This is a genomic window from Acinetobacter towneri DSM 14962 = CIP 107472, from assembly GCF_000368785.1.
Classification (GTDB): Bacteria; Pseudomonadota; Gammaproteobacteria; order Pseudomonadales; family Moraxellaceae; genus Acinetobacter; species Acinetobacter towneri.
In genome coordinates this window covers 144966-202312 of record NZ_KB849690.1, presented here as the reverse complement: position 1 = coordinate 202312, position 57347 = coordinate 144966, and the positions used below count along the sequence as shown (strand labels likewise).

Sequence of the window (57347 nt, the reverse complement as noted above, 5' to 3'; positions counted from 1 at the left end):
ATTTTAATTTTTCTTTGTATGTCTTTGCATTAGCTTTATTTCATGGTAAAAATAAAGATATACAGCTCACAAAAATAGAGCAATTACTCTAAATTCATTTTTAAATTCAACCACTTATTCCATAGCTTTTTTTGTGCAATCGGCTATCATAAAGCCAAGTAAAACAGTTCAAATTCAGTCTGAAATTTGAATCATCAATCTCAATAAAAATGACAACTCAGGAATCTAAATCAGGAATATTAGCGTGAAGCCAAAATTAGAGAAACTTTTTCAACAGCGTGTAAATGGTAAAGTTGCCCTTATTACAGGTGCATCGAGTGGTATTGGTTTAACCGTGGCACATAAGCTAGCCGATGCAGGTGCGCATGTGCTTTTGGTGGCACGTACTCAGGAAACGCTCGAACAAGTCAAAGCTGAAATTGAAGCACGTGGTGGCAAGGCTTCAGTTTTCCCTTGTGATCTAAACGATATGGACTCTATTGATGCTGTATCGCAACAAATTCTTGCCTCTGTCGATCATATTGATATTTTAATTAACAACGCAGGCCGCTCAATCCGTCGTGCAGTACATGAGTCGGTTGATCGTTTCCACGACTTTGAACGTACCATGCAGCTCAACTATTTTGGTGCTGTGCGTTTGGTACTCAATATTTTGCCGCAGATGATGCACCGTAAAGATGGTCACATCATCAACATCAGCTCGATTGGTGTATTAGCCAACGCAACGCGTTTCTCGGCTTATGTGGCATCTAAAGCCGCATTGGATGCGTTTAGTCGCTGTCTATCTGCAGAAGCGCATACACACAAAATTGCGATTACTTCGGTGTATATGCCATTGGTTCGTACCCCAATGATCGCACCAACCAAAATTTATAAGTACGTGCCCACCCTTTCACCTGAGCAAGCGGCAGATTTAATTGCTTATGCGATTGTGAAACGTCCGAAGAAAATTGCGACACATTTGGGTCGTTTGGCTTCAATCACTTATGCGATTGCACCAGACATTAACAACAAACTCATGTCGATTGGTTATAACTTATTCCCAAGCTCTACCGCTTCTGTGGGCGAGCAGCAAAAACTGAACTGGGTACAAAAAGCGTATGCGCGCTTGTTCCCAGGTGAACACTGGTAATTTATACACAATTCAAGTTTTGCTTTAGGCGACCTACGGGTCGCCTATTTGTTTTTACAGCTTAGGTTGAACAGCGCACAACAATACAACATCACTTCAACAATTTTTAAATTGTGCAGCCGCAACTTTTCATGTGATTTTAATATTGGTTTAAGAAATAGCATTCAAAATGACATTACAATAATGAAAGGTACAACACATGAAAACTCTGTATCTGTTTAAGCTATTTTGTTTTTCTGCTGCGGGCTTAAGTTTTTATCACTTATATACTGAGCTTACGCGCAATCATGTAGACACATTTCAAGTGATGACACTGACAGGCCTGGTGGTCTTGTTAGTCGAATTGGGCTATCGCAGCCAACTTGCCGTGTCCATGTCGCATTCATCTGGTGCGATGTCCGAAGTTTCTGCCTCTTCTAATTACAGTTATTTCATGTCTAAATTGGCAGCAGGCAGTATTGCCACAAGTTTTGTTCTGCAAGGCTTAATCCGTTAATTGCTTATTTAAGATCCACAATCTCAACCATAACAAAACATTCAATTGCACCGCATTTTTATGCTATAACACAGCTGTTTTAAGTATTTTGAATGGATTATGCGAGCACTGGCCCTCATTTTACAATATGGCTGTTTTGCCTTTGCCTTGTTTCTGAGTTATCAGGTTGCAATGGCGCTTTATCAGCAAGAATATGAACTTTTAGAGGTTGTTGCCGATGTCGGCACGATTTTAATTTGTATTGATTTGGGCGTATTTTTATTTAGCAGCAAAGCCTCACAGGGTTTAAATCTTCAGGAATATGCTCGCCAACTTGAAGCACCACCGTCAAAACTAGTCGCAGTGACTCGTAAACTTGGACATTTGGGAATTATGCTGATTTTGGTGAGTTGGATTGTACCGTTGATTTAAAATCCATCAAAAAATCTGTATATAAAAATGTTCCTGCAAAACAAAAAGCTCCCGAATTTCGGGAGCTTTTTGTTAGAGCAATTCAAAATTACTTCGAACCTTTAATCCCTGCTTGTAACAACAATGCACCTAAACCACCAATTTTATTTTCTTGTGGTTTAGCGGCTTGTGGTTTTTTCACTGGTGGACGCTCAGTCTGAGGACGTGACTGCTGTGGACGTTTCGCTTGTGGCTTACGCTCTGTACGCTGTTCTTGATCACGACGTGGTGCACGCGCTGCTTTTGCAGGTGCAGCCGAACCTTCAGGACGCATCGATAAATTCACACGGTTACGCTCTACATCAACCTGTAACACACGCACTTGAACAATTTGACCTGGTTTCACCACTTTATGCGGATCAGCCACAAACTCATTGGCCAATTCAGAAATATGTACCAAACCATCCTGATGCACGCCAACATCTACAAATGCACCAAAGTTAGTTACATTGGTCACCACACCTTCAAGCTGCATGCCTTCAGTCAGCTGTGCCACCTCAGTAATATCTTCACGGAACTTAGCCGTACGGAATTCAGGACGTGGGTCACGACCTGGTTTTTCCAATTCAGATAAAACATCCTGAATGGTAGGTAAGCCGACTTGCTCATCCACAAACTCTTCAGCATTCACTGAACGGATAATTTCAGTATTGCCAATAATATCTTTGACTGTAGTCGCTTTAGCAGCCGCAATTTTTTGTACCAAACCATAAGATTCAGGGTGCACTGCAGAAGCATCCAAAGGCTCAGAACCTGCCTGAATACGTAAGAAACCTGCTGCTTGTTCAAAAGTACGTTCGCCTAAACGCGGTACGTTTTTCAAAGCTTGGCGATTGTCAAAACGGCCATGTTCTTTACGGTATTCAACAATTTGCTGTGCAATGGCTTTATTCAAACCTGCGATATAACCCAAAATTGCTGAAGATGCCGTGTTGACATCGACACCGACCGAGTTCACACAGTCTTCTACCACAGCTTCTAAGGTTTTTGCTAAACCTGCCTGATTCACGTCATGTTGATACTGACCCACACCGATTGATTTTGGATCAATTTTTACCAACTCTGCCAATGGGTCTTGCAAACGACGTGCAATCGACACTGCACCACGAATCGACACATCTAGTTCTGGCAACTCTTGCGATGCCAATTCAGAAGCTGAATACACAGATGCACCCGCTTCAGATACAGACACACGTGTTAATTTCAAGTCACTGTGCGCCGCCATCATTTCTGCCACAACCGCTTCAGTTTCACGGCTTGCAGTCCCGTTACCAATCGCGATTAAATCAACATTGTGCTCACGGCATAAACGAGCAAGTTCTTCAATCGCGCCTGCTTTGTCTTCTTTAGGTGCAAATGGATAAACCGTGCTATGTGCAACCACATCGCCAGATTGGTTCACCACAGCCAGTTTGACACCTGTACGGATGCCAGGGTCTACGCCCAGCGTACAACGCGCACCTGCAGGTGCAGAGAGCAATAAATGACGCAAGTTTTCTGCAAAGACATCCATCGCTTCAGCTTCGGCAGCCAAACGCTTTTCAGTCAATAATGAATGTTCGATTTGTGGACGCACTTTGCCCAACCAGAACAATTTTGCCGTTTGCTTTAAAAAGTCCTGACGTGCTTGCGGCTGAATTTGATCTAAATTGTATTCAGTTTCAATACGTGCCAAAGGTGCACTGTCTTCACCATCAACTTTTAAACCCAAGACGTTTTCTTGGCGACCACGCAACATCGCCAATAGGCGATGTGAAGGCACTTTGTTGAGGTTTTCTGAAAAATCGAAGTAATCACGGAATTTTTTGCCCACTTCTTTTTTCTCTTCAGAAGCAACCAAGCTTTTTAATACCGCTGTTTTGGCAAAAATTTCTTTTAATTCTGTGGTTAAGGCAATATTTTGTGCCCATTCATCAATCAGAATGTGTTGTACCGCATCTAGCTGACTGTCTGCATCAGGATAGTCTGCATGACTAAAGCCTGCTAAAGCTTCGCTTGGCTCAACCTGTTCTGCAAAAATTTGCGCTGCAATTGGGCCTAAACCTGCTTCTTTAGCTTTAAACGATTTACTGGTGCGTTTTGGACGGTAAGGCGCGTAAATTTCTTCTAAAGCATTTTTGGTTTCAGCAGCGTTAACCCGTGCCAATAAATCATCAGATAATTTATCTTGTTCTTTGAGTGATTCTATTACTTTTTCGCGACGCTCATATAAATCACGTAAATACGATAAACGTGTATCGAGCTGACGTAGCTGCGTGTCATCTAAACCTTGCGTCACTTCTTTACGGTAACGTGCAATAAATGGAACGCTAGCACCTTCATCAATAAGTTTGATGGCAGCTTCTACTTGATTTGGTCGTACGGCAAGTTCTTTTGCTAACTGCTGAACTAAGTCAGTCATCGTGTGTGATCCTACAAGGATAAGTACTAAAAGCCATGATTATAAAGACCAAGACTATAAAATCCACAATTGTTTTATGAATTTTATAAATGGTGGTTTTTTGGCGATTTTTGCCAATTCGGCTAAATTTTATAAATCTAAATAAAATTCAGGCTTATGTTAGACTCAAACGGACAAATATGTCAGTTTTTCGCATGGGAATGCTGTATATATTTGGTATCTATGTCTTGATTTTATCTGCAATATTTGTTGCTTTAGAGCATAGGCAATAGATACCAATGAATCGTATACTCAAAGCCAACTCAACTTTTTGTTTACGATGACAATAAAGAATAAAGGAGCACATCATGAGTTTAGTTGTACCTGCTGAAAAAACAGATACCGTACACAGCGAAACTGACCGCGTTGAACGCATTCTCGTTGTGGATGATGATGTGCGTTTACGTACCCTGTTACAGCGTTTCTTGGAAGATAAGGGCTTTGTGGTCAAAACTGCCCACGATGCGACACAAATGGATCGTTTGTTACAGCGTGAACTGTTCTCTTTAATCGTGCTTGATTTTATGCTGCCTGTTGAAGATGGTTTAAGTATTTGCCGTCGTTTACGTCAATCTAACATCGACACGCCAATTATTATGCTGACGGCTCGCGGCAGTGACTCTGACCGTATTGCAGGACTTGAAGCAGGTGCAGATGATTATTTACCAAAACCGTTTAATCCAAATGAGCTGTTAGCGCGTATTCGTGCTGTATTGCGTCGTCAAGTGCGCGAGGTACCAGGTGCACCAAGTCAGCAAATGGAAGTGGTTGGTTTTGGCCCATGGTCACTAGATTTATCGACCCGTACTTTGACACGTGAAGGTCAGGTCGTGACCCTAACTACAGGTGAATTTGCAGTACTCAAAGCGTTGGTACAACATCCTCGTGAGCCTTTAACCCGTGACAAGTTAATGAATTTGGCGCGTGGTCGTGAATGGGGTGCGATGGAGCGTTCGATTGATGTTCAGGTTTCACGTTTACGTCGTTTAATTGAAGAAAACCCTGCCCGTGCACGTTATATTCAAACGGTTTGGGGTGTCGGTTATGTATTTGTTCCAGATGGTGCGGAATAAGTTGAAAATGATGTGAGGCTTCAGCCTCACATCTTCATGCAATGATCAACATTTATGCACACCGATCATTGTGCTAGATTTAAAGAACAGACATTCCAATAACAAGTATATTCATCATAAAATTTCACTCACTAAATTCGCTTTACAACCTCTGCCACAGGACAAGATGTGAAACTCGAACCCATCGACCCACAAGAATTTACCGACTATGTGGCGTATTCTGAAAAGAAACGTACCCGCTGGGAGCGTTTTCTGGACAAAATCAAACCACGCTCTGCAGCCATGCGCACCACGGTACTGGTGGTTTTTGTGGTGTTGTTTAGCCTGTTTATGTCGTTGTGGTTCTTTTGGCGCACCTTGTATTTACCTGAAATTCAACAACACGCCCGCTATTTAGCGGTTGAACTGGAAATTTTAAACAATCCAGATTTGCGCATTTTTCACAATGAAGCCGAAGTCGATGTCGATGCGTGGCTTAAAAATCGGGTCGGCATTGAATATGTAACCGATCCACGTGAGTTTCCTAATGTACGGGAAAAAGTCATTGCAGAGTTTTTTACCCAACAAATAGAAAAGAAACTGGCAACTGAATTAAAAATGCAGGATGTCACGGTCTATTTCCAGTTCAAACCAAGCCCGCGTATTTGGATTCAAACCCCAGAAATGAATGGCAACTGGGTACGTGAACCCCTTAAAACCTATGCCAACTACAGCCCTGAATTGGTCTTTGGCTGGCTTTTGGGTATTCCACTGTTAGCTGCAGCAATTATTTTAACTCTAGTACGTCAGCTGAATCGTCCTTTGCGTCGTCTGCAAAATGCCGCCAATAGCTACAGTAAAACAGGCAAAGCACCTTATTTAGAAACCAATCACGGTCCGCAGGAAATTCGTGAGGTCAACCAAGCCTTTAATCACATGATTTATACCTTGGAACAGACTGAACGTGACCGTCGTATCATGTTGGCAGGTATTTCACACGACCTGCGCACGCCACTGACACGGATTCGTTTAAGTGCCGAAATGATGCCCGATGATGATTTTTTAAAAGAAGGCTTAATTTACGATGTAGAAGATATGGATGCGATTTTAAATCAATTCATTTCTTATATGCGTGATGGTTCCGATGAAGAATTACAAGAAACCGATTTAAATGTTTTGCTGCAGGAATTGATTATTCAATTTAAACCGTTGGATATTCGCTTTAACGCACAAGAATTACCTTTAATTCAGGCGCGCAGTTTGTCGCTGAAACGTCTGATTGGCAACCTGATTAATAACTCGAAACGCTATGGTGCAGAGCCAATTGAGTTGTCTGCAGAAGTGCTGGATGAACACATTCGGATTAGCGTGGCAGACAACGGTACAGGCATTCCAGAAGACCAAATTGCCGATTTAATGCAGCCTTTTGTACGCGGCAATGAAGCACGTACTGTACAAGGCAGTGGCTTAGGTTTGGCAATTGTAAAACGTATTGTCGATATTCATCAGGGCGAGCTCACCATTCAAAACCGTGAACACGGTGGTCTTGAAGCCATCATTACCCTGCCGTTACAACCTGAAATCGTTGAAGAAAAAAATAATGTTGGCACGCTGGAAAAAATCAAACAAAGTTTGAGTGAACACTTCTAAACGGCTGACGCTTTTGATCTCTATCTGGCTTGCTATATACCAATTTCAGACCAACAGCAAATCGGATGGACGATCAAAGTAAAAAATTCAGATGGTGCATATCAAAATTGTATAAAAATATATCAAACAAATTGTAATATTTACCTTTTGATATATAAATAAACGATTAAATTCAATTATTTATGTATTATTTTATATTTTTATACCACCATTTAGGCAAAAAATTAGACCTTAGCCTAACACCTATGCAAAATACCTTTTTTGATCGGTACAATCGGTATCAGTCTAGTATTTTACGAGAGTTCGCCATGTCTTTAGATCGCATCCGTTTAGCCTCCCTCCACGACAAAGTAATCAGCGCAGAACAAGCTGCTGAATTCGTTCAAGATGGTATGACCGTAGGTATGAGTGGCTTTACTCGTGCGGGTGAAGCAAAAGCTGTTCCACTTGCATTGGTGGCACGCGCTAAAACCAACCCTTTAAAAATTGACTTAATTACTGGCGCAAGTCTTGGTAATGATTTAGACAAGCAATTGACTGAAGCAGGTGTTTTGGCTCGTCGTATGCCGTTCCAAGTAGACAACACCTTGCGTAAAGCAATTAACCAAGGTCAAGTCATGTTCATTGACCAACACTTGTCTGAAACTGTTGAGCAAATGCGTAACAACACGCTAAAACGCCCAGACATCGCGATTGTTGAAGCAGTTGCAATTACTGAAGACAGCTTAATTATTCCAACAACTTCTGTAGGTAACTCTGCAAGCTTTGTTGAATATGCAGATAAAGTCATTATCGAAATCAACACCACTGTAAGCACAGAATTTGAAGGCCTACACGACATTTATATTCCTGAAGCACGTCCAACACGTGGTCCAGTGCCATTAACTCACGTTGAACAACGTATTGGAACCAAAGGTATTCAGTTAGACCCTGCAAAAGTTGTGGGTATTGTATTTAACGATACCTTGCTTGACTCTCCATCTAACGTGACCGATCCAGATGACGAAACTCAAGCAATTGCAGATCACTTGATCGCATTCTTTGAAAACGAAGTAGCACAAGGTCGTTTACCGAAAAACTTGGCACCTTTACAAGCAGGTATCGGTTCAATTGCAAATGCAGTATTAACAGGCTTCAAACACTCTAACTTTGAAGACTTGGTGATGTACTCAGAAGTACTCCAAGACTGTACGTTTGAATTGATTGATGCAGGCAAAATGAAGTTCGCTTCTGGCTGTTCAATGACTTTGTCTGAAAAATGTGGCGATCGCGTATTTGGTAATCTTGCACACTACAAAGACAAATTCATTTTACGTCCACAAGAAATCTCTAACTTCCCTGAGTTAGTACGTCGTTTAGGCATCATTGGTATTAACACTGCACTTGAGTTTGATATTTACGGTAACGTGAACTCAACCCACGTATGCGGTACCAAAATGATGAACGGTATTGGTGGTTCAGGTGACTTCGCGCGTAACGCACACTTGGCGATTTTCGTGACTAAATCAATTGCGAAAGGCGGTGACATTTCATCTATCGTTCCAATGGCTGCGCACGTAGACCACAACGAACACGACGTTGACATTTTGGTTACTGAGCAAGGTTTAGCAGATTTACGCGGTCTTGCACCACGTGAACGCGCTCGTGCGATTATCGACAACTGTGTACACCCAATGTACCGCAATGCCTTGAACGATTACTTCGAGCGTGCATGTGCAAAAGGTGGTCACACTCCTCACCTACTTCGTGAAGCATTGTCTTGGCATGCAAACTTCGAAGAACATGGTCACATGTTGACTCCTGCACAACAAGAATCTGCGCAACCAGCGTAATTCATGTGCAATAAAAAACGCCCTGATTTTTCAGGGCGTTTTTTTATGTCTTAAGTTTTTACGTCTCATAAATTATCACAACGTCATTTGTGACAACGCACTCGACTTTACTCAAATGCCAAAGCTTTAAATTCATCTATAAAATGCTGTCCTAACTGACGCAAACCATCCACACTGAGTGTGGTTTCAATCACACCTAAAGACACGACATCACGTTGAATTTGCAGCACGGTTTGACCTTGCGGGTTGATATAAAAACGAGAACCCAAAGTTGCAAATTTGCTTGCTAAGTCTAGGTTTTGTTCAGCTCGAACTTGATTCACCACATCTTGCGCGGTAAAACGGTATTGATCATGCAGCAAATTTAAGCTGTTGGATTGCCCATATTCTGCACTTAATGCACAATCATCCAAGACCTGTAAAGGCTGATCAAGATTGGCAAAAGCAGTCGCAGGGAGACTCAGCGCAAGACTGAATAAAATAGGGAGAGAAAATTTTAACATTGGACACCTCGCACATAGGTAAATTACACCTGTGGAGAAACATCCTTTTTTCACCAACTTATATTTTAAGTTCAAAAATCACTCAATACATTGACTTTTTATACCAAACGACCTAAACGCAGCAACACGGGGAACTGAATACCAAACACCTGAGTAGGCTGCTGCCGTAACAATTGCTGTAGTTCAAGCAAAGGCGTTTCTGTGTGCTGCTTTAAATAATGCTGCAGCCCCGACCAAGTATTTAAATAATCCAACAACTGAGCTGCCGACCAACAATATTTCAGGCAAAGTTCAGGCGTGACTATTTCTTGGAATGGAAAAGGAATTGTGCGATATAAGTCATCAATATAACGGCGCTCGGCATCCCAATAGCCCTTTAAAGTCTGAGCATACAAGCGCTGAATTTCAGTATTCACTGCCTTATCTTCTACCTGAATCAGACCATAGCCCACCGCAGCAAACACACCACTGGGTTTTAGTACCCGATGTACTTCGGCATAAAAAGCATCAAAGTCGAACCAGTGAATCGCTTGTGCGACCGTAATTAAATCTACACTTGCATCCGCCAATCCACTGTCTTGCGCCAAGCAGGTACGATAACTCACATTTGCCCACTGCGGTGCCAAATCCAACTGTGCTTGACTTAAATCTGTGGCTAAAATCTGCTGAAAATGTGGTACCAATAACTGGGTAAACTGCCCAGAACCTGCACCACAGTCCCACGCCAAACAGCGCTCGGGTACATGCTGCAAAATCGTATCGACGATTTCTGTTGAATACTGTGGACGCGCCTGACGATACAACGCACTTCCCTGCGAAAACAAATCTTTCATGCTGCAACTCCCTCACCCTGACCATTTGATTCTAATACAGCTTTTAAAATGAGTAGTGTTTACTTTGGATGAAGCGAGAGAGCGCCGATTTGTATTCAACATTTTTATTTAGGCATAAAAAAAAGCCTCAAACAGTGTTTGAGGCTTTTTGAATATGGTGGCGAGACCCAGGATCGAACTGGGGACACACGGATTTTCAATCCGTTGCTCTACCGACTGAGCTATCACGCCAATGCCGTGTATTAAGCCGTATCTCGGCTGAATAGTCAATATAAATCATGACTTTTTTATTTGATCGCATAAATTTTATGCAAAAAAAATCCCTGATGGGATCAGGGATTGAAAACGTTAAATCGTTTTGAATATGGTGGCGAGACCCAGGATCGAACTGGGGACACACGGATTTTCAATCCGTTGCTCTACCGACTGAGCTATCACGCCAATGACGCGTATTAAACAGTTTCAGTGATAAATCGTCAATAGTCTTTTTTGCTTTTCAGTGCAAATGTTTACTTTTACAGCAAAACCAAGATTATTTTGATGAAAAATCACCCTATATAATAGACTGAGTGTCTATACCGACTCACAACTTGCCCAAATGCGCCAAACAACGGTGAATTGCGCCACAACCCGGCTGGAAATGCTGCACCCCTTTGGCTTCTTCCATACGGCATACCTCACTCACCAAACGGTCTGCCACCCCTCGCCCACGGTTTGCAGGATGTACCACGATATATTCAAGCGTCCGACTGTCCTCTTGTCCCGTGCACCAAATCGCCCCAATCACTTTAGTATTAAATTCTGCCGTGTAAAGTAGGGTATACTGAGCTAAGTTCTGCTCAAGTTGGCTTACCGCATCTTGCCCATCGCCAAACTCAGGGCTGGTATCATACAGTCGCTCAAGCTGGCTGCGCACTTCGTTATTTTCTAGTGAAGTATAGGCATGTACGGTAATAGGCATTGATTAACCCTCCTGAGCAATCTAATATGCTGAGACTTCGTCACAGCGAAAACATATTTACATCAATCATTTTTGACGTTTTTTGAGGAACGTGTCTATGACCCAACGTATCAGTGAAGTGGTAAGAAATACCAACGAAACTAAAATTCGAGTTCGTGTGAATCTGGACGGTACGGGTCAAGGCACACTCAATACTGGCATTCCATTTTTAGACCATATGATTGATCAAATCAAGCGACACGGTTTGTTTGATATTGATATTCATTGTGATGGCGACTTGGAAATTGATGATCACCACACCGTAGAAGACTGCGGGATCACGCTTGGACAAGCTTTTGCTCAAGCCTTGGGTGATAAAAAAGGTTTAAAACGCTACGGTCACTTTTATGCACCACTCGATGAATCTTTAAGTCGTGTCGTGGTGGATTTATCAGGCCGTCCAGGTTTGTTTATGGATATTCCATTTACCCGTGCCCGCATTGGTAGCTTTGATGTAGATTTATTCTCAGAATTCTTCCAAGGCTTTGTCAACCACGCGTTAATGACGCTGCACATTGACAACCTTAAAGGTAAAAACAGCCACCACCAAATTGAAAGCGTATTTAAAGCATTTGCACGTGCTTTACGCATGGCATGTGAAGTAGACCCACGTGCTGAAAATACTGTGGCATCGACCAAAGGGACACTCTAATGACCCGAATTGCCCTTCTTGACTATGGCATGGGAAATTTACACTCTGCAGCGAAAGCTTTAGAGCATGTGGGTGCAACGGTAGATGTGACCAATGACCCAAAACTGATTGCACAAGCCGATAAAATTGTGTTTCCAGGTGTGGGTGCTATGCGTGATTGTATGCAAGGCATGCATGAAGCTGGCATTGATGACGTGGTACGCAACGCGGTCTTTAATAAACCTGTACTTGCAATTTGTGTAGGCATGCAGGCGCTGATGCAACATTCCGAAGAAAATGGCGGAGCAGATGCACTGGGCATTTTTGCAGGTACAGTCAAACGCTTTCCTGAAGTAGCAGGTTTAAAAGTGCCACACATGGGTTGGAATCAGGTACATCAACGTGACCCGAGCCACCCTATGTGGAACAACATTGAACAAGATGCGCGTTTTTACTTCGTGCATAGTTTTTATGTTGAACCGCAAGATGAAAAAATCGTGGCCGCGACCTGTGATTATGGTTTAACTTTCTGTACAGCCCTGCATCAAGACAACTTGTTTGCAACGCAGTTCCACCCAGAAAAAAGTCACACTGTTGGTTTGCAGTTACTAAAAAACTTTGTGGAATGGAATATCTAATATTCAGGATGCTTCAATCAATAAAGCCGAGTTAATCTCGGCTTTATTTTTGCGTGAATGTTTTTCACTTTTATTGCACATTGATTTGTGTTTAAAATTAAAGCGTTTTTTATACCTTTTATTCAAAATAAACTGAGGGTCTGTCGATAATTGGTCTATGTTTGCGATGTGAGAGAGATATCTCACAAGATTTTTGAGCAAATATACGGTATGCGACAGAAAATTCAAAAAATCTAGGAATTACAACAATGAGTCAATATGTAGAAGATTCTGCACTCAGTGCAGCGGGGCGTTTTGGTCGATTATCATTTTTAGCGTGGAACTGTTTGCTCAGCTTGGGGCTTGCAGTACTGATTGCAATTATTGCCGTTGTTGCACCCAATTTATTGCTAGAGCTCGGCTCTGGCTCTATGGGCATCGGCATGATCTTGCTCGTGATCATTTATATCGTTGCGTTCTATTTTAGCTTTATTTTCACCATCCGCCGCTTGCATGACCGCAATCATACTGGCTGGTTATCTTTGCTGATTTTGGTGCCTTTGGTGAATATTATTATGGGTTTATATTTGGTATTTGCACCTGGCGATGATCGTCAAAATAGCTATGGTGCGGTACGTGAAACTGCAGGTTGGGAAAAAGTACTGGCTTGGATTTTTATTGTGCTGATGATTTTGGCGATTATTGGCAGCTTCTTGTCAGGTATATTCAGCAACGTCTAAGCAAAAATATTCCACTTGGTTGATATTTCGAAATAGCCCATCTATTGGGCTATTTTTTCAGGATATTCGCTGCAATCTTTGTCCTGCACAGCATTTTCAATCTTTTAAACTTTGCCAAATTCCGCAAAACGCTTTAGGCTAAAACCGCTTCTTTACCGCTTTGAATGTTATGGATCTCACTCGTCTGCGTACCCTGCCTAGCCCTGATGAAATTCGGCAATTGCCACTGTTTGAAAATATTGCGCGTCAAAATATTGTACTGATTCAAAATCTAGAGCAATGTCTAGCAATTGAAGCTGAACTGAAAACCGCAGCTGTCTTGGGTTTCGATTCTGAATCTAAACCCACGTTTAATGTAGGCGAAGTTTCTACAGGCCCGCATTTAATTCAGCTCGCAACCTTAGAAAAAGCCTATCTATTTCAGCTCAATGATGACATTTGGCAATTTTTGCAGCCAGTTTTTGCCAATCGCGATCAAATTAAAGTAGGTTTTGGGCTGAAAAATGATGCCCATTTATTTCGTAAAAAAGGTATACAACTGAATAGCGTGATTGAACTATCCAAATGTTTTGGCAGTTTTGGTTTTAAAAGTCCGCTTGGGCTTAAAAATGCCATGGCATTATTATTTCACGTTCATTTCCCTAAAAGCCGAAGTATCAGCACCTCAAACTGGGCATGCAAACAGCTCAGTGAAGCACAAATTGCCTATGCTGCCGCCGATGCCTACGCACCTGTGTTGATATTTGAAGAATTGGGGCGTTTGGGTCTATTGCCCGAGCATATCCCAAACAGTTCACTCAAATTGCGGATTCGTCCCTCTAAAACAAAACCTACAACAGATGCTTAGATATTTAACAATACTTTGTTAAGATGCACAGATTGAATTCAATAAGTTTTTGGCAAGGAGCGAAAGCATGCTGATCATCCCTGCAATTGACCTGAAAGATGGCAAGTGTGTTCGTTTAAAACAAGGTCGTATGGAAGATGATACTGTATTTTCTGACGATCCAGTGGCAACAGCACAACACTGGGTAAATGAAGGCGCGCGTCGCTTGCATTTAGTCGATTTAAACGGCGCTTTCGCAGGTACGCCAATTCATAAACCTGTGGTTGAAGCGATTGCAAAATCACAACCGGATCTTCCAATTCAAATTGGTGGCGGTATTCGTTCACTCGAAACCATCGAACACTATTTGGATGCAGGCGTATCGTTCGTGATTATTGGTACCAAAGCCGTACAAGAGCCTACTTTTGTAGAAGAAGCCTGCAAGAAATTTGCAGGACACATCATTGTCGGCATTGACGCCATGAATGGCATGGTGGCTACTGATGGTTGGGCCAACGTCACAGACGTGAAGGCAACAGATTTAGCTAAGCGTTTTGCCGATGCAGGTGTATCTAGCATTGTTTATACCGATATTGCCCGTGATGGCATGATGCAAGGTGTGAACGTAGAACAAACCGTAAACTTGGCGCAATATTCAGGCTTACCCGTGATTGCTTCTGGCGGTGTGACCAATTTAGATGACGTACGCAACCTAAAAGGTCAGCCTGGCATTTTAGGTGCGATTACAGGTCGTGCAATTTACGAAGGCACGTTAAGCCTGCGTGAGGCACAGTTGCTTTTAGATGAGCAATCTTTGTAATTCTGCCGCGTATTTTTAAAGAGGTCTGCGGACCTCTTTTTTATTTTGATTTTATTTTACTCATTTTGAGTTTTCTTCATCTCCCACTGGTTCTATGTCTCAGCTTTCACCAATGCTTCGCAGCAAAGCCCCGCAACTGGCGCTCATTTTGATTACCTTAATTTGGGGTGCAACCTTCATTACCGTGCAATACGGTTTGAACTTCAGCAGTCCAGTACTGTTTGTAGGCTTACGTTTTGCCGCAGCCACGTTGGCCGTGGGGCTGATTTCATGGCGAAGCTTACGTGGTTTTAGCATCGATGAACTCTATGCAGGCTTTGCCATAGGCGCAGTCATTGCGCTAGGTTATGTCACTCAAACCATTGGCTTACAAAGTATCAGCAGTAGCGAATCGGCCTTTTTAACCGCACTGTATGTCCCGCTTGTACCGCTATTGCTGTGGTTATGCTTTGATCAACGTCCGCATGTCATGACTTGGTTGGGTGCTATTTTGGCATTTGTCGGCTTGGTCTTTTTAACAGGCAATGGCTTAGGCGCAATTCAATTAAATTTTGGACAAGCCATTACTTTAATCGGTTCAATTGCGATTGCCTTTGAAATTATTTTAATTGGCTACTTTGCCAATCGGGTCAATTTAAAGCGCATTACTCTCATTCAACTGGGCTGTGCATCGTTGTTGTGTTTTGCGATTGCACCATGGGTTGGAGAAACTCAATTGCCCGAATTTCAGTGGTCACTCCTTGCTGTTTTGCTCGGCTTAGGCATTGCCAGTGCCGTGATTCAATTGGTGATGAACTGGGCGCAACGACAAGTAGACCCTGCGCAAGCTGCTATTATTTATGCAGGTGAGCCTGTTTGGGCCGCATTGATTGGACGTTTGGCAGGCGAGCGCTTGGCAGTTCTGGCGTTGTTCGGTGGACTACTGGTGGTTTTAGGCGTGCTGGTCAGCGAATGGCGACCAAAATTTTTAAAACGAAACACATCATCCCAAAAAGTTGAATGAACAGCATCTAGGCAAGATCGCTCAAAACATCTTAAAAAGACGAACGAACGTGAATTTAATGATACATCGGTAAATTATCATTCACGCGAATTAAACCGCGTATAGCACGGTAAACAATCCATAACCACGAAATAGCAACCACTGCGATACAGAAAAGTGTCGCAGCCAAAGTCATACTGGCAAAGCTTTGCGCATCTGGACTAAAGAACACCAAAAAGAACGGCACAAAGGCCACAATATTCCAAAACAGATACCACCAGAAGCTGCGAATTTGCCAAGTAAAATGACTGGCAAAAATTGAACCTTGTACATCACTACGTTTTAAATAGTTGATGATTAAGGCAATCACGGCCAATATCCCCGCAGAAAAAATCGCCACGATATACAGCACATATAAAATCATGGTCAATGAACGATGTGGGTCTTGATCTACTGAATATGAATGCTCTGCGTCTGACATAATGCACCTGACAAGCCTGTTACTGGAACAATATTCCCAATTAGATGTTAAGCTGATTCAACGGAGAAATCATCCATAAAATCAGAAAGATATTTAAGCCTATCGTACAAAAATAAATCTTACCAAAGGGTTGTTTTTGTGTTTTATGGCGTAATTTTTGTTGTGCTAACCATGCTGCAGGCCAACCCCCTAAAAAAGCCACAATATGCAAGTTATTTTCAGGAATACGACGCCCGCCCTGCTGTGCAGCTTCTTTATCTTGTGCATACAGCCAATAACTCAGCGCATTCATCAAACTGATGAATAATAACAACATACCACTGAGCAATCCCAACAGCATCAGCAAAGCCAAAGCAACAATATAAGCCACACACAATATTTGCATCGGCTGCATTTTTTGCGTGCTGTTGGATATTTTCGTACTCACAGCAGATGCCTTTGCTGCTTTGGTCTGCGAAGCTTTTAAATACACCGCTTGCTGCGCTCGGTAACGTCCGCGCTCATCCACAGTCACGGTGTATTCCAAGGCACAGCCCACAATTGGACGTGGCCCTTGTCGGGCAAAGTCCTTAATGTGTAAAAACACGCGATCTTTTTGGTGGTCATTCGGCTGAATAAACCCATAACCCTGCTCATCAAACCATTCGACTAAACGCCCTTGATCACGCATGTTCTATATCCCTCAAGCCGTCACAAACTTTAAGCGTTCAATCAGCATATTCCGCATTTCATCTGGATTTTTCTGCAAAATATCTGCGCCTGTCCGCCCTTCTGCCGCATTTTTAGCAGCCACCTGCAAACGCATTAACCAAAAACGTCCTGCCGCCATTGCCAAATACAGTTCTAAACAAGCCTTTTCGTCTTGGGTTAAAGGACGCACGGTTTCGTAGGCATTTAAAAATGCCATCGCCTTGCTTTCATTTAAGCTCAACTCAGGAAAGTCGGTACAAAAATCATTTAGGGTAATCGCAATATCAAACAGCAATTCATCTTGATTTAATTCATAAAAATCTAAAATGCCTTGCAACTGATCATCTACAAACAAGGTATTGTCACGGAATAAATCCGAGTGAATAAAACCTTTGGGACGCTGCGGATAGACTGCGGTTAAAGCTTCATACAAGCCCAAAAGTTTGGACAGTAAGGCTTGATCGGCCACATGCATGCTTGGTTTTAATTGGCGTGCGACCCCTGCCCAATAAGCATGATCACGTACATGATCGCGCTGCAAAGGAAAATTTTGTAAGGCCACATGCATTTTGGCTTGTGCAATCGCAATCGCTTCCACTTGCGCCACTGTTGCCAGTGTCGGATGCTGCCCAATTAAACGCGGTGCAATTTGTGCAGGTTTTTCTTTTAATTGGTGAATGGCTTGTCCCGAATAGGATAAAGGCACTGCCACAGGCAAACCCGCTTGCCCCAAATGCTGCAATACAGGAATTAATTCACCTGCCGCTTGCTGATCTAATTCTTCAAAAATGGTCAGCACGTACTCGTTTTGATTGTCGCAGCGCAAAAAATAATTGGTATTTTGAATCCCCCCTTGAATGGGAATCAGCTCGACCACCTCCAATCCATAAGGCGCTGCAAAGACCTGAACTTCCTTTAAAGTCAAAGGAGTATAAACCGACATAGAAAACCTGCGAAAAACCTGAGCTAAGTTTGATAGAATACCCGCTCCATCTGCCAAGGTGTAGCGCTTGTGTGGGTGAGTTTCATAATCGGCTGTAATAATTGGAAAAATTTATGCTAGCGAAACGTATTATTCCTTGCCTAGACGTAGATAATGGTCGCGTGGTTAAGGGCGTGCAATTCCTTGATATTCGTGATGCGGGCGACCCTGTCGAAGTGGCGCGTCGTTATAATGAACAAGGTGCCGATGAAATCACCTTTTTAGACATTACCGCTACCCATCATGGTCGTGATACCACTTACCGTACTGTAGAGCGTATGGCAGAAACCGTGTTCGTGCCCCTCACCGTTGGTGGTGGCGTGCGCAAGGTTGAAGACATTCGCCTATTATTGAACGCAGGTGCAGATAAAGTCAGCATTAACTCTGCAGCCGTGTTTAACCCTGAATTTGTGCAAGAAGCCTCACAGCGTTTTGGCGCGCAATGTATTGTAGTTGCCATTGATGCGAAAAAAACGGGTGATAACAAATGGGAAATTTTCACCCACGGTGGTCGTAAACCAACAGGTATTGATGCCATTGAATGGGCAGTGAAAATGGCAGACTACGGCGCAGGTGAGCTATTGGTCACTTCAATGGATGCCGATGGTACCAAGGCAGGCTATGACTTGGCGCTCATGCGTGCCATCAATGACCGTGTAACTGTACCCACCATTGCGTCTGGCGGTGTAGGTAATTTACAGCACTTGGCAGATGGTATTTTAAAAGGCGGTGCAGATGCGGTACTAGCTGCCTCAATTTTCCACTTTGGTCAGCACACTATTCCAGAAGCCAAACAATATTTGGCAGCGCAAGGCATTGAAATGCGTTTGTAATTTCTAAAACAAAACTGTTTTAGACTTTAGTTTTTGAGCTTTAAAAGTGTAATCTTCGGGTTACACTTTTTTATTTAGCCCAAAATACAGGCAGAAAAAAAGGAGTCCGAAGACTCCTATTAACTCAAAAAACCACAGCGATGAAGTTTTTATATCTTTTAAATTTAAAAAAATAAATAAAACAAAGCAATAAACAATTAAATTCGCTCAAAATACCCTTAGGTATTTCACTGCACATAATATATTCAGCATTTCAGCAGAAATATTGACCAAAAACACCAAAAATATTGACCATTTGCGACAAGCCTTGCCAAATCAGTCAGTTTAAAGCGTCATAAGCACCTATACCGTTTAGGCGACTCGTTCTGCCACAGCTAATTTTTTCTCGACCCATTTGGCAGGAAAATATGCAGCAGACAGATGGTTTAAACCCTGTGCAATCACCCGAGGTAAGGCAATGCCTAACGGATTTTGCTCCTGTAAGGCAGGTGCTGAAATGACTCGCGTTCCTAAAATATAATCAAACCACGGTTTGGTCACGCACCAGTTCGCATCCTGATTGCTGTTCATGTGATGGTCATAATGCCACGGAATTTTTTTGACTGCCCAATCTGGCTCTAAATGCGCACGACGATGAATATAATAATAATTCGCAGCACTATATAGCGCAGCTAGACTCATGCCCTTAGAAATAGGATAGAACACGCCACTGGCCACCGTTGCCACGACAGCCAAAGACACAATTTCATTTTTGGTACGCCAGTTGCGAATCCCTTCGACATAGCCATGATCGTGAAAACTGGTTTTACGCACTTCACGATGATGTTCCCAGTGTGATTTCATGCTTTCGGGCACAGGGCTATAACGGCGCTGCCCTGCTCGATGCGTTCCGTGCAAAATATATTTATGTGCCACCCATTCAAAACCATTGGCAACCACCAAACCTGCTAGAAATCCTTTCCACATCGCTATTTCTCCTTAAACACAGGACATCTTGACTCTGATGTTCACTATAGGCATGTGAGATTGACTAGATCTTGACCAAAAAAATCAATATCATTGACAAATGACGACAAAAATAAACCGATAACACATGCAACAATTCAAAGAATATACGGGCTCGGTCTATGGTGGCTTAGGGCATTTATTGATGTGCTATTACCAAGCAAAAAAGCTGCCCATTCCAGAAAAATTACATCAGATTCAAAATCTGGAACGTTTTGACTATGCCCTCTGGCGTGACTTGCTCAGCACTTTGGAGCAACAATTACCACAACCTGCTTTGGGTTTGGAAATTGCCAAATACGTGCAGCCCAAACATTTAGGCATCATTGCGTATTTAGCCTTGTCCTGTGATCATCTGGGTGAAGCATTACAGCGTTACCACGATTTTCATCGCTTGATTTACGATGGTGGCCCGTTGCAAGTCGAAGCACAAAACGATTATTTATCCATTCGTTGGTCAGAATTGCCCGTGCACATGACCACACAATTAACCGATGAAATTGCCATTGCTTTAATGATGGAATTTTTGAAGCACTTTATGCAGTTTGAAGATATTTGCCTGCACGAAGTACATTTTCATCATCCTGCGCCTAAAAATATTGCACTGTATGAGCAGTATTTTCATTGCAAAGTGCGTTTTTCTCAGCCAATTACCCAAGTGTTGCTGCCTGTTTCCGAACTGGCAAAACCCTTTCATCAGGGCGATCAGACCTTACAGCATTTATTGTTGCAACAGGCACAAGCCTTATTGGAAAAGCTACCGAATAGCACCCAAACCGATCAGCGTTTACAGCAAGCCATTTTGACGGGGCTGCAAAAAAATATGTATCAAATTGAACATATTGCTCAGCAATTACATATTTCTGTACGTCAGTTGCAACGTCATTTGCAACAGCAAGGCACGACCTACCAAAAACGCATGCAGGAAGTACGCTGTTTATTGGCAGAACAATATTTACAAGACCCACATTTAAGTCTGCAAGAAATTGCGCTATTGCTGGGTTATTCAGAACAAAGTGCCTTTCAGCGTGCGTTTAAACAATGGACGCAGCACACACCACAACAATGGCGGATGCAACGTGCTTCATGATTGCTTCTTTTTACTTTAATTTATGTTAAATTCATCACAATATCGATCTAAAATGCGATAAATTTAATTGAAGTTTGATCAATTAACTCAAAAAATAAGCACTGGAGAATCAAATTGAATAAGTATTTCGCAGAACTGGCTGGCACATTCTAGCTGGTATTTGGTGGTTGTGGTAGTGCGGTATTGGCTGCAGCTTTTCCTGAATTGGGCATTGGTTTTGTGGGGGTATCCCTCGCGTTCGGTCTGACCGTATTAACCGCGGCCTATGCACTTGGGCACATTTCAGGTGGTCAATTTAACCCTGCAGTCAGTATTGGTTTGTGGGCAGGTGGACGTTTTGAAGCCAAAGAACTCGCACCGTATATTATTTCACAAATTATTGGTGCGACTCTGGCCGCACTGGTGTTGTATCTGATTGTACAGGGTCAGGCAGGTTTTGCAGACACAGGCGGTTTCGCGACCAACGGTTATGGTGATTTATCTCCAGGAAAATATGCCCTCAGTTCAGTATTATTGATTGAAGTGGTACTCACTGCTGGCTTTTTGATGGTGATTATGGGTGCAACCGCCAAACGTGCACCTGCAGGTTTTGCTCCAATTGCAATTGGTTTGGCACTGACCTTAATCCATCTGATCAGTATTCCTGTAACCAATACTTCCGTGAACCCTGCACGTAGTACAGGTGTGGCGTTCTTTGCTGAAACTGCAGCACTCAGCCAGCTTTGGGCTTTCTGGGTTGCACCGATTGTAGGTGCGGTGATTGGTGCGGTGCTGTATCGCGCTATGGCAAAAGCTGAAGACTGATCTTCAAAACTTTAAATCCACAGCTTTTCAAGATGTCTGGGATTTATCTAAAAACACACAAAACAACAAAGCCCGTTCAAGCGTTTGAACGGGCTTTTTAATGGCTTAGATGAGCAGATTAAAGTAGATTTAATATCTTGAGATGGCATCCATTATAAAAATGGATTTTCAATTTCACCCGCTTCGGGACGATCTAACTTTTCAGGCAGATTCGGAGTCTGCTCCAAAGTTGCAACAACTTCATTCAAAAAAGCCTGTAGTGCTTTGGCTGCCTGTAAACCCGCCTGATCTTTGCTGATTTGCAAATTGCCATACACATTGATGCAATCTAAATCATTTTCTAAGGTTAAGTCATGAATCGCATGTGATTCAGTCCCATTTTGAAACGGTTTAAACATTGAATTCACCTTAGCATGAAGGATGCAATATCCATCATCTTAACCCAGTTTAAGATTTCAACAACTGTAAAATATATTGCAATAAAGCTTCAATCAATTGCTTCACAATTGCATCTTGGGTATCTGCATCAATGCTAGCACCCGATGCAGGACTACTGCCTGAGCGTTTAAATTCGGTTTGCAAGGCTTGTAATTGCTCAGCAGATACATCTTCTGCGCACTGGCTTTCTGCATCCCAATGTGAGTAGGCAATCGGTGTATTGGCTTTTACAGCATTTGCAGTCAAAGGCAATTTATAGGTATTGCGCTTTTGTTCTTCACTTAATTGTGGGAATAAATTAATGCCCAACTGTTCTTCTAAATAGCAGACACTCACCACTTGCACCTGTAACGAGTCGTTATTGGGCGCGTAATAAGCCCCTATCGCGCCTGTTTTGGGCATATACACAGCTTTATACACCGCAGTCGGCACAATAACGCCCTGCCCAATGGTTTTTAGACGCTTGGCATTAAAACTTGGCCCCGTAATCACATACACATCTTGCTTTTGCTTAGTCACCACCGCTCGGGTGGCTTCTTCAAGTTCACGCCAGACCTGCTGATTATTTTTAGGGGCTTGCGGCACCATATTTGCCAAAGAAAAACTGTCAAACTGGGCTGCCAAGTTGGTCATGTCGGCATTCGGTGCCATGTGTCCACGGTCATAACCCGAACCACGATAATCCAGCAAAGTCGCACGATGCTCGGCTTTGACGCGCGGTTCTTCGTGAAAGTTATCTTCACGTGGAATCCGCTGACTCAAACGCGCTGGTGTTAAGGCTTCTGCCACCCATAACGGGGTTTTGGATACCCCTGAATACATCACATTAAAGTCATTAAAACACAGCGGATAGCTGTCTTTTTGCAGGCTATTTTTCAGTAAATAGGGCGGCGTTTCTCGATAGAACTGGGTTAGGCAAGCACTATTTCCTGAACTCGGCACCAGTGAAGTCCACTGGCTAATTTTTTCTTGACCAAAAGCAATCACAAAACTCCCTGTTGCCACTACACCGAGTAGCACTTTCAAGCTGTTTTGATTGAAAATTTGAGTCCAAATGTTGTTGGAATTGCGCCGTTTTCTTGCCATAACCGTTACTGTGACTTCGCTCTAAATCCGCAGAGTTTGCCCGAGCTTAACAATCCACTCACAGCTTGTATATGAAGCACCTCTTGTTCGTCTAACAATTAAACAAAACCCGCGCCATAACACCACAAAAGCCATACACAGCCTGAGTTTTAAGCACTTTTGACATCAGTCTAGATCAAGTTTGGTAGATTTGATTGCATCCGTTTTAGCGAATCTGCCAAGCTAAATACACCTTAAAGACATCGCTCAGCGACACCCAAGCGCATTGCGCTGCTCTAGCTGGATGTCATTGACGATTTAAATTGGTTTTAACTTTATTTTTGCGATTTTTGATGGAGAAATACATGCGTTTTCATCTTTTTGCTTGTGCTTTGGTTGGTAGCAGTATCAGCATTTCTGCCTTTGCCGAACCACCCATTCAAGCAGGTGATACTTTAGAAAGTTTATCTAAAGTCAAAATAAGCACCACGATTAATGGGCAAGCAGGCTCACTACAAGAATTAATCGCCAATGGTCAGATACGCATTGTACCGAGTACAGATACAAACTTAACAAGTCCAGCAGAAAATATAGCGCAACAGCCTGCAAACCAAATTTCAGCCGAACAAGCCAATCTGGCTCAAGACAATGTACCGATGACGATGCCTGTCGGGACTGAATCCGAACTGCAACACGCAGCGCAGGCAGAGCAAGTGAGCGAACAACACATACAAGCCACCTCTGCGCCATTATTGTCATCTTCAGCCGATTTACCTGTAAATGCTGGCGATGATGTGGATGTCACCGCAGAAGCGCTAAATGCTGCACCACAAAACCCTGCTGCATCTGAACAAGCAGCAGTCAATCTGCCCACGACTGAACGGCTTGAAACCACAGCACCTGCGGCACAGGGCGCAGATGTAAACGATATAGATTTAAGCCATCTACAACCAAGTGATACGGAACAATAAGATCTGTTTAAGACCAATCTTGAGCTAAAAATAAAAAACCAGCACTTTATAATGCTGGTTTTTTAAAATCTATTGAGCAGTTTTTAAATTTCGATTTGACTACCCAATTCCACCACACGGTTGGTTGGAATTTGATAGAAATCACTCACAGGACTGGTATTGCGCTGCATTGAAATAAACAGTTTTTCACGCCACGGTGACATGCCATCGCCCACCGTATGCACAATTCGATCACGCGAAATAAAGAAGCTCATTTGCATCATATCGAATTCAAACTCAAGCTGTTCATAGGCTTGTTTCAAGGCATTTGGAATATTTGGCTGATCTTTAAAACCGTAATACATGGCAATCCGATAAAAACGATCATCCAGTTTTTCGACTTGAATCCGATCTTGCTGCGCCACAAATGGAATATCACGCGTGATGACCGTTACCATGATATTGCGTTCATGTAAGACCTTGTTGTGCTTAATATTATGCAACATGGCATGTGGCACAATATTGGGCGTACCTGTCAAGAAAATCGCATCGCCAGGGACAAATTTGGTTTCATTGCCCATACTAATACTGTGAATGAATAGGTCTATCGGCAAGGCATCTTTTTCCAAACGATTGAAAACCAATGCACGACCATCTTTCCACGTCATTAAAATGGTATACATGATGGCGCCAATTAAAATTGGCACCCATCCCCCTGACACAATTTTGAGCGAGGTCGAAGCCACAAAAATTAAATCTAGGGTTAAAAATGGCACTGCAAAAAGGGCAACTTTCCACATCGGCCAACGCCAAAAACCATAGGCCAGCACTGAAATTAAAATCGTGCCACACAGCATGGTCATGGTCACTGCCACGCCATAAGCACTGGCAAGTCTGGCACTATTTTCAAATAATAAAATTAAGATAAGCACCGAAATAAATAAGGCCCAGTTAATGAATGGCAAATAGATTTGACCACGTTCAACATCGGACGTGTGACGTACAGTCAGGCGTGGTAAATAACGCAATTGAATGGCCTGATTGACCATTGAAAATACCCCTGTGATCACCGCTTGAGAAGCGATCACCGCTGCAGCTGTGGCTAAACCAATCATCGGGTATAAGCCCCATTCAGGCACCAACATATAGAACGGATTTTCAATTGCTGCAGGGTTACGTAGCAATAATGCCCCTTGTCCTGCGTAATTCAATAACAAGCAAGGTAAGACAATCAAAAACCACGCGAGGCGAATAGGCATCCGCCCAAAATGCCCCATATCGGCATAGAGTGCTTCGCCACCCGTCATGGTTAAAATCACCGCACCCATGGTGAGAAATGCAACAAAGGGTTGCTCTACTACAAAGTTAAACGCCCAGTGTGGACTGACCATGGCCAATACAAATGGGGTTTGGATGATACTGAGCAGCCCTGCACCGCCAATGGCTAAAAACCACAGCAAAGTCAGTGGGCCAAAAAATTTGCCCATAGTGCCTGTACCATGACGCTGCACAATGAACAGTCCTGCCAAAATACCAATGGAGAGCGGTACGAGCCATTGATTAAAGATAGGCGTGGCAATACTTAGTCCTTCAATGGCAGACAATACTGAAATAGCGGGGGTGATAATACCATCGCCAAAGAAAAGTGATGCGCCAATAAAGCCAAGTGCGATCAGAAAGATTTTTTTGTCTTCGGCAATGCGGGTGGTGCGCAGGTTCAATGCCAATAATGACATGATCCCGCCTTCGCCATTGTTATCGGCACGCATAATGATAGTGACGTATTTGAAGCTGATGGTGAGCATCATGCACCAGAAAATTAGGGATAAAATTCCCAATACACTGGCTTGGGTAATTGCAAGATGAGCCGTTAAAAAAGTTTGTCTGAAGGCGTACAGAGGACTGGTTCCGATATCCCCAAATACAACTCCGAGTGCAGCCAAGGTAATGACGGGTAAGGCTGCTTTTTTTGCAGTACTTTGCATAGGTGTCTTCGATTTAGACGGTATTTTTGAGAATCATAGCACTACGCTGAAAGTTTTTCTCTAAATCAAATGTTTCAACTTGGCTTTGTACTATTTTTTGGTTATTATCCACCGCCTATGGTGAAGTGTCCGAGTGGCTGAAGGAGCACGCCTGGAAAGTGTGTATACGTTAATAGCGTATCGAGGGTTCGAATCCCTCTTTCACCGCCAAATTAGTTGTTTACGGTATTATCCCGTAGTTTTAAGGGCTTGAATCTAAAGGGTTTAGGCCTTTTTTATGTTTAATGCAATCCACTTTATCTATTGCAAGCTTGATCTAGTTGGGGATATAACTAGGGGTATAATAAATTACCCCCAAAACTATACCCCCAATTCTGTGGAATCATTGCAATGCTTACAGATGCTCAAGTCAGAAAAATAAAACCATCGGAAAAGAAAGCCAAATAATTACCTATGATCGAAATCTAGCACATATCACGGCTGGCGGGCTTGGTTATCGTGAATTCTAAAAGTTGAACCCATATAGGGGGAAGCCCCCTACTCACTTAGGTATGATTTATTCAAATCACCATTCATCTATTACTATTAAAATATATTCGTCCTTCTATGTATTTCTTATTAGTGGCGGGTTTTCCCGCTGCGGACAACTTCACACTATTGGATTTATGGGTACAGATATAATCAAAGCCTAAGAATCTGAAAGAAGCATATCGCCTGCATTAGACTGATAGCTATTCAGCTCATGTTGATTTTTACTCATTTTATCAACATGACAACCTAAATATGTTTATGTCATCGACATGACAACTCTCTCATGTCGATTTTTATCGGTTTTATCGACATGACAGCCTGAATATGTTTCAGGCCATACAGCTAAAGACATAAGACAATATTCCTTTTAGGTTTTTAAGCACATCAACAACCTGAACGCCAAATGTCACATCCTAAAGTGAATTAGCTTTCTAAAAAGGTCATTATCAACCAAACACCCAATAAAAAACCACTGCTCAATCTTCCAGATCAACATAGCGGTTTTAAACTCATCTTTTACAGATCAGTCACATCTTACATTTTCTTTTCTTCAATATTTAAAGCATTGATTGCCAATACCGCCTGAGTACGATTTTGCACACCCAATTTACGGAAAATTGCGGTCACATGCGCTTTAATCGTCGCTTCAGAAACATCTAATTCATAGGCAATTTGTTTATTCAACAAACCTTCTGCCACCATCATCAATACACGGAATTGCTGTGGTGTTAAAGACTGAATACGTTCAGCCAAAGCTGTTTCATCTGCAGCGCGAGGGTCAAAGTTAACATTCGCAGCCAAGTTTGGCGGCAACCAAATCTCACCTTCTAAAACTTGACGAATTGCTTCACCAATATGGCTCGGATGTGCCGATTTTGGGATATAACCCATCGCCCCATGCGCAATTGAACGTTGAATAATCGATGCTTCTTCGTGAGCGGACACCACAATAATTGGGATAGATGGATATTGCGCACGCACATGCACCAATGCAGAAAAGCCCGATGCCCCTGGTAAATTCAAGTCCAATAAAACAAGATCAGGCTCAGGTCCATTTTCCAAACGTTCGTACAATTCATTAACTGCAGCAGTTTCATGAATTTGAGCTTGCGGTAAGCTATAACGAACCGCCTGAATTAAGGCATGGCGAAACAGCGGATGATCATCAACGATTAATATATTCATAACAGACGTGAGAGATCTTGGGCACAGTTGTTATATTCTAACCACACAAAGACAATTAAGGATATGCAAGACATGACTTTTTTGCATTTATTGTGCAATTAATCACAGAAAAGCGTTTATTTTTTATGTTTTCAGCGCTCAGTCAAAAAGGTTGATCATTTTGTGGATTTTTTAATCAGTTTTATTTTACAACCAAAACGCTCAAAACAAGATGTAATATGAATTGACATACTCCCACCACTTTCGTTTTCACTCAAGTGGGGGATTCTAAAAGCAAAGCTCTTAGGCGACTTCCTCACGGATTTCGCTTGCTTTCTGCTTCTTAGGGCGACCTTTACCGCATCCACCCTCCACAGACAAAACGGCATGTCCTGCCGACAATATATTACGAGATGCGTTTAAATCCGCATTCGCAACATAACCGCATCCGACACACTCAAATTTAGCTTGAGTTTGTCGGTTTTCTTTTGCTACATGACCACATTCACAGCAGGTTTGACTTGTGTACTTCGGATCAACTTTTACAAGTAATCCACCTCGCCATTGTTGCTTATATTCCAACATACTAACGAGCATGCCCCAACCTTGATCTAGGATTGATTTGTTTAAGCCTGACTTAGCTTTTACATTCTTTCCTTGATTTTCGATTGTGCCACTTGCTGACTTCGACATATTTGCTACTTTTAAATCCTCAACAGCAATCATTGCGTGGTTTTTGCTGAGCGTTGTAGTGATTTTTTGCAAGTAGTCATGACGAATATTGGCAATGTGATGATGTAGTTTATTGATTTTAAAATTCAGCTTTTTCCAATTTTGACTAAATTTAACTTTCTTTCTCTGCTTCCGTTGAAGTCTAGCTAATTTAATCTGATTGGTTTTAAAGCTATTGATCGGGTCAAAGACCTGACCATTTGAGGTAGTGATTAATTTCTTAACACCAAGATCAACACCAATCGCTGATTTTGATGGGTGGATCGGCATTTCACTAAGTTCTGTTTCAGTACAGAATGAAACGTACCAACGTCCTGACACCTTACTGATCGTCACATTTTTTATTGTGCCTAGAATCTCTTGCGACTTCCTGAATTTAATAACACCTACGCCATTAGGGAGTTTGAGTTTATTTCCTTTAACCCAACAGTATTTATCGAATTGTACAAGGCGAATGGAATCATAACCGTCTGATTTTTTCTTAAATCTAGGCATAAGTGGGCGCAACTGAACCTCAGTACCATCAGCCAATTTAAAAAATTTAGGTTTCTTAGGTTTGCGCTTTTTTTCTTTTAGTCGAGCATGTTCTTTAGGGTTGAAAAACTTCCCCCATGCTGATGCAAGATCACGAACTTTTTGTTGAAGTGACACAGCATTTGAATTTCCATCTAAAAAGCTAAACTGAGGATTCTTTTTCAGTGCTGTTATCTTTTTTACTAGATTCACCGCATTAATGTGTTTATTTTGAGCAAACATTTCAAATGAAATTGCTAATATTTGATTCCAAACAAAGCGTGCAGAGCCAACGAGATTATTTAAAATAACCTCTTGCTCGACATTAGGCTCAAGCCTAAATTTATACGCTTTGTTGATTTTCATTAATGAGTGTGTATCTGTTAATATGGTGCTGATTCTAACATTTTAGGTATATTTTTTCAATGAGTGAGATATATAAAAACCGACATTCAGCCTTTAATCTTCATGTTCATTTAGTTTTTATAACGAAATATCGAAAAAAAATACTAGGTGAGTTGCATCATAAATATTTCAATGAGTGTGCAACTGAAATATGTAAAGATTTTGATGCTGAATTAAAGGAATGTAATGGTGAATCCGACCATGTTCACATGCTTATTCAGTATCCACCAACGGTACAGTTAAGCAAATTGGTTAATAATTTAAAGTCTGTAACAAGTAGAAGAATGCGAAATGAGTTTTTAGACTTGAGAGGGAATTATACAAAACCTGTTTTATGGTCAAGATCATATTTTGCAGGGTCTTGTGGTGGTGCGCCTTTGGAAATAATCAAACAATATATTCAGAATCAACAAGGTTGAAATTTGTGAAATTCACCTCCACCCTGACTGACGGGTGGAGTCCTCTTTCACTTGGAGATAGAAAATATCCCAAGATAAGGGTTTATATCCGTACCGATTCAGACAAACTCAGCAACAAAGCAGGACAAGCGTTTGATATACCCCGGGCATGGTCGCAACAGTCGATATTAAAACGGGTGAAAAAACGGTGTTGGAATATCTGATCAAACCATTCAACAAAGCCAAAGAAGCCTTACGTGAGCGCTAAACAGAAATTCTCTTATACCTGAATTTAATGAATTATCTCATCTCTGATTCTTGCCTTCTCCCAAAACCCAACTGGGCTCAAGTGAAGGCGAGAATGAGGGCGATAATATCCTATGCCCTCTACAGTTTTATTTTTCACAGATTTTGCATTTCATCTTAATTGCCTAAACAATCTACAGCAACGCAGCAAATCCTCCTTTTCACCTCTTTCCAAGCCTGATGACACTGTGTATAACCATAAGTCACGCAATGAAAATGATAAGCATAGGCAAAACAGGTAAAAAACCGTTAGACTATGCATCTCTCTCATTCAATGTCGTTTCAGACAAATAAGAAGGTGAAGGTTGATGCCGCTCAATACTGTCGAAGAGCTTGTAGCAGATATCCGTGCAGGAAAAATGGTCATCCTCATGGATGATGAAGATCGTGAAAATGAAGGTGATTTAGTCATTGCCGCAACCCACGTTCGCCCTGAAGATATCAACTTCATGATCACACACGCGCGTGGTCTTGTTTGCTTAACCTTAAGTCGTGACCGTTGCCAGCAATTAAACCTACCGTTAATGGTTGATGCCAATGGTGCACAACACGGTACGAACTTTACTTTGTCGATTGAAGCTGCTAAAGGCATTACCACGGGTATTTCTGCCGCAGAACGTGCGCATACCATTCAAACCGCTGTCGCTGCACATGCCAAGCCTGCCGATATTGTTCAGCCTGGGCATATTTTCCCACTCATGGCACAGCCAGGTGGTGTATTGCACCGTGCAGGACATACCGAAGCAGGTTGTGATCTTGCCCGTTTGGCAGGTTTAGAGCCTGCATCGGTAATTTGTGAAATCATCAATGAAGACGGCACGATGGCGCGTCGTCCAGATTTAGAAATTTTTGCTGAAAAGCACGGGTTAAAAATTGGTACTATTGCCGATTTAATCCACTATCGCATGACCAATGAACAAACTGTAGAGCGTTTGGATCAGCAAAGCATCGACACCGAATATGGTACTTTTGACTTATATCGCTACCGTGAACTGGGGAACCCAGACATTCACTTGGCATTGGTCAAAGGCGAGCCGAAAGAAGGCGTTACCACAGTACGTGTGCATGGTTTTAATCCAACCCGTGATTTGCTGAAGCTGAAAAAAGCAGATGGTTCGGCAACTTGGAATTTAGACCGTGCTTTAAAAGAAATTGCCAACAGTGAACGTGGTGTTTTGGTCTGGATTGGTCAAGCTCAATTGCAAGACTTGGGCCCTGCCCTAGACAGCCTTAAATCCCCGAAACAAGGCAAAGCCAATGCTGCATTGTCACAGCAATACCAAACCATTGGCGTGGGTGCACAAATTTTACGTGATTTAGGCGTTGAAAAAATGAAGCTACTCAGCTCACCATTACGTTTCAATGCTTTATCAGGCTTTAACTTAGAAGTGGTGGAATATATCACCGCAGATCCAACATCAGAGAAATAATCGAGGTTGCTATGGCAATTCGCCGTATTGAAGGTTTATTACATCTCGCTAGCGAAGGCCGTTATGCGATTTTAGTCGGTCGTTTTAATAGTTTTGTGGTTGAGCATTTGCTTGATGGCGCAATTGACACATTGAAACGTCATGGCGTATCAGAGGATAATATCACCGTTGTTCATGCACCAGGCGCTTGGGAACTTCCTGTTGTGGCTAAAAAATTAGCTGCATCGAATGGTTATGATGCCATTATTGCACTCGGCGCAGTGATTCGCGGTAGCACTCCACACTTTGACTTTGTTGCAGGCGAATGTGCCAAAGGCTTAGGTGTGGTTGGTTTAGATACTGGCTTACCTGTGATTAACGGTGTATTGACTACGGATAGTATTGAACAAGCAATTGAACGCTCTGGAACAAAAGCAGGTAATAAAGGAAGTGAAGCTGCCTTAACTGCAATTGAAATGGTTAACTTGTTAAAGGCTATTTAACGCTATGTCGCAAACACTTCAAGCAACTTATGCAGCAAAACGTAAAGCACGTCGTTTTGCTGTGCAAGGTATTTATGAATGGCAGATGAGCCACAATCCAGTACATGAAATTGAAGCACGTACCCGTGTGGAAAATGCCATGCACAAAGTGGATCTCGGCTATTATCATGAATTGTTGACTCAAGTGGTTGCCAATCATGAAGCATTGGATGCATTACTGGTGCCTGTTCTTGATCGTGACATTCAAGCCCTCGATGGTGTTGAACTCGCCACCTTACGTTTAGGTGCTTATGAGTTAGAACAACATCTGGAAATTCCATACCGTGTGGTATTGGATGAAGCGATTGAATTGGCAAAACACTTTGGTGGTGCAGACAGCCACAAATACATCAATGGTGTATTAGACCGTCTTGCCAACAGCTTACGTGCAGCAGAAAAGCAACAAAGCAACTAATTCAAAGTATTGAGTCGATTGTTGTATGGCTGAGTTTTCCATTATTGAGACCTATTTCAACAGACCGCGTCCCGATGCAGTCGATTTAGGTGTCGGTGATGACTCAGCTCTGCTCACCCCTCCGCCGCAACAACAATTGGTCATTTGTGCCGACACTTTAGTCGCTGGACGACATTTCCCCCTCGATACCAACCCACATGCGATTGGTTGGAAATCGGTTGCGGTCAATTTATCTGACATTGCCGCCATGGGTGCCACCCCACACAGTATATTATTGGCATTGAGCCTACCCCAAATTGATCACGACTGGCTCAAAGGGTTTAGTCAGGGTTTACATGATTGTTGCGATCAATTTGGGGTAAGTTTAATTGGTGGAGATACCACACAAAGCCCGCATCTCACCATTTCCGTTACCGCCTTAGGCTGGATTGAACAAGGACATGCCATTCCACGTTCAGGCGCGCAAGTCGGTGATTATATTTGCGTCAGCGGACAAGTCGGTGATGCCGCTTTTGGTTTAGATCATCTCGATCATCCTTTAAAACAACGTCTCGACTACCCAACACCACGTTGTCAACTTGGACAACAACTCAAAGGTCTGGCTTCAAGCATGATTGATGTTTCAGATGGCTTGGCACAAGATTTAGGGCATATTCTCAAAGCCTCTCAGGTCGGTGCTTGTATTGAACTCAGCCAACTGCCTATAGATGCTGCATTAACCGAATTACCACAACAAAAGCAGTGGCAATATGCCTTGGCAGGTGGCGATGACTATGAGTTATGCTTTACAATAAGCCCACAAAATTATCAGCAGCTTTTGCAAAAACCGCTGAATACCCCTATTCATATTATTGGCAAAATTAACAATCAAAACCGCTTAAGCTTTGAACAGAATGGCGTAGATCGTTCACTTCATTTTCATGGATACCAACACTTTGCAAAAACCCGCGATTAATTTCAAAGCCATGTCTTGGACTGACCGACTGATTGTATGCTGTGGTGTTGGCTTCGGTTCAGGTCTACTACCCAAAGCTCCCGGTACCTTTGGTTCGGCCTTTGCCCTACTGTTCATTCCCATTTGGTTCGCGCTTGGTTTCATTCCAAGCCTTTTTGCCATTGCCATCATGTCCCTCGTTGGCATATATATCTGTGGACGTACTGCACAGGTTATGGGCGTACATGATGATGGTCGTATTGTTTGGGATGAATTTGCAGGACAATCGATTACCTTTTTACCCCTGATTTTTATCAATCAAATCAGCTGGGTCTGGGTAATTGTGGGTTTTGTCCTATTCCGACTGTTTGATGTATGGAAACCTTGGCCAATCCGTGTCATTGATCGTCAGGTCGAAGGTGGTTTTGGCATCATGCTGGACGATATTATTGCGGGTCTTTGGGCCGCATTATGTATTTATATTTATTTATCTTTTACTTTGGTTTAGCCATCACTAGGATTCAACATGTCTACCACCGTGATTATTCTTGCAGCAGGTAAAGGCACGCGCATGCGTTCAAATTTACCAAAAGTATTACAACCTCTTGCAGGACGCCCACTCTTGGGTCACGTGATTGATACCGCAAAAAAATTACAAGCCGATCATATTATTACCATTTACGGTCACGGCGGTACTTTGGTTCAAAATGCGTTTGCACATGAACAGGTGCAGTGGGTCGAACAAGCGGAACAGCTCGGCACAGGTCACGCAGTCAAAGTGACTTTGCCTGTTTTACCACATGAAGGCGTATCCCTAATTTTATCTGGAGATGTACCTTGCATTACAGAGCAAACTTTACAAAAGCTGCTCGATGTTTCACGTGAAACCCAAATTGGATTGGTGACACTCACCCTTGCCGATGCTACGGGTTATGGTCGTATTGTGCGTGAAAACGGTAAAATTCAAGCGATTGTTGAACATAAAGATGCATCTGAAGCACAGCGTCAAATTCAAGAAATCAACACGGGTATTTACTGCGTCAGCAATGCCAAATTACATGAATGGCTGCCAAAACTGAGCAATAACAATGCGCAGGGTGAATATTACCTGACCGATATTGTGGCGATGGCAATTGCCGATGGTTTAGAAGTTGCATCGGTAGAACCTCAACTGGCTTTTGAAGTAGAAGGCGTGAATGACCGTGTGCAATTGGCTGCATTAGAACGCGAGTTCCAGAACTTCCAAGCCAAGCAACTCATGCAACAAGGTGTGCATTTAATTGACCCAACCCGTTTTGATTTACGTGGTAATCTCACTGCAGGTAAAGACGTTCGCATTGATATTAACGTAATTATTGAAGGCGATTGCGAACTGGGTGATGGCGTAGAAATTGGTGCAGGTTGTATCCTCAAAAACACCAAAATTGCTGCGGGCACTAAAGTTCAGCCGTATAGCGTATTTGACCAAGCGGTTGTAGGTGAAGCTGCGCAAATTGGTCCATTCTCACGTTTACGTCCGGGTGCGGTATTGGCCAATGAAGTGCATATTGGCAACTTTGTTGAAGTGAAAAACAGTCAAATTGGTTTAGGCTCCAAAGCCAACCACTTTACCTACTTAGGTGATGCCGAAGTGGGTGCAGGCAGCAATATTGGTGCAGGTACGATTACTTGCAATTATGATGGTGCCAATAAATTTAAAACCATTATTGGTGACCAAGTCTTTATTGGTTCAAATAGTTCATTGGTTGCACCTGTCACCATTGCCAATGGTGCAACGGTAGGCGCAGGCTCGACCATTACCCGTGATGTTGCAGAACAGTGTTTAGCTGTGGAACGTTCTAAACAGTTCACTAAAGAAAATTATCAACGTCCACAGAAATTGAAAAAATAAGAGGAAGTTCCTATGTGCGGTATTGTCGGTGGCGTTGCAGAACGTAGTATTACCAATATCCTCATTGAAGGTTTAAAGCGTTTAGAATATCGCGGTTATGATTCCGCAGGTTTGGCATTGATTAGTCAAGGTCAGGTCTTGCGTGAGCGTCGTGTCGGTAAAGTAGCAAATCTTGAGCAAGCAGTACTAGATTCTCAAGTCACAGGTTCACTCGGTATTGCCCATACACGTTGGGCAACACATGGCAAACCGACAGAAAACAATGCACATCCGCATATTTCTGGCAATGTTGCTGTCGTACACAACGGTATTATCGAAAATTATCAAGAACTGAAAGATGAGCTAGAAGCTTTAGGCTATATGTTCAGCTCTCAAACGGATACTGAAGTGGTTGCGCACTTGGTCAACCATGCTCTTAAAACTGCACCGAATTTATTGGTTGCGGTACAGCAAGTCGTGCCTCAACTGAAAGGTGCTTATGCTCTGGGAATTATCCATACCGATTATCCAGATGAATTGATCACGGTACGTGAAGGTTCTCCTTTGGTGATTGGTGTCGGTATTGGCGAAAACTTTATCAGTTCAGACCAATTGGCGTTATTGCCGATCACCAACCGTTTTATGTATTTGGAAGAAGGTGATATCGCCCGCTTAACCCGCGACAGCATTGAAGTTTTTGTAAACGGTCAAACGGTTGAACGCCCTGTAAAAGAGTTGGATGCAACTGTAAGCAATGCATCGAAAGGTGAATATAAACACTACATGCTCAAAGAAATTTATGAGCAGCCTGAAGCAATTCAACAAACCATTTCACAAGCATTAAATGGCAACGCTTTACGTGAAGATTTCCTGAAAGATGCTGAACTTGATTTTGCCAACATCCAACAGGTACAGATTATTGCCTGCGGTACCAGCTACCATGCAGGGATGATTGCAAAATATTGGTTTGAACAGCTGATTAACTTGCCATGTCATGTGGAAATTGCCAGCGAATACCGTTATCGTACCCCAGTCATTGTGAATAACACGTTGTATGTGTGCATTTCACAATCTGGCGAAACTGCAGATACTTTAGCTGCGTTACGTGATACACAAAAACGTGCTGCTGCAAAAGGTTTAGATATCACAACCATGACCATTTGTAACGTGGCAACGTCGTCAATGGTACGTGAAACCAACCATAGTTTGTTAACGCTTGCGGGTCCTGAAATTGGTGTGGCATCGACCAAAGCCTTTACGACACAGTTGGCAGCATTAATGCTGTTGGTGCTCAAAATTGGTCAGGTGAAAAATGCAATTGCAGCGACAGAAACAGCGGAAATTATTGCAGACTTGTGGCACACACCAAAAGTAATTTTAGATACTTTGCAAAATGATACGGCAATTTTACGTTTGTCTGAATTGTTTGTAGAGAAAAATCACTGCTTGTTCTTGGGTCGTGGCACACAATTCCCAATTGCCTTGGAAGGTGCTTTGAAACTGAAAGAAATTTCATATATTCACGCAGAAGGTTATGCTGCGGGTGAATTAAAGCACGGCCCATTGGCATTGGTAGACAATGACATGCCTGTGGTGATTTTAGCACCGCAAGATGACATGCTGGATAAACTGAAATCCAATATGGAAGAAGTACAGGCACGTGGTGGTGAGCTGTTTGTATTTGCAGATGAACACAGCGGCATTCCTGCAGATAAAGAGCGTCAGCATGTGGTTTATGTACCGCAAGTCAGCGCGTTGCTTGCGCCAATTGTGTATAGCATTCCTGTGCAGTTGTTGTCTTATCATGTGGCAGTTTTGCGCGGTACTGATGTCGATCAACCTAGAAACTTGGCAAAAAGCGTAACAGTGGAATAATGTTGATTAAATTCAATTAGTTAAATTTAATAAAATTATTTTGAATCACCTAAAAAATCCGCAGTCGGCTTCATTTTTAGAAATTTAGTACTGCGGATTTTTTATGTCTGATGCTTTTATTTTTCGCATAGCTGCAGCGCATTGTAAGTGATATTAATATTTTTGCAGACAATGAAAACTTTTATAAAACAAACAACCTAAGTCATTTAACCGCACTATTTTCCAAAAATGTTGTTTATTTATTCAGTCAGTACAATGACATGCAAAAAATGATTGACCCTATTTTTGCATCATGTATTATACACCGCATGCGGGAATAGCTCAGTTGGTAGAGCACAACCTTGCCAAGGTTGGGGTCGCGAGTTCGAGTCTCGTTTCCCGCTCCAGATTCAGAAAAGCCCTAGTCGAAAGATTAGGGCTTTTTTCTTGTTGATTTTATTATATTTTTTAAAAAATCTTCTTCCTATGTTATTCGATTCAATAAAAAATATTTTTAATGTAATTTGTATTTTGTGACCAAGATGTGACCATGGCGTGCCCACAACAATAAAAATGGTCTCAATTAACCTTAAATGTCTTCAATCGATCACCACTTTCAGAGCTTTTTTTGAAGGTAAAAAATCACCCTATTCTCTTCAAAACAAGATGTTTTTTACCAAACGATCAAGGATTTGTGACCATTTCACTTTTTGATGTGACCAATTGTGACCAAACTAGCTATTATCATTTTGATTATTATCAATTTTCTTAAAAACCAATAAATCACCCACTTCCACATCTAATGCAATACAAATTTTATCAATGGTTTCAAAATCAATCCGTACAGATTCATCATTATAAAGTTTATGTAAAGTAGATTTATTAATTCCAGTACTTCTCACCAAATCAGCAACCTTAAGTTTCCTTTCTGCTAATAAAACTGCCAAGTTTGAAATAATCATAAAATTTCCTATTTAAATCATAAAAAGTACTTGCAAAGACATAAATATGTGATAATTTACATCTTAGGAATAATTTTTCCTAGTTACCTAGTAAAAAATATGAGGCTCTATTATGTCATATACCTATCTCACAGCCCAGCAACTGGCTGAAAAAATCCAGTACGACGCTCGTACTATTCGCAACCAACTGAAGGACAGTGTCTTTATTGAAGGTGTTCATTACATCCGTCCTTTTGGTGGTCGCAAAATTCTTTTTGTTTGGGAACGTATTGAAACTGAAATGCTTAAATTCACTGGTTTAAGTATGGATGCTCTTCAATAAGGTTCAGGAGGTTTAACCGATGGCTACCATCCGGGAAAGAAGTGGCAAACTCATTGCCGATTTTCGCTACATGGGCATCCGTTGCAGAGAGACAACCAATCTTGAAGACAATGCCTATAATCGCCGAATTTTAAAAAAACGTCTCGAGCAGCTTCAAGCTGAAATTACTTTGGGAACTTTTGAATACGAAAAGTATTTTCCAAAAAGTAAACGTGTTGAGGAGTTTAAGGAAAAAAGAAGTCAGCAAATCGCTGTACAAACCAAGGTTCCTCTTTTTAAAGAGTTTACTGAATTGTGGTTTAAACAGAAACAAATTGAATGGAGAGATTCATATCAACAAAAGGTTTCAATTGTAATCAAAAACTATTTGATCCCCGCTTTTGGTAATCAGGTTCTCTCAAAAATTAAGAAGTCAGACTTGCTGAACTTCCGTGCTTCCCTCGCCAAAGTGACACACGGAAAAGATCAAACAAGTCTGAAAGCATCGAGGATCAATCAAATCATGACGCCTTTACGTATGATACTGAATGATGCGGCAGAACGATACGATTTTGAGTCGCCGTATAAAAATATAAACAATCTGAAGGAAAGTAAAATCGAAGTCACACCTTTTTCTCTGGAAGAGGTGCATAAAATTCTCACTGCGGTGCGTGAGGACTTTAGGCCTTATTACACCATTCGCTTTTTCACAGGTATGCGTACCAGTGAAATCGATGGTCTGCAATGGAAAAATATCGACTTGCAACGTCGTGAGATCCATATCCGTGAAGCGTTAGTGAATGGTGTTCTTGGTGGAACCAAAACGTATGGTTCTGACCGCACGATCCAGATGAATGACCGGGTATACCAAGCCTTTCTGCAACAGAAAAGCCTCAACAACGGAAAATCGGACTTCGTCTTCTGTAACCGTGATGGCGGTCCTCTAGACTACCGTTTAGTTAATAAGCGTGTATGGCACCCTATCCTGCGCTTTTTAGGATTAACGCCTCGTCGTGCTTATCAGACACGTCATACAGCAGCAACGCTCTGGCTGGCGGCAGGTGAAAATCCAGAATGGGTCGCTCGCCAATTGGGGCATTCAACCACTGAAATGTTGTTCCGGGTCTATAGCCGCTACATTCCGAATGTTACCCGTCGCGATGGCAGTGCTTTTGAAGCCATGCTGGAGAGACTCACTACAGAGGAGCTTGCACATGAATAGTAAAGCTTTCTTTGGCGGCGTAGTCGTTAGCCCAGAAGCAGATATGGTCGCTCGTGAATTAATCCATGAGCTACACATTCCCAAACTGCACAATCTGGCCTTTTTGCTGGAAATCAATAAATGCTTCGATGACCACCAAGCATTGAGACTTTGGCTACAGCGAATGCTGGATGAAGGGCAAGCTCATTACGATGACTTGGCTCAACAGGCCCGTCTCCGCTTAATGAGTCTCGCTCACTCATAAAACAAACATATAAGGTCATCTAATTGATGACCTCAGCCCCTTTATACCTATAAAAAGGTGAACACATGCATAAAGATATTTCAATTTGGATGCCACTCTATATTGGCGACCTACAGGCAAAATTTGCACGAATGACGGCAGAACAAATTGGTGCAACCCTACTGTTAATGATGGATTTCTGGAAAAATGGTGCCATTCCTCATGACCTAGCTACTGTATGTAGCATCACAAAATTATCGCAACATACCAAGGCTAAAACTTTGTTGAATACGCTAATGGCCCTGGAATTGTTTGAAATCGAATCTGAGCAGATTCATTCAAATTTTTTAAGCAGTTTAAAAAGCCAGGCATTGCAAAATCAGCAAATGAAATCTGATAAAGCTAAAAATGCAGCTCAGGCACGTTGGGGGAAATCCGCTAGTAATGCTCAAGCATCAACCAAGCAACGAAAAGTAAATACTCAAGCAGCTCCTGAGAAGAGCCCGAGTATTACTCAAGTCATGCTTGAACCATGCCCTTCATCTTCATCTTCATCTTCATCTTCATCTTCATCTTCATCTTCATCTTCAAATTTTGAAGAAAAAAATGAGAGTTTTTTAGAAAATTCAAAGTGGATTTAGGAGATCAGTCATGAATACCATGCTTAAAACACTCCAGTTTCGCGCAGAAACAACGGAAACAGCTTGCCCTACCCATCATATACCCCTAATGGAAATTGCGGGTCACAGACTCTGTAAATTGTGTGCCAAAGAAACTGTCCAGTCGTCACATGCAACCTATGAGGACGAACTGCAACAGCGATTACTACAACAGAAAATTAAAAATTCAGGGCTCAATAAACGCTACCTGGATCGTGGCTTCAAGAATTATGTAGTTGCATGCCCTGCACAAGACAATACCATCAAGCTATGTCAGGCCTTTGCACAACAGATTATTTCTGACCACAACCCGAACATGTTGATGATTGGTACACCAGGTACAGGTAAAACCCATCTGAGTGCATCAATTATTCGTAACATTCTGCATAACAGTACAAAATCTGCACGCTACTATACCAGTGCAGAAATTGCTCAAAAAATGATGGATACTTGGTCAGATACTTCACGCTCTGAGAAAGAAGTCATCGACCATTTCTCCAGTTTTGATTTATTGGTGATTGATGAATATGGCCTGCATGACCGGCATGAAAAACGCCTAGAGATGGTGCATAAGGTCTTATATAGTCGTTATGACAATATGAAATCTACCCTGCTGATTTCCAATTTCACAGTCCAAAATATGCAGCGGGATTTAGGTGTCCGATTATGGTCACGATTACATGAAAACAATCTGATTATAGTACCGTGTTATTGGGATGACCGACGAATAAGCGGATAATCGTAACTCTCACTTAAGCCAATTATCTTGCTGAGATGATTGGCTTTCTTTCTAAAGATTCCCTATAAGGCCATCATGAGCAATGTCAAAACCAAGTTTATTACCGCCGCCGATTTCATGCTGTAACTCAGTACAGCCTATCAGCAAGGTAAATTGAAAACCTATATGCAACGCGTGATACTCGCCCCGAAATTATTGATTATCGATGAAATTGGTTATTTGCCCTTTGGACGTGAAGAAGCGAATCTGTTCTTTTACGTGATTGCCAAGCGTTATGAAAAAGGCAGTACGATATTGACGAGTAACTTACCATTTAGCCAATGGTCTAAGTCGTTTGAGGATGATGTCACGTTAACCGCTGCGATGTTAGATCGTTATTGCATCACTGTCATGTGGTACAAATATCGGGTGAGAGTTATCGTTTGAAGGATAAAAAAAGAATAGGGATTCAGCCACAGGTTGAAACTTAATACGAGGTCAAAGGGGTCAATTTTAGAATGCCGTTGACACCGTTCTCTGCCACTGTCTTAGAAAGGGTGGAACAAATGCATACACCTAAAGAAGTAAAGCACCACTAAGGTGCTTTACTTCTTTGACAATTTAAAACCCCACATAAAATTTTTCAATCAGTTTCCGTGTCTTGACCAGCAAATTGCTAAACACGTTCTCCCGCTCAAACAGCTTCACTTTATAGTTTGGTAAGTCCTTCAACTCTTCTTTACGTGGTAGGCGTTTGGTGAACTCATAATGCTCCAGAACCTGCTTCATCGCTTCTGGTTTCAGGTTTTCTTCTTTACAAAGATGCTGATAGGCCTGTTCTTTTTCAGCATCCCAGAACTGAGCAAAAGCCGTTTGGACGCTTTGACCATTGATCATCTTCGGCATGTTTTCTTCAATGAATTTTTGAATCAGGTCTTGCTTATCGTGCAAGCTAATATCGCTACTGATTAAATCGTAAATTTGCGCTTGGTACTTCTGACGCTTGTCCTCTGAGTCTGTGTCCACGACCAGTTGTAGCAGGTTGATGATATAACCCACATTAATGCGGTCACTGTGCAGTAAATCCAGCTGAAAATCGACATCATCCAATACCGACACTTTGTCTTTCTTGGTGGTCTTTCTAACGGCACGGCATAGGTCAGCATACTTAGAGGCGAAATTCGCAAAGTGCTGCTTATCCAGTTGTGTTTGGTCTTGATCGTACTCAATAAAAGTTTGTAATTGCGCGTTGTAGCGCATCACTTCACGGAAAGCTTTAATAAATTCCAGTTGCTGTTCTTCAGTAACAAGATCATCGACTGATTGGTAATTGGGCGTTAAGGCAAACAGTTTGCTCACCGCTGCTTGGTAATCCTGTTCAATTTCCGCATAGCTTGGAACAAGGACGATCTTGGTCGTTTCTTTATTGGAAAATAGCGCCAGCGCTTCATCTGTGGCGCGTTTCAGGTTACGGAAACAGATGATATTACCAAATGGTTTTTTATCGTTGTAGACACGGTTGGTGCGTGAGAATGCTTGAATCAAGCCATGATATTTTAGGTTTTTATCGACATACAAGGTATTTAGCGGCTTAGAGTCAAAGCCCGTGAGGAACATATTGACCACGATTAGAATATCAATCTGTCTGTTTTTTACGCGCTGTGCAATGTCGCGGTAGTACGCATAAAATTGATCACCAGAATTGTAGTTAGTTTTGAACTGTCGGTTGTAATTGGCAATGTAGCGATCTAGCTTATCCCGACTGGATGAGTTGACCTGAGTTGGAATATCTGCGGCTTCTTCGTGAATCAAGCCAGTTAAGTCATCAGTCGGTACAGCCTCATTTGCCGCATAGGAAAAGATGGTGGCAATGGTCAAAGGCTTAAATATCCGACCTTGTGCTTCATCTTCAATTTGTTTTTCAGCCTGCACCTTTTCAAAGATGTCGTAATATTGAGTCAGTGTCTCGACTGAACTGACACAGAACATAGCCGTGAATTCACGATTACGGGTTTTGGTATCGTGGATATTGACAATGTAGCGGGCAATCATTTCCAGTCGTTGCGGATTGTCATACAGTTCTTTGGTATCGATGCCTTCTACATCTTCATCATAACTTTCGTTAGTCGCCATGCCTTTGACCGTGTATTTGCCACGATAATCAATCTGGAACTGCAATACGTTACGGTCACGGATGGCGTCAACAATCACGTACTTATGCAAACATTCATTAAACAGGTAATCTGTCGTCAGTTTTAAACCTGCTTTGCTTTGGCTATTTTTTTCAAAAATGGGCGTACCCGTAAAGCCAAACATCTGTGCATTGCTGAAGAACTTTTTGATGTTCTGATGGGTGTCACCAAATTGACTGCGATGACATTCATCAAAGATAAATACCACTTTTTTATTTTTGAGATAATCAATGGATTCTAAATAACGGTCGGTGCTGATGGCCCGATTGAGTTTTTGGATGGTGGTGACAATCAATTTGTCATGACGTTGGTCAAGCTGTTTAACCAAGGTAGACGTGTTATCGGTGCTGTCCACGCTCTCAGCTTTAAAAGCATTGAATTCTCTTGAGGTCTGCGTATCGAGGTCGTTACGATCCACCACGAACAGGACTTTTTCCACGTCCGGCATTTGCATGATGATTTGACTGGCTTTAAATGAAGTCAGGGTTTTGCCTGAACCGGTGGTATGCCAGATATAGCCGTTCTGATCCGAGCTTTGTACATGCTGCACAATCTTCTGCACCGCATAGATTTGGTAGGGACGCAGTACCATCAAAGATTTTGTGGTCTCTAGCAACACCATGTATTGGGTCAGCATCTGGGTCAGATGCTGCTGATTCAAAAAAGTATCGGCAAAGTCGACAATTTCATTGATGTGTTTGTTGCTGACATCGGCCCAAGGAAAGGCGAACTCGATGCCAGTGGTGCCGTTAGAGTAGTAACGGGTATTCGCGCCATTACTGATGACAAATAACTGGACAAAGCCAAACAGGCCCTGTCCGGCCCAATAGGCTTCACGAGTATAGCGCTGGGTCTGATTAAAGGCTTCGGCAATCTCCATGCCACGCTTTTTCAGTTCAATCTGTACCAAAGGCAGGCCGTTGACCAGTAGAGTTACATCAAAACGACTGGTGCGGCCATTGTAGTCACGATGGTCAATGGTGATCTGATTGGTGACTTGATAGATGTTCTTACTAGGATCATCAGACAGAAAAAAGATGTGCTTACTTGAACCATCATCAAATTTGACCGGGAACAGATCACGCAGATTCTTGGCCCGTTCAAATACGGTTCCTGTGTTTAAAAAGCTGATGACTTGCTTCCATTCAGTTGTCGAAAGTGGCGCAATTCCGTTGGCGCGTTCGATTTGGATTTTTAGGTTGGACAGTAGTTGCGATTCATCTTTAATCGTCACTGATGAGTAGCCTAATGTTCTAAGCTGTACAATGAGTTCATTTTCAAGTTGATATTCGCTTTGGATATTCACGTTAGATTACCTGTAATTTCTTCTATATTTACAATCCATTCTTGAGGAACTGTATAATCATAATTTGTTAAATCTAATAGAACTTCAAACTCATGAGGATTAGTTGCTGCTTTGTTATGATCATCTATTACGATGACATTAGTTATTTCATCTGGAATCGAAAGCTCAAAAATATAACCATTGGAATATCCTCCATGAGTTGCAAATTTTTTAGCTACTTCATAATTTGTAGTACATGAAATAAAGGCTGTATTTGATATCTGAGAATCGTAATTGTGTAAATATGCTGCATTATATTGATCAGTTGCACCGATACGAAAAATATCATTCCCTGCATGATATTCTTCTGATCCGGCAAGTAATTCAATTTGGTTTCTTCTACCTTTTACTAAAAGTTTTTTATCATCATTTTCAAATTTAGTTTTACCTATCCCTCTGTATAGTTTCATGTCTCCCCCTACACAAACATCTGCTGCAACAAGCCTTTTTTCCACTGCTTGGCTTGTTCAATTTGCTGTACCACGACTTCAATTTTTTGGTCGATGGCAGATAAGAAGTTAGCGATTTTGGTTTGTTCTTCTAGACAAGGATAACCAATTTCATAATCTTGAATTTGCTTACCACTGATATGAGGAATTCCAGAACTGGTTTTGACTTGATCTACATATCTATGAAATTCTTTTGAGATGACCCATTGATATACATATTGAATATTCGTATTTTCTTTTTCACGCAAAATACAAACACGCTGAACCAGTAAAGAGCCAGCATCTTTTTCTGTAACAAAAGCAGAGTTACGTCCAACTTTTGAACCATCCATACTAAGAACAATATCATTCACTTTGACAAAATATTTTTTTAACTTGGACGTATTTTTAAGAAAAAAACGATCTAATTCATGAGAATGCCTAATATGACGCTCACCAATATTAATTCCTCGCATTAATGGAATACCATTATTATCTTCAACCATTTCTTTGCTATCAAAAGGGTAGCCAAAAATTGTTTCTGTAATATCACCTGTTTTTGCTTTTTCCCACTCCCCAAACTCACGACCATCATCCGCTTTAAAACGAATCTGCTGACTAAACAGCTTTTGCATCATGCCTTGTTTATATTGGCTCAGCAGCTCATGTTTTTGCGTGAGTTGGTTAATCTTTTCATCCACGGCAGAAAGGAAAGAGGCGATTTTGGTTTGTTCTTCTTTGGATGGGAGATAAATATCAACATTATTAATCGAGGTTGTATTTAAACTAGGCACACCAGTTGCTTCATTTAATCCAAGCCAGTTCACTTGCAAAGCGTGTTGATAAATGAATAAAGGATAAATATTCTGCTTAATTTCTGAATAAAAAAGAGTATCTACTGTCCAAAATTTTTCATTTACATATTTTGGTTGATCAATTGTACCTTTACGACCGATAAGAATACTTTCACCATCGTATAGGTATTGATTGACATAACGCATCACACCGCCTGTGCCGTAAACAGGTATTTCTCCATCCTCAAGTAATTTATGATCTTTACCATATTTAATAGTAAGTACATCTTTATATTTTTGCGCAGACCAATCCCCATCAAATTCTTTAAATCTTAACTTAGGCGCAGCCATTACTTCACCTCCGCAAAAGGCGAAACAATACCTAGCTCATTACAAAAATCTGCAATGATGGCATCGGTCTTTTGGCTGTCTTGTTCCAAAGCTTGAAGCTGTTTTGCAATCGCATCTAAATCAATCTCGGCTTCCGCTTCAAAGGTATCCACATAACGCGGAATATTCAGGTTGTAATCGTTATCTTTGACTTCTTGCAAAGTCGCCACATGCGCATATTTTTCAATATTTTCACGCTTTTCAAATGCCGCAACAATCTTATCCAAATGCTCAGGCAATAACTTGTTTTGGTTCTTCTGCTTTTCAAAATCATTGCTGGCATCAATAAACAGAATATTGCCGCTCTGCTCGCGGTTTTTTTTCAACACCAAAATACAGGTCGGAATTGAAGTACCATAGAAAATATTGGCAGGTAAACCAATAATCGCATCCACCACGTTCAACTGTTCAATTAAATACTGACGAATTACGCCCTCACTCGAACCACGGAACAATACGCCATGCGGTAACACCACCGCCATCGTGCCGTTGTCATCCAGTTGATACAGCATGTGCTGTACAAAAGCCATATCGGCTTTAGAACTTGGCGCCAGTTTGCCATACGCAGCAAAACGTTCATCTTGTAAAAATAACGGATCGGCAGACCATTTTGCAGAAAATGGCGGATTCGCCACCACCGCATCAAACTTTTTATCTAAATGTTGCGGACGGGTTAAAGTATTTTCCTGCTTGATGTCGAACTTGGCAAAATGCACATCATGCAGAATCATGTTCATGCGTGCCAAGTTGTAGGTGGTACGGTTCATTTCCTGACCGTAAATCATATCGACATCTTTTACTTCACGTTTTACCCGTAGCAACAACGAACCTGAACCGCAAGTCGGGTCATAGACTGAACGTAAACGGTCTTTGCCTTGGGTGACAATCTTCGCCAGTAAAGTCGATACGGTTTGCGGGGTATAGAATTCCCCCGCTTTTTTGCCCGCGCCTGAGGCAAACTCACCAATCAGGTATTCGTAAGCATCACCCAGTACATCGGCTTCGGTATTACTAATATCAAAATCAATATCATCTAAATGACTCAGGACTTTCGCCACCAGTGCATTACGGTCACTGGCATTATTGCCAAGCTTGGTCGAGTTTAGATCCAAATCTTCAAACAGGTTGGCAAAGTCATCGGCAGAGTCGGTGCCTAAAGTGCTTTGTTCAATTGATTTTAAGGTCGAAGTTAAATCATCCAAAATGAATTCGCCCTGACGACCACGCTCGGCTAAGGTATGGAATAGCTGTTTGGGTGTGAGCGCATAACCGACTTCGGCAATGGCATTCTTTTTAATTTCTTCGATGTATGGCACATGCTCAGGATTATTTTCATCTAATTCTAAAAAGCTGAGGTCTTCGCCATCGAGCAATTCGTTGGCAAAGTTCACCGACTTTTCTGATAAATATTTAAAGAAAATAAAACCCAGAATGTAATCACGGAATTCATCGGCGCCCATGGTACCGCGCAAAGTATTGGCAATATTCCAAAGTTGTTTTTGTAATTGTTGCAGTTGTACTTGGGTCATTGTTATGGAAGTCCAAATAAGTAAATCATTAATCAAATGATTTTACCTAAAATTCTAAATCATACAGCAGTAAAAAGGTGGAAAAGGACATTATTTGTCGTGCTCAAGCCAAGTGATCTGTCAACTCAAGCTCCAAACAGGTGAATATTCTAAATTTTGTAGCAGCATATTGTGAGAATGAAGGCCTCCAGTTAAAAGTCTGTAAGGGCTGAAAGCTCTAATTCAGCTGTCTATAGAATACTATCTTGCTGAATATTCAATTTGTTCTTGAAAATATTGGTCTTTGGATAACAGAATCTCTGCAAAGAATAACCGTCTCAAAAGACACCAGATATAGGATGAGCCAATATCTGTTTATCTTTGCCCCCCAACCAGACTAAATACTCATGCTCAATCGCCTGCTGATAGGCCCAGTCTGCAACCCGATGTGAACGCCGCAGATCGGTCAAAAAACCGAGTTGCGAAATCTCCCGACTAATCGCCTGATCATGCAGATGATTACGTTCTCTCCATTGATCTAGGAATTGCTCGGACGCTAGATAATTACTTTTCTGTGAATTACATTTATCATCTGCCAGGACAAAATTATGTCCGGTATCGGCAGGATATAGAGACCAGGGAATAAAATGATCCACGGCATATTTTGAGTTTTTCAGGCTTTTGCCACAGTAAAAACACTGGCATTGCTGTAAGTCGATTAAGAAGTCCGCGACCTGCCCCAATTGATTACGACTTGGAGCAAACATGAATTCATCTAGGTCAGGCAAGCCATCAAGTACAACTAGGTTCTGCTTGTTCAGTCGGACAAAATCAATCCAGCGCTTTTGGCACAGCTCTTCAATAATTTCACTGAATTGTCTTAAGCAATACATCACTTTGGGTAAAAGCCTGAGGGACTGTTTGGAGTCTTCAAGGCAATAGAGAAATTCTACCGTTTGACCATTCAGATTCTGCAAATATACTACCGGCATTTGCTTTACCGTTGTCGCAACTGTTCGCTTTAGCCTGTTCCAGTAAAATACATCCTTTCTCAACGCGGCCAAGGTCTTGAATTGTTGCTGTGCATTCTGAATTTCACTGATGATCTTTGCCTGCTTACCAGTGCTTTGATGAATAGTAAAAGGCTCATACTGGTTAAACTGAAACGGCAGAGACTGTTTCCAGTACAGGTCAATAAACTTTTCCGCAATATCCTGATAGTCCAAATGCAAGGCAGCACCGGTATCTTGCCCCTGTTCAATCGCCAGACGCGTGATACTTATCAGCAAAGCAAACTTATATGTCGAAGTAAAAGTCCCTGACTGCAATATCTGCTGAATATGCTTCATCGTTTAGAAGCTGCAAATTTACGAGCATCAGTCGGTACAACTGGTGATTCATACGATAATGCTCTGGCTGAAACGGTGAATGGCTTATACAAAACAGAGGTGATTGAATATTTAAAAGCAGATTGGCAAGGTTTAGCAGATGTATAACTTGCGACACTAAACTGGGTAGATTGGTTCAATAAAAAGCGTGTACACAGTGCACTGGGTTATGTATCGCCTTTTGAGTTTGAAGCAATGTACTATGATAAGATTAACCCGTTAGGTCAGGTGGCCTAACTTAAATAAAAAAGTCTCCGACAAACCCGGTACGGTTCAATTAAAGATCTGGATGAAAATGCCACTGTGAATATTGATGGGGCCACTAAACTGGTCGAAGTTGAATCGACAGCCAGTGAGTCTGAGATTGTTGCAGCTTTAACCGAAGATGGTTTCCCGCCTGTGGCTGCCTGATGGTTGTCGAGTTAGATCGCGAAAGTGATCTTATGAAATCATATAGCCAGATAAAAAATGCCTGATCGAATCAGGCATTTTTTATTTTAGTGATTATACTGATGAGATTTTATCCGGGGTCATCAGCGCCTGATTAATATATAGCTTAATCAGGCGTTCACGTGAACCAATCGCTTTTTGATAATTGGTCGAATTTAATAATAGTGAAGCACCATAAGTCACGGTCCAGATATAAGACAAATAATCCCGAATCGACATGGCACTTTCTAAAGCCACCAGATAATCATGGGTCATGTCTTTAATCCAGATAATCCGTTCTTCGCGAATCCGATAAAGCTCCTGAAATAAATCTTTCAGATTTTTTTCGTTATTGGTTAAACGCTCTTCAATCACATGCAACAGGATGGTGCGATTGGAATTGAGCATGTGATAGAGCATATATTGCGAAACATAATTTTTAATATCGTTATTATATTTTTTTGATATTTCCAGAGTTCTTTTTTCATTCAGAATAATTAGTTCTAAATATAACTGGTTCTTGCTTTTGAAATGCTTGTAGATCGTTCCTTTCGCGATGTCCAGTTCACTGGCCAGCTCACTCAGGGTAATGTCCTGATTATTGTCCAGTAGCAGGCTTTCAGCCATGCTCAGGATCTTCTCTTTACGAAGAAGGAAGTTCTGCTGTCTTACAGTCGTCATCCTCTTGGTCCATATTTTTCGAAAAAGAACCTTTCAAGAATATTCAATTTTACCCAAGATAGCTATAAAACTAAGGTCGTGATATTTATCTAATTTTGTATATTTATGCAGCACCTACTGACAAAATATATATGGTGTCAGTCTGGAAATATTGTCAAGAAAACTGAACCCTAGAGATCAACTTTGCTAAATAAAATTCCATTTTCAGCATAATTATTTTATTGTTTCAGCACATCAAGTGAAATCATTATTCGGTTTAAGACCGTCCTGGCAAAGGATTATAGCGGTGAAATAAGAATCATTTTAAGCCTGCTTGGTTCAGTAAATAACGGTGACATGAAGCTTTGGTTTTTAAATTTTATGTCGCTTATTTAGTTGAATGAGATTTACTGCTGGATTAATTCGAGATGATGATTTTCGATTGATATGCATTGATTGAAGTATAATCATAAAAAAGATTTTCATTAATCAATGATTATAAAACGCTCAGCAACAGAATTGAGTATCACCAGTTAAGGAATGTAAGAATGCCTATTTATAATGCGCCGCTAAAAGACATGGAATTTATTTTAAATGATGTGTTTCAAGCTGAACAATTTTGGCAAGGTAATGAAAATCTTGCACATTTAGATATGGCAACTGCAAATGCAATTCTGGAAGAGATGGCCAAATTTTCCAAGAATGTCATTCTTGACCTGAATCGTCCTGCGGATGAAGAAGGTGGTGCTCAGTTTAAACATGGTGAAGTGACCACACCTACAGGCTTTAAAGATGCCTTTAAGCAGTTTGCTGAAGGTGGCTGGGTAGGTTTAGGTGCCAGTGAAGAATGGGGCGGGCAGAATATGCCAAAAATGCTGACCGTGCTGGCCGATGAAATGATCTGGAGTACCAATCCATCATTTATGCTTTACCCGCTGTTAACCGTGGGTGCAGGCATGGCGATTAATGATCGTGCTTCACAAGAACAGAAAGAAACCTATTTACCAAAATTCTATACGGGCGAATGGTCGGGCACCATGTGTCTGACTGAGCCACATTCGGGTACTGATCTTGGCATAATCAAAACCAAGGCTGAACCCAATGAAGATGGCAGCTATAACATCAGTGGCACCAAAATCTTTATTACCAGCGGTGAACATGACCTGAGTGAAAATATCATTCATCTGGTGCTGGCGAAAACACCAAATGCACCCGCTGGTTCACGTGGCATTTCCCTGTTTATTGTACCGAAATTTCTGGTGAATGCAGATGGTTCACTCGGTGAACGTAATGCAGTATCTGCGGGTTCAATCGAACATAAGATGGGAATTAAAGGCTCGGCGACCTGCGTCATGAACTTTGATGGTGCCAAAGCTTATATGGTCGGTAACGAAAATGAAGGACTGGCCGGCATGTTCGTGATGATGAACTACGAACGTCTGTCGATGGGAATTCAGGGCATTGGCGCGGCAGAATTTGCTTATCAGAATGCGGCACAATATGCGACAGACCGTTTACAGGGACGCGCCTCGACCGGTGCGAAATCACCGGAAAAACCAGCCGATTCGATTCTGGTACATGGTGATGTGCGCCGGATGTTGCTGAATGTGCGCGCCAACAATGAAGCATCTCGTGCCTTTGCTGTCTATGTCGGTCAGCAGCTGGATATCACCAAATATTCGACCGATGCTGAAGCTGTGCGTAAAGCGACCGACCGTGTGGCTCTGTTAACCCCAATTGCCAAAGCATATCTGACTGATAAAGCATTGGATTCTGCACTGGAAGCGCAAATGTGCTTCGGTGGTCATGGTTATATCCGTGAATGGGGTATGGAACAATGTATTCGCGATCTGCGCATTTCACAGATTTATGAAGGCACCAATGGTGTACAGGCAATTGACCTGATTGGCCGTAAAACCACCAAATGTAAAGGTGCTTATATTGCAGAGTATATCGCTGAAATCCGCGAGTTCGCCCAAGGTCTGGATGATTCATTGACGGTTAAAGCGGCGACATTAGAGACCTGTCAGCAACTGGAAGACATCACCGGCTTTATCGTCGAGCAGTCTCAACTGAATCCGGACTTTGCCAACTCGATTGCGGTCGATTATCTGCATGCGGTGGGTCTGCTCAGCTTTGTGTATATGTATGCGCGTATCAGCAAAGCTGCATCAACGAAAGACGATAGCTATTTCCAGAACAAATTGGTACTGGCGAACTATTATGTCGCCAAAATTCTCCCGGATTTGAGTGCCCGAATTCAACGTATTCAGGCAGGTGCAGAACTGGTCATGCAATTACCTGAAGACTATTTCACTGCACAGGCTTAAACCGGCAAATATTGCGAAGGACAAACACTGCAGAGCTGCTACTGTGCGGTGTTAAATAACAATGATGAAAAAGGATGAGATTAGAATGATTGTAATTGTAGAAGCTGTACGTACCGCAATGGGCGGTTTTCAAGGCTCACTTTCAAGCTGTACGGCGCCTGATTTGGGTGCTGTGGCGATCAAGGAAGCTGTAGCTCGTGCAGGTTTAACTGCAAACGATATTGATGAAGTAATTATGGGCTGTGTACTGCCGGCGGGTTTAAAACAGGGCCCGGCACGTCAGGCCATGCGTCAAGCTGGCTTACCGGATTCAACAGGCGCCACCACGATCAATAAAATCTGTGGCTCAGGCATGAAAGCGGTGATGCAGGCAGCAGATGCAATCAAAGCGGGTTCGGCTGAAATTGTGGTCGCAGGTGGCATGGAATCTATGTCTAATGCGCCATATTTGATGGACAAGGCACGTGCCGGTTTCCGTATGGGACATGGCAAAGTCACGGATCACATGTTCCAGGAAGGTCTGGAAGATGCAGAAACAGGTCTGTCGATGGGAATTCTGGCACAGGAAATGGCAGATAAAAAAGGCTATACACGCGAACAGCAGGACGATTATGCCATTGGCTCATTAAACAAAGCGGTGACGGCTGTTCAGCAAGGCTTCTTTAAAGATGAAATCGTAGCAGTCACTGTCAGTAACCGTAAAGGCGATGTGGTGGTTGAGCAGGATGAACAGCCTTTAAATGCCAAAGCGGACAAAATTCCAAGCTTGCGTCCAGCCTTCAAAAAAGACGGAACCATTACCGCAGCAAATGCCAGTTCAATTTCAGACGGTGCTTCAGCACTGGTGGTCACCTCTAGTGAAATTGCTGCACAGCGTAACTTAAAACCGCTGGCTAATATTTTGGCCTATGCCAGCCATTCGCAGCATCCTTCGGAATTCACCATTGCACCTGTCGGTGCGATTGAAAAAGTCCTGAAAAAAACCGGTTGGGATGCCGCTGATGTGGACCTCTGGGAAATTAATGAGGCTTTTGCCATGGTGACGATGCTAGCCATTGATGGCTTTAAACTGGATACTGCAAAAGTCAACATCAACGGTGGCGCATGTGCGCTCGGTCATCCACTGGGGTCTTCTGGTTCCCGTATTATTGTGACCTTGATTCATGCCTTAAAACGTACTGGTGGCAAGAAAGGTATTGCCGCACTGTGTATCGGTGGCGGTGAAGCAACTGCGATTGCAGTGGAACTGGTTTAAGTCCAGCCAAAATTCAATGCTCGAATTAGCAAAATTAATTATTGATTGATTTAGACGCTAATGCTCTTGGTTCATCAGGAGCAGATGCCTCTTTATTTTATATTTTTGAGATTTTTTATGAAGGGTTTAGAGCGCATTCGTTTGCTCCCATTACAAGATAAAGTCGTATCTGTCGAAAAAGCACTACAACTGATTCGAGATGGCGATGTAGTTGGTTTAAGTGGTTTTGGGGGGGCAGGTGAAGCGAAAACTGTGCCTTTGGCCTTGGCTGAATATGCACAGAAGTATCCAATTCATATTACCTTGGCGACAGGTGCAAGTCTGGGGAACCGGATTGATGGAAAACTCAATGAAGCACATGTCATAACCCGCCGTTATCCTTATCAGGCAGATCCTTCTTTACGTAAAGCAATTAATGCCGGTGAAGTGATGTATGTCGATCAGCATCTCTCTGAACTGGCCGATAATATCCGTCATAAAAACTTGCCAGCGATTAATGTGGCTGTAATTGCTGCAACTGCGATTACTGAAGACGGTCAGATTATTCCGACAGGCTCTTGCGGAAATTCTGCAAATTTCATCGAAATGGCAGATCGGGTCATTATTGAAATTGATATGACGATTAATCCCGCGCTAGAAGGTGTTCACGATATCTATGTACCTCAAGCGCGCCCAAACCGCGAGCCAATTCCTCTGACTCGAGCCAGTGACAAAATTGGAACAATCGGGATTCATGTTGCACCTGAAAAAATTTCTGCGATTGTCATCAATGAGATTCCAGACACTTCCTTTGGCATGGACGAACCGGATCAAGAAACGCTGGCGATTGCCAGTCACCTGATTCATTTCTTTGAACAGGAAGTGGCAGCAGGGCGTTTACCTGAAAATCTGGGGCCGCTGCAATCCGGTGTGGGCTCCGTGGCCAATGCGGTCTTTGCCGGCTTCGAACATTCCAATTTCAATAATCTGGAAATGTATTCTGAAGTCTTGCAGGATTGCACTTTCCAGCTTATCGATTCAGGCAAGATGACCTTTGCTTCAGGTTGCTCCATGACCCTGACCGATGACTGTGCCGCACGAGTGATGAACAATTTTGATCGATACAAAGATAAAATTGTCTTGCGTCCACAGGAACTTTCCAATAATCCTGAACTGATTCGCCGTCTCGGGATTATTGCGATTAATACAGCACTTGAGTTTGATATTTACGGAAATGTGAATTCAACCCATGTTACTGGAACCAAGATGATGAACGGCATTGGAGGCTCGGGAGATTTTACCCGTCATGCGCATATTGCCATCTTTGTGACCAAATCCTATGCCAAAGGTGGTGCGATTTCTTCAGTCGTTCCCCTAGTCAGCCATACCGACCATACCGATCATGATGTTGATATTCTGGTGACTGAGCAAGGTTTGGCAGATCTGCGTGGTTTGGCACCGCGTGAACGTGCCCGCAAGATTATCGATATCTGTGCTCATCCAGATTACCGTGATAGTTTAAATTATTATTTTGAACGTGCCTGCGCGCGTGGTGGTCAGACACCACATTTATTGAATGAAGCTTTGTCTTGGCATGCCCAATTTGAAGAAACCGGTTCAATGAAAACCGCTTAATACGTTTAATCGCGTTGATCATTAAATAAAGCCCGTTGTATACGGGCTTTATTCATTTTATTGCATTCAGTTTTTTGTCGTTTAGAGATCATTTGGATGATTTAAAAACTTTTTCCAGTACATGCCGATGTATAAATCGAAGCTTGTCTTTTACCGCTTCGGTCAGCTTGAATGGGTAGGCATCTTCCAGACCCATACAACGGTTCAACATTGGCAAACCTGGTGCTTCTTTAAATATTGGCAAAAAAGGCACCCGAACCAGCGTTGGTATTCCTGGTACAGGCCTATCCTATTCCAAGCACCAGCCCTATAAAAACAGAGTTGGCAACCAAAAAAATCCTGCTCAGGAACAACAACCACTCTATACATCAAATACCGAACAACCCAAATCGAATGTCTGGATTTGGGTAATTTTTGGATTATTTTGTTTTATTGTCGGGGCTATTATTTTTTAAATTTACCCATTCTTTGCACCCATAACATTCATTCCTATAGGCAAAATTTAATTCATTCATTACTATGGAAAGATGTTAAATACAATAAAGGCTGCCGCTGATGTCTGATCATGACAGTACTCTGGATTATGATGAAAATGATTTAATCGATTCTCCCTTGTCTCAAATTTTACAAGAGGATAATGAGCAAATTGAAGTTCTAATTTATCGATTACCTGATAGTGACTGGACACTGGAAGTGGTAAACCAAAATGGTACTTCTACGGTATGGGATGAAACATTCCCATCAGATCAGGAAGCTCTATCTGTCGCTTTAGATGGAATTAAAGCCGCAGGCGGTATTAAGGCCTTTTCAGAAATCAGTGACCTTGAAGCAAAGAACAATATTTTTCCTGAATCCCTTACTCGCCATTAAAAATGAAGCTGCTGGCTTGGATCTGAATAAATATTTTCTGGATTCTAGAACCTGTCGCGATTATAGGTTCACTTCAACCCAAACCCATCTAGGGTTGAAGGGTTAAAATTTTCATCAAACATAAACTCATTTGCTCGCTCTTTTCTTAATGTCGCCAAGGCATAAAAGAAACATTTCTCACATAACTGCAATTCATATCTTTCCCCGTCATGCTTGGAACCATAGCCCCAATGCGCCGATAAAGTGCCAAACTCCAGTTTCGTTGATTGGTTGCATACATCACATTGAACCGTACCGGGTTTGTCGGAGACCACTTTTCTTGAGAGAATGTCCCGATGAAAAAAGTAAAATACACCCCTGAAATCAGAGATAGAGCGGTTCAATTATTGATTGAATCTGAAAAAGATTATCCTTCTACTTGGGCTGCAATCACAGCTATTGCACCTAAGATTGGCTGTACTCCTGAAACATTGCGTGTTTGGTATTTAAAGCATATGGATCAACTAAATCCTGCCAAAGTACAACAGATATCTGACCAAGAAAAAATGAAGCAAATGGAACGTGAAATTAAAGAATTAAAACGTGCCAATGAAATTCTACGTAAAGCAGCCGCTTTTTTCGCCCAGGCGGAGCTCGACCGCCCACACAAATAATGGTGG

General features: G+C 42.1%; 55 protein-coding genes, 4 tRNA genes and 6 pseudogenes. 41 read left to right on the top strand and 24 right to left on the bottom strand.

Annotated features, from left to right (window positions below):
* The first annotated feature begins 244 nt into the window (after window positions 1-244).
* The 3 genes from F947_RS08210 (at window position 245) to F947_RS08200 (ending at window position 2039) form a co-directional block, all read left to right on the top strand.
* Complete coding sequence (locus F947_RS08210; protein WP_004974423.1) at window positions 245-1132, top strand: SDR family NAD(P)-dependent oxidoreductase; 888 nt, start codon at window positions 245-247, stop codon at window positions 1130-1132.
* A gap of 199 nt (window positions 1133-1331) precedes the next feature.
* A complete protein-coding gene (locus F947_RS08205) occupies window positions 1332-1628 on the top strand; it encodes a hypothetical protein (protein WP_004974421.1) in 297 nt (98 codons plus the stop codon).
* Between the two features lie 99 nt (window positions 1629-1727).
* A complete protein-coding gene (locus tag F947_RS08200) occupies window positions 1728-2039 on the top strand; it encodes a hypothetical protein (protein ID WP_004974419.1) in 312 nt (103 codons plus the stop codon).
* Between the two features lie 88 nt (window positions 2040-2127).
* On the opposite strand, the gene F947_RS08195 is transcribed toward F947_RS08200, so the two are convergent.
* Window positions 2128-4479: a Tex family protein gene (locus tag F947_RS08195; protein ID WP_004974417.1), complete on the bottom strand. Its 2352-nt coding sequence runs from the start codon at window positions 4477-4479 to the stop codon at window positions 2128-2130.
* Window positions 4480-4826: 347 nt separating this feature from the next.
* Here F947_RS08195 and ompR point away from each other — a divergent pair, with 347 nt between their 5' ends.
* From ompR to F947_RS08180, 3 genes are all read left to right on the top strand, one after another.
* Window positions 4827-5591, top strand: a complete 765-nt coding sequence (gene ompR / locus F947_RS08190; protein ID WP_004974415.1) for an osmolarity response regulator transcription factor OmpR — start codon at window positions 4827-4829, stop codon at window positions 5589-5591.
* 168 nt (window positions 5592-5759) lie between these two features.
* On the top strand, window positions 5760-7220 hold the full coding sequence (locus tag F947_RS08185) for an ATP-binding protein (RefSeq protein ID WP_004974413.1): 1461 nt from the start codon (window positions 5760-5762) through the stop codon (window positions 7218-7220).
* Between the two features lie 308 nt (window positions 7221-7528).
* Window positions 7529-9052, top strand: coding sequence for an acetyl-CoA hydrolase/transferase family protein (locus F947_RS08180; protein ID WP_004974412.1), 1524 nt, complete (start codon window positions 7529-7531; stop codon window positions 9050-9052).
* 107 nt (window positions 9053-9159) lie between these two features.
* On the opposite strand, the gene F947_RS08175 is transcribed toward F947_RS08180, so the two are convergent.
* The 5 genes from F947_RS08175 to F947_RS08155 form a co-directional block, all read right to left on the bottom strand.
* Entirely contained in the window at window positions 9160-9555 is a 396-nt protein-coding gene (locus F947_RS08175; protein ID WP_004974410.1) for a hypothetical protein, read from the bottom strand.
* Window positions 9556-9653: 98 nt separating this feature from the next.
* The gene (locus F947_RS08170) at window positions 9654-10388 is read right to left on the bottom strand and encodes a class I SAM-dependent methyltransferase (protein ID WP_004974408.1); all 735 of its coding nucleotides are present in this window, start codon (window positions 10386-10388) and stop codon (window positions 9654-9656) included.
* Between the two features lie 155 nt (window positions 10389-10543).
* Window positions 10544-10619 (bottom strand) — tRNA-Phe (locus tag F947_RS08165).
* A gap of 134 nt (window positions 10620-10753) precedes the next feature.
* Window positions 10754-10829 (bottom strand) — tRNA-Phe (locus F947_RS08160).
* A gap of 142 nt (window positions 10830-10971) precedes the next feature.
* Complete coding sequence (locus F947_RS08155; protein ID WP_004974405.1) at window positions 10972-11349, bottom strand: GNAT family N-acetyltransferase; 378 nt, start codon at window positions 11347-11349, stop codon at window positions 10972-10974.
* Window positions 11350-11446: 97 nt separating this feature from the next.
* On the opposite strand from F947_RS08155, the gene hisB reads away from it, so the two are divergent.
* The 6 genes from hisB (at window position 11447) to F947_RS08125 (ending at window position 16025) form a co-directional block, all read left to right on the top strand.
* Window positions 11447-12040 (top strand): imidazoleglycerol-phosphate dehydratase HisB, encoded by a 594-nt coding sequence (hisB, locus tag F947_RS08150; protein WP_004974403.1) that lies wholly within the window; start codon window positions 11447-11449, stop codon window positions 12038-12040.
* Complete coding sequence (gene hisH / locus F947_RS08145) at window positions 12040-12657, top strand: imidazole glycerol phosphate synthase subunit HisH (RefSeq protein ID WP_004974401.1); 618 nt, start codon at window positions 12040-12042, stop codon at window positions 12655-12657. The genes hisB and hisH overlap by 1 nt, the downstream gene beginning before the upstream one ends.
* A gap of 248 nt (window positions 12658-12905) precedes the next feature.
* Window positions 12906-13376, top strand: a complete 471-nt coding sequence (locus tag F947_RS08140) for a DUF805 domain-containing protein (RefSeq protein ID WP_004974398.1) — start codon at window positions 12906-12908, stop codon at window positions 13374-13376.
* A gap of 169 nt (window positions 13377-13545) precedes the next feature.
* On the top strand, window positions 13546-14223 hold the full coding sequence (locus F947_RS08135) for a 3'-5' exonuclease family protein (protein WP_004974396.1): 678 nt from the start codon (window positions 13546-13548) through the stop codon (window positions 14221-14223).
* A gap of 67 nt (window positions 14224-14290) precedes the next feature.
* Complete coding sequence (hisA, locus tag F947_RS08130; RefSeq protein WP_004974395.1) at window positions 14291-15022, top strand: 1-(5-phosphoribosyl)-5-[(5-phosphoribosylamino)methylideneamino]imidazole-4-carboxamide isomerase; 732 nt, start codon at window positions 14291-14293, stop codon at window positions 15020-15022.
* Between the two features lie 112 nt (window positions 15023-15134).
* A complete protein-coding gene (locus F947_RS08125; RefSeq protein ID WP_171062583.1) occupies window positions 15135-16025 on the top strand; it encodes a DMT family transporter in 891 nt (296 codons plus the stop codon).
* Between the two features lie 55 nt (window positions 16026-16080).
* On the opposite strand, the gene F947_RS08120 is transcribed toward F947_RS08125, so the two are convergent.
* The 3 genes from F947_RS08120 to F947_RS08110 are packed head-to-tail and all read right to left on the bottom strand — an operon-like array spanning window position 16081 to window position 18118.
* Window positions 16081-16485 (bottom strand): DUF4870 family protein, encoded by a 405-nt coding sequence (locus tag F947_RS08120; protein ID WP_004974391.1) that lies wholly within the window; start codon window positions 16483-16485, stop codon window positions 16081-16083.
* A gap of 40 nt (window positions 16486-16525) precedes the next feature.
* Window positions 16526-17155, bottom strand: coding sequence for a DUF1294 domain-containing protein (locus F947_RS08115; RefSeq protein ID WP_004974388.1), 630 nt, complete (start codon window positions 17153-17155; stop codon window positions 16526-16528).
* A gap of 12 nt (window positions 17156-17167) precedes the next feature.
* Window positions 17168-18118 (bottom strand): homoserine kinase, encoded by a 951-nt coding sequence (locus tag F947_RS08110; RefSeq protein ID WP_004974386.1) that lies wholly within the window; start codon window positions 18116-18118, stop codon window positions 17168-17170.
* 113 nt (window positions 18119-18231) lie between these two features.
* On the opposite strand from F947_RS08110, the gene hisF reads away from it, so the two are divergent.
* Window positions 18232-18990 (top strand): imidazole glycerol phosphate synthase subunit HisF, encoded by a 759-nt coding sequence (gene hisF / locus F947_RS08105; RefSeq protein ID WP_004974384.1) that lies wholly within the window; start codon window positions 18232-18234, stop codon window positions 18988-18990.
* A 351-nt stretch (window positions 18991-19341) separates the two neighbouring features.
* Here the strand turns inward: hisF and F947_RS08100 are convergent, their stop codons facing one another.
* Window positions 19342-19956, bottom strand: coding sequence for a hypothetical protein (locus tag F947_RS08100; protein ID WP_004974380.1), 615 nt, complete (start codon window positions 19954-19956; stop codon window positions 19342-19344).
* Between the two features lie 127 nt (window positions 19957-20083).
* Here F947_RS08100 and F947_RS08095 point away from each other — a divergent pair, with 127 nt between their 5' ends.
* Together F947_RS08095 and aqpZ are read left to right on the top strand one after the other, a co-directional pair.
* A complete protein-coding gene (locus F947_RS08095) occupies window positions 20084-21085 on the top strand; it encodes an AraC family transcriptional regulator (RefSeq protein WP_004974378.1) in 1002 nt (333 codons plus the stop codon).
* A 153-nt stretch (window positions 21086-21238) separates the two neighbouring features.
* Window positions 21239-21889 carry an aquaporin Z gene (gene aqpZ / locus F947_RS08090; RefSeq protein ID WP_042068713.1) on the top strand — a complete coding sequence of 217 codons (651 nt, stop codon included), beginning with the start codon at window positions 21239-21241 and terminating at the stop codon, window positions 21887-21889.
* 152 nt (window positions 21890-22041) lie between these two features.
* Here the strand turns inward: aqpZ and F947_RS08085 are convergent, their stop codons facing one another.
* Both F947_RS08085 and F947_RS08080 read right to left on the bottom strand, forming a co-directional pair.
* Window positions 22042-22287, bottom strand: a complete 246-nt coding sequence (locus F947_RS08085) for a hypothetical protein (RefSeq protein ID WP_004974374.1) — start codon at window positions 22285-22287, stop codon at window positions 22042-22044.
* Between the two features lie 49 nt (window positions 22288-22336).
* Window positions 22337-23413 carry a DNA/RNA non-specific endonuclease gene (locus F947_RS08080; RefSeq protein WP_004974371.1) on the bottom strand — a complete coding sequence of 359 codons (1077 nt, stop codon included), beginning with the start codon at window positions 23411-23413 and terminating at the stop codon, window positions 22337-22339.
* 344 nt (window positions 23414-23757) lie between these two features.
* Between F947_RS08080 and F947_RS08075 the strand changes: the two genes are divergently transcribed.
* Entirely contained in the window at window positions 23758-24363 is a 606-nt protein-coding gene (locus tag F947_RS08075) for a hypothetical protein (protein WP_004974369.1), read from the top strand.
* Between the two features lie 83 nt (window positions 24364-24446).
* On the opposite strand, the gene F947_RS08070 is transcribed toward F947_RS08075, so the two are convergent.
* A complete protein-coding gene (locus F947_RS08070) occupies window positions 24447-26327 on the bottom strand; it encodes a potassium transporter Kup (protein ID WP_004974367.1) in 1881 nt (626 codons plus the stop codon).
* 119 nt (window positions 26328-26446) lie between these two features.
* Here F947_RS08070 and F947_RS08065 point away from each other — a divergent pair.
* Window positions 26447-26537, top strand: a tRNA-Ser gene (locus F947_RS08065).
* Window positions 26538-27392: 855 nt separating this feature from the next.
* Here F947_RS08065 and F947_RS08060 read toward each other — a convergent pair.
* Window positions 27393-28043, bottom strand: coding sequence for a response regulator (locus tag F947_RS08060; RefSeq protein WP_004974358.1), 651 nt, complete (start codon window positions 28041-28043; stop codon window positions 27393-27395).
* A gap of 282 nt (window positions 28044-28325) precedes the next feature.
* Entirely contained in the window at window positions 28326-29633 is a 1308-nt protein-coding gene (locus tag F947_RS08055) for an RNA-guided endonuclease InsQ/TnpB family protein (RefSeq protein ID WP_004974356.1), read from the bottom strand.
* A 59-nt stretch (window positions 29634-29692) separates the two neighbouring features.
* On the opposite strand from F947_RS08055, the gene tnpA reads away from it, so the two are divergent.
* The 10 genes and pseudogenes from tnpA (at window position 29693) to F947_RS08010 (ending at window position 37807) form a co-directional block, all read left to right on the top strand.
* On the top strand, window positions 29693-30091 hold the full coding sequence (gene tnpA, locus F947_RS08050; protein ID WP_004970281.1) for an IS200/IS605 family transposase: 399 nt from the start codon (window positions 29693-29695) through the stop codon (window positions 30089-30091).
* 77 nt (window positions 30092-30168) lie between these two features.
* Window positions 30169-30338, top strand: a pseudogene (locus F947_RS14340) (secretion protein HlyD); the annotation flags it as partial.
* A 346-nt stretch (window positions 30339-30684) separates the two neighbouring features.
* The gene (gene ribBA / locus F947_RS08045) at window positions 30685-31806 is read left to right on the top strand and encodes a bifunctional 3,4-dihydroxy-2-butanone-4-phosphate synthase/GTP cyclohydrolase II (RefSeq protein WP_004974352.1); all 1122 of its coding nucleotides are present in this window, start codon (window positions 30685-30687) and stop codon (window positions 31804-31806) included.
* A gap of 11 nt (window positions 31807-31817) precedes the next feature.
* Entirely contained in the window at window positions 31818-32288 is a 471-nt protein-coding gene (ribH, locus tag F947_RS08040) for a 6,7-dimethyl-8-ribityllumazine synthase (protein ID WP_004974350.1), read from the top strand.
* Window positions 32289-32292: 4 nt separating this feature from the next.
* On the top strand, window positions 32293-32742 hold the full coding sequence (gene nusB, locus F947_RS08035) for a transcription antitermination factor NusB (protein WP_004974349.1): 450 nt from the start codon (window positions 32293-32295) through the stop codon (window positions 32740-32742).
* Between the two features lie 25 nt (window positions 32743-32767).
* Complete coding sequence (gene thiL / locus F947_RS08030) at window positions 32768-33697, top strand: thiamine-phosphate kinase (RefSeq protein WP_004974348.1); 930 nt, start codon at window positions 32768-32770, stop codon at window positions 33695-33697.
* A complete protein-coding gene (locus F947_RS08025) occupies window positions 33663-34184 on the top strand; it encodes a phosphatidylglycerophosphatase A family protein (RefSeq protein WP_004974347.1) in 522 nt (173 codons plus the stop codon). The genes thiL and F947_RS08025 overlap by 35 nt, the downstream gene beginning before the upstream one ends.
* An 18-nt stretch (window positions 34185-34202) precedes the next feature.
* Entirely contained in the window at window positions 34203-35567 is a 1365-nt protein-coding gene (glmU, locus tag F947_RS08020) for a bifunctional UDP-N-acetylglucosamine diphosphorylase/glucosamine-1-phosphate N-acetyltransferase GlmU (RefSeq protein ID WP_004974345.1), read from the top strand.
* A 12-nt stretch (window positions 35568-35579) separates the two neighbouring features.
* Entirely contained in the window at window positions 35580-37421 is a 1842-nt protein-coding gene (gene glmS / locus F947_RS08015) for a glutamine--fructose-6-phosphate transaminase (isomerizing) (protein WP_004974344.1), read from the top strand.
* 310 nt (window positions 37422-37731) lie between these two features.
* Window positions 37732-37807, top strand: a tRNA-Gly gene (locus F947_RS08010).
* A gap of 327 nt (window positions 37808-38134) precedes the next feature.
* On the opposite strand, the gene F947_RS08005 is transcribed toward F947_RS08010, so the two are convergent.
* Window positions 38135-38362: a helix-turn-helix domain-containing protein gene (locus F947_RS08005; protein WP_004974343.1), complete on the bottom strand. Its 228-nt coding sequence runs from the start codon at window positions 38360-38362 to the stop codon at window positions 38135-38137.
* Between the two features lie 112 nt (window positions 38363-38474).
* Between F947_RS08005 and F947_RS08000 the strand changes: the two genes are divergently transcribed.
* From F947_RS08000 to F947_RS14985, 6 genes are all read left to right on the top strand, one after another.
* The gene (locus F947_RS08000; protein ID WP_000122748.1) at window positions 38475-38684 is read left to right on the top strand and encodes a hypothetical protein; all 210 of its coding nucleotides are present in this window, start codon (window positions 38475-38477) and stop codon (window positions 38682-38684) included.
* A 19-nt stretch (window positions 38685-38703) separates the two neighbouring features.
* A complete protein-coding gene (locus F947_RS07995; RefSeq protein ID WP_004974341.1) occupies window positions 38704-39885 on the top strand; it encodes a site-specific integrase in 1182 nt (393 codons plus the stop codon).
* On the top strand, window positions 39878-40129 hold the full coding sequence (locus tag F947_RS07990) for a hypothetical protein (RefSeq protein ID WP_001084945.1): 252 nt from the start codon (window positions 39878-39880) through the stop codon (window positions 40127-40129). The genes F947_RS07995 and F947_RS07990 overlap by 8 nt, the downstream gene beginning before the upstream one ends.
* A 65-nt stretch (window positions 40130-40194) precedes the next feature.
* Window positions 40195-40749, top strand: a complete 555-nt coding sequence (locus tag F947_RS07985) for a DUF1376 domain-containing protein (protein ID WP_004974339.1) — start codon at window positions 40195-40197, stop codon at window positions 40747-40749.
* 10 nt (window positions 40750-40759) lie between these two features.
* Window positions 40760-41506 carry an ATP-binding protein gene (locus F947_RS07980; protein WP_004974338.1) on the top strand — a complete coding sequence of 249 codons (747 nt, stop codon included), beginning with the start codon at window positions 40760-40762 and terminating at the stop codon, window positions 41504-41506.
* Between the two features lie 165 nt (window positions 41507-41671).
* Window positions 41672-41932, top strand: coding sequence for an ATP-binding protein (locus F947_RS14985; protein ID WP_004974334.1), 261 nt, complete (start codon window positions 41672-41674; stop codon window positions 41930-41932).
* A 174-nt stretch (window positions 41933-42106) separates the two neighbouring features.
* Here the strand turns inward: F947_RS14985 and F947_RS07970 are convergent, their stop codons facing one another.
* The 5 genes from F947_RS07970 to F947_RS07950 all read right to left on the bottom strand — a co-directional run bounded on the left by F947_RS07970 (window position 42107) and on the right by F947_RS07950 (window position 49491).
* Entirely contained in the window at window positions 42107-44983 is a 2877-nt protein-coding gene (locus F947_RS07970; protein ID WP_004974333.1) for a type I restriction endonuclease subunit R, read from the bottom strand.
* The gene (locus F947_RS07965; RefSeq protein WP_004974332.1) at window positions 44980-45432 is read right to left on the bottom strand and encodes a hypothetical protein; all 453 of its coding nucleotides are present in this window, start codon (window positions 45430-45432) and stop codon (window positions 44980-44982) included. Before F947_RS07965 ends, F947_RS07970 begins: the two co-directional genes overlap by 4 nt.
* A gap of 8 nt (window positions 45433-45440) precedes the next feature.
* On the bottom strand, window positions 45441-46595 hold the full coding sequence (locus F947_RS07960) for a restriction endonuclease subunit S (protein WP_004974331.1): 1155 nt from the start codon (window positions 46593-46595) through the stop codon (window positions 45441-45443).
* Entirely contained in the window at window positions 46595-48163 is a 1569-nt protein-coding gene (locus F947_RS07955; RefSeq protein WP_004974330.1) for a type I restriction-modification system subunit M, read from the bottom strand. Before F947_RS07955 ends, F947_RS07960 begins: the two co-directional genes overlap by 1 nt.
* Before the next feature lie 317 nt (window positions 48164-48480).
* Window positions 48481-49491 carry an HNH endonuclease gene (locus F947_RS07950; RefSeq protein ID WP_004974329.1) on the bottom strand — a complete coding sequence of 337 codons (1011 nt, stop codon included), beginning with the start codon at window positions 49489-49491 and terminating at the stop codon, window positions 48481-48483.
* Here F947_RS07950 and F947_RS14500 point away from each other — a divergent pair.
* Both F947_RS14500 and F947_RS14855 read left to right on the top strand, forming a co-directional pair.
* Window positions 49489-49767 (top strand): annotated as a pseudogene (locus tag F947_RS14500) (integrase core domain-containing protein); the annotation flags it as partial. The gene F947_RS07950 and the pseudogene F947_RS14500 overlap by 3 nt on opposite strands.
* Window positions 49768-49803: 36 nt before the next feature.
* Window positions 49804-49941 (top strand): annotated as a pseudogene (locus F947_RS14855) (heavy metal transporter); the annotation flags it as partial.
* A gap of 93 nt (window positions 49942-50034) precedes the next feature.
* On the opposite strand, the gene F947_RS07935 reads toward F947_RS14855, so the two are convergent.
* Window positions 50035-50640 carry a TetR/AcrR family transcriptional regulator gene (locus F947_RS07935; protein ID WP_004974328.1) on the bottom strand — a complete coding sequence of 202 codons (606 nt, stop codon included), beginning with the start codon at window positions 50638-50640 and terminating at the stop codon, window positions 50035-50037.
* A gap of 527 nt (window positions 50641-51167) precedes the next feature.
* Between F947_RS07935 and F947_RS07930 the strand changes: the two genes are divergently transcribed.
* The 3 genes from F947_RS07930 to F947_RS07920 all read left to right on the top strand — a co-directional run bounded on the left by F947_RS07930 (window position 51168) and on the right by F947_RS07920 (window position 55818).
* Window positions 51168-52949: an acyl-CoA dehydrogenase C-terminal domain-containing protein gene (locus F947_RS07930; RefSeq protein ID WP_004974325.1), complete on the top strand. Its 1782-nt coding sequence runs from the start codon at window positions 51168-51170 to the stop codon at window positions 52947-52949.
* A 79-nt stretch (window positions 52950-53028) separates the two neighbouring features.
* Window positions 53029-54204, top strand: coding sequence for a thiolase family protein (locus F947_RS07925; RefSeq protein WP_171062587.1), 1176 nt, complete (start codon window positions 53029-53031; stop codon window positions 54202-54204).
* 117 nt (window positions 54205-54321) lie between these two features.
* On the top strand, window positions 54322-55818 hold the full coding sequence (locus F947_RS07920) for a succinate CoA transferase (RefSeq protein WP_004974323.1): 1497 nt from the start codon (window positions 54322-54324) through the stop codon (window positions 55816-55818).
* A gap of 88 nt (window positions 55819-55906) precedes the next feature.
* On the opposite strand, the pseudogene F947_RS14630 reads toward F947_RS07920, so the two are convergent.
* Window positions 55907-56035, bottom strand: a pseudogene (locus tag F947_RS14630) (putative zinc-binding metallopeptidase); the annotation flags it as partial.
* Between F947_RS14630 and F947_RS14335 the strand changes: the two are divergent.
* Together F947_RS14335 and F947_RS07915 are read left to right on the top strand one after the other, a co-directional pair.
* Window positions 56013-56273 (top strand): annotated as a pseudogene (locus F947_RS14335) (DUF4236 domain-containing protein); the annotation flags it as partial. The pseudogenes F947_RS14630 and F947_RS14335 sit on opposite strands and share 23 nt — an antisense overlap.
* 100 nt (window positions 56274-56373) lie before the next feature.
* A complete protein-coding gene (locus F947_RS07915; RefSeq protein WP_004974321.1) occupies window positions 56374-56688 on the top strand; it encodes a hypothetical protein in 315 nt (104 codons plus the stop codon).
* 68 nt (window positions 56689-56756) lie between these two features.
* On the opposite strand, the gene F947_RS14950 is transcribed toward F947_RS07915, so the two are convergent.
* On the bottom strand, window positions 56757-57017 hold the full coding sequence (locus tag F947_RS14950) for a hypothetical protein (protein WP_042068790.1): 261 nt from the start codon (window positions 57015-57017) through the stop codon (window positions 56757-56759).
* Between the two features lie 6 nt (window positions 57018-57023).
* Between F947_RS14950 and F947_RS07910 the strand changes: the two are divergent.
* Window positions 57024-57347: pseudogene (locus tag F947_RS07910) on the top strand (transposase); the annotation flags it as partial.

Excerpts from the sequence above, each read along its gene's own strand:
- F947_RS08205 (WP_004974421.1), top strand. The coding sequence starts at position 1,332 with ATGAAAACTCTGTATCTGTTTAAGCTATTTTGTTTTTCTGCTGCGGGC.
- F947_RS08200 (WP_004974419.1), top strand. The coding sequence starts at position 1,728 with ATGCGAGCACTGGCCCTCATTTTACAATATGGCTGTTTTGCCTTTGCC.
- F947_RS08195 (WP_004974417.1), bottom strand. The coding sequence starts at position 4,479 with ATGACTGACTTAGTTCAGCAGTTAGCAAAAGAACTTGCCGTACGACCA.
- ompR (WP_004974415.1), top strand. The coding sequence starts at position 4,827 with ATGAGTTTAGTTGTACCTGCTGAAAAAACAGATACCGTACACAGCGAA.
- F947_RS08180 (WP_004974412.1), top strand. The coding sequence starts at position 7,529 with ATGTCTTTAGATCGCATCCGTTTAGCCTCCCTCCACGACAAAGTAATC.
- F947_RS08175 (WP_004974410.1), bottom strand. The coding sequence starts at position 9,555 with ATGTTAAAATTTTCTCTCCCTATTTTATTCAGTCTTGCGCTGAGTCTC.
- F947_RS08170 (WP_004974408.1), bottom strand. The coding sequence starts at position 10,388 with ATGAAAGATTTGTTTTCGCAGGGAAGTGCGTTGTATCGTCAGGCGCGT.
- F947_RS08155 (WP_004974405.1), bottom strand. The coding sequence starts at position 11,349 with ATGCCTATTACCGTACATGCCTATACTTCACTAGAAAATAACGAAGTG.
- hisB (WP_004974403.1), top strand. The coding sequence starts at position 11,447 with ATGACCCAACGTATCAGTGAAGTGGTAAGAAATACCAACGAAACTAAA.
- hisH (WP_004974401.1), top strand. The coding sequence starts at position 12,040 with ATGACCCGAATTGCCCTTCTTGACTATGGCATGGGAAATTTACACTCT.
- F947_RS08140 (WP_004974398.1), top strand. The coding sequence starts at position 12,906 with ATGAGTCAATATGTAGAAGATTCTGCACTCAGTGCAGCGGGGCGTTTT.
- F947_RS08135 (WP_004974396.1), top strand. The coding sequence starts at position 13,546 with ATGGATCTCACTCGTCTGCGTACCCTGCCTAGCCCTGATGAAATTCGG.
- hisA (WP_004974395.1), top strand. The coding sequence starts at position 14,291 with ATGCTGATCATCCCTGCAATTGACCTGAAAGATGGCAAGTGTGTTCGT.
- F947_RS08125 (WP_171062583.1), top strand. The coding sequence starts at position 15,135 with ATGCTTCGCAGCAAAGCCCCGCAACTGGCGCTCATTTTGATTACCTTA.
- F947_RS08120 (WP_004974391.1), bottom strand. The coding sequence starts at position 16,485 with ATGTCAGACGCAGAGCATTCATATTCAGTAGATCAAGACCCACATCGT.
- F947_RS08115 (WP_004974388.1), bottom strand. The coding sequence starts at position 17,155 with ATGCGTGATCAAGGGCGTTTAGTCGAATGGTTTGATGAGCAGGGTTAT.
- F947_RS08110 (WP_004974386.1), bottom strand. The coding sequence starts at position 18,118 with ATGTCGGTTTATACTCCTTTGACTTTAAAGGAAGTTCAGGTCTTTGCA.
- hisF (WP_004974384.1), top strand. The coding sequence starts at position 18,232 with ATGCTAGCGAAACGTATTATTCCTTGCCTAGACGTAGATAATGGTCGC.
- F947_RS08100 (WP_004974380.1), bottom strand. The coding sequence starts at position 19,956 with ATGTGGAAAGGATTTCTAGCAGGTTTGGTGGTTGCCAATGGTTTTGAA.
- F947_RS08095 (WP_004974378.1), top strand. The coding sequence starts at position 20,084 with ATGCAACAATTCAAAGAATATACGGGCTCGGTCTATGGTGGCTTAGGG.
- F947_RS08085 (WP_004974374.1), bottom strand. The coding sequence starts at position 22,287 with ATGTTTAAACCGTTTCAAAATGGGACTGAATCACATGCGATTCATGAC.
- F947_RS08080 (WP_004974371.1), bottom strand. The coding sequence starts at position 23,413 with ATGGCAAGAAAACGGCGCAATTCCAACAACATTTGGACTCAAATTTTC.
- F947_RS08075 (WP_004974369.1), top strand. The coding sequence starts at position 23,758 with ATGCGTTTTCATCTTTTTGCTTGTGCTTTGGTTGGTAGCAGTATCAGC.
- F947_RS08070 (WP_004974367.1), bottom strand. The coding sequence starts at position 26,327 with ATGCAAAGTACTGCAAAAAAAGCAGCCTTACCCGTCATTACCTTGGCT.
- F947_RS08060 (WP_004974358.1), bottom strand. The coding sequence starts at position 28,043 with ATGAATATATTAATCGTTGATGATCATCCGCTGTTTCGCCATGCCTTA.
- F947_RS08055 (WP_004974356.1), bottom strand. The coding sequence starts at position 29,633 with ATGAAAATCAACAAAGCGTATAAATTTAGGCTTGAGCCTAATGTCGAG.
- tnpA (WP_004970281.1), top strand. The coding sequence starts at position 29,693 with ATGAGTGAGATATATAAAAACCGACATTCAGCCTTTAATCTTCATGTT.
- ribBA (WP_004974352.1), top strand. The coding sequence starts at position 30,685 with ATGCCGCTCAATACTGTCGAAGAGCTTGTAGCAGATATCCGTGCAGGA.
- ribH (WP_004974350.1), top strand. The coding sequence starts at position 31,818 with ATGGCAATTCGCCGTATTGAAGGTTTATTACATCTCGCTAGCGAAGGC.
- nusB (WP_004974349.1), top strand. The coding sequence starts at position 32,293 with ATGTCGCAAACACTTCAAGCAACTTATGCAGCAAAACGTAAAGCACGT.
- thiL (WP_004974348.1), top strand. The coding sequence starts at position 32,768 with ATGGCTGAGTTTTCCATTATTGAGACCTATTTCAACAGACCGCGTCCC.
- F947_RS08025 (WP_004974347.1), top strand. The coding sequence starts at position 33,663 with ATGGATACCAACACTTTGCAAAAACCCGCGATTAATTTCAAAGCCATG.
- glmU (WP_004974345.1), top strand. The coding sequence starts at position 34,203 with ATGTCTACCACCGTGATTATTCTTGCAGCAGGTAAAGGCACGCGCATG.
- glmS (WP_004974344.1), top strand. The coding sequence starts at position 35,580 with ATGTGCGGTATTGTCGGTGGCGTTGCAGAACGTAGTATTACCAATATC.
- F947_RS08005 (WP_004974343.1), bottom strand. The coding sequence starts at position 38,362 with ATGATTATTTCAAACTTGGCAGTTTTATTAGCAGAAAGGAAACTTAAG.
- F947_RS08000 (WP_000122748.1), top strand. The coding sequence starts at position 38,475 with ATGTCATATACCTATCTCACAGCCCAGCAACTGGCTGAAAAAATCCAG.
- F947_RS07995 (WP_004974341.1), top strand. The coding sequence starts at position 38,704 with ATGGCTACCATCCGGGAAAGAAGTGGCAAACTCATTGCCGATTTTCGC.
- F947_RS07990 (WP_001084945.1), top strand. The coding sequence starts at position 39,878 with ATGAATAGTAAAGCTTTCTTTGGCGGCGTAGTCGTTAGCCCAGAAGCA.
- F947_RS07985 (WP_004974339.1), top strand. The coding sequence starts at position 40,195 with ATGCATAAAGATATTTCAATTTGGATGCCACTCTATATTGGCGACCTA.
- F947_RS07980 (WP_004974338.1), top strand. The coding sequence starts at position 40,760 with ATGAATACCATGCTTAAAACACTCCAGTTTCGCGCAGAAACAACGGAA.
- F947_RS14985 (WP_004974334.1), top strand. The coding sequence starts at position 41,672 with ATGCAACGCGTGATACTCGCCCCGAAATTATTGATTATCGATGAAATT.
- F947_RS07965 (WP_004974332.1), bottom strand. The coding sequence starts at position 45,432 with ATGAAACTATACAGAGGGATAGGTAAAACTAAATTTGAAAATGATGAT.
- F947_RS07960 (WP_004974331.1), bottom strand. The coding sequence starts at position 46,595 with ATGGCTGCGCCTAAGTTAAGATTTAAAGAATTTGATGGGGATTGGTCT.
- F947_RS07955 (WP_004974330.1), bottom strand. The coding sequence starts at position 48,163 with ATGACCCAAGTACAACTGCAACAATTACAAAAACAACTTTGGAATATT.
- F947_RS07950 (WP_004974329.1), bottom strand. The coding sequence starts at position 49,491 with ATGAAGCATATTCAGCAGATATTGCAGTCAGGGACTTTTACTTCGACA.
- F947_RS07935 (WP_004974328.1), bottom strand. The coding sequence starts at position 50,640 with ATGACGACTGTAAGACAGCAGAACTTCCTTCTTCGTAAAGAGAAGATC.
- F947_RS07930 (WP_004974325.1), top strand. The coding sequence starts at position 51,168 with ATGCCTATTTATAATGCGCCGCTAAAAGACATGGAATTTATTTTAAAT.
- F947_RS07920 (WP_004974323.1), top strand. The coding sequence starts at position 54,322 with ATGAAGGGTTTAGAGCGCATTCGTTTGCTCCCATTACAAGATAAAGTC.
- F947_RS07915 (WP_004974321.1), top strand. The coding sequence starts at position 56,374 with ATGTCTGATCATGACAGTACTCTGGATTATGATGAAAATGATTTAATC.